Genomic DNA, 57,671 nt, shown 5'->3' with positions numbered 1-57,671 from the left:
AAGAATAGTTTCGCTACTGCATTCTATCGACCAAAAGGCATGGTTGAAAAAGTGATCTCTTCCACTAAAACGTACTTCTATCGGATTCACTTTCTTAGCTAACCCTATCGCATTTTCTGCATAGGCGTGACAATCGGTGATCGAGTTGCACCGTTTAGTTGGACGTTCTAACAAATGGTAGCCAATAGAAACTGGCAAATTATCAGCGCCTTTCGTTATTAAATGCTCTAGGTCATCAAAGTCACTCGGCTGGTTCTCACTTGGATATAACCATCGCCCGTAGGCTGGCAAACCTTTTATGACATGGAAAAGCTCACTCCTACTGGTCAACGTCCTTAGCCACTCAATATGTGTCGAGAGCTGTGGTTGGTATAACGCCCCTCCGGCGAAAGCAACGGGAAGTGCCGTTTTAAGCGCGGCCTTAAAATCTGAAATTCGGCTTTCACTATGAACTCTAATAACTAAGTCTATTTCTAGGTCCGCCAATCGTTCACTACGAATGGTAGGTCGTTTCGTGTTTGAAACCGTTCTAGCTTTAGCGAACGAGTTAGGCTCGGTAAGCTTCGCGGTCGGTTGAATGTTCTCGCTACGAACATAAAAAGAAAAACTCGAAAACTCAAACGGGGAATCACAATTAACTAACTTATTAAACTCTATTTGGTAGCGGTGCATAAAGCCCCAAATAGCCGTCAAAGAAGGAGCACCGCACAAGTAAGGGCTACTCATCGCTACAGCATCTTGCACCCTCATTGATGACAAATAGATATACTGGTCACCCGTTACCTTATCTTCATTGCCATTTGGTTTACTGATTTGTTCGAGGATCCATATGATTTGGGCTTTGACGATCTGCATAAGCTTGGGGTGATAGGCAAACTTGGTGGCATACTTATTATTTTGAAACACGAGATGTAAGCGGCGATTAAACTCACTAGCTAAAGAACCTAGATCCGATTCTGGTAGCGCCAAAAAGGCTTGAGCTAAAGTGTCATCATGTTCCAATTGCTGTTGATTAGGGTCAGCATCAACGATATCTCTTAACTCAATTAATGGAAGCATCCACAAGGCTATCTGCTTTCGCAATATCTTACTTCTAACCTTACGAGCGCCCTCTCTTTGCTTCTGTGTTTTTGATGGTTCTGAGCCAATTAAGTGATTTAACACCTGACAAATTTTGGCGTTAGTTACCTGATAGTCATCAAAGTAGTGACCACTCTTTTTGCGACTTTCAGGTAACGTCCCAACCTGCGCTGATTTAACGTCTAGCGGGTAGTTAAGAGCTTTCATATACCCACCTAAACTGCCACACAGGTTCCCGATACTCGCAGAGTTTGGCAGTGACGAAGACATAAAGCGAAGCTTACTTTCTCGACTTCTCGATCTCACTTCTAACTCGCTCTGAATGGTATGACTAACCACTGGGGTCACCGAAACATAATCATCCCCCCATGGAAACCGTAGCTGCTTGCTGTAAGGACTGACACTATCGGGAAAATGATTATCAAGAAGCTGTTCTTCAATTGTATGTTTTAAGCGAGCAAGTGACTTAGCACCTAAACCAAACTCTTTGAGCAACTCGACCCAAACGGGACTTTCATGTTGTATAAGTGAAAGAATGCATACGGACTGTGATTGCCAATTAAAAGGATTCAATAACCACAAAGTGTGACGATACACCGCAGAGTTATGTGCCCACCCTAGACGTTGCTCTAATACTCCGCTTGAAATGAATACCTCGGTTGTCGTAAGAGGCTGCGCGACTATCCGCTGATCTTTAACTCGGCAGTCTGGAAACTTGAGATTATGAGTGTGGAACCATTTGATCTCGTCAAGGGACGCCTTTAGGTTCTCAACCGCTTTTAAATGCCTTTTAGCACGGGCTACATCCAACCAATCCGAGCATCTATCTGATTGATGGCTTGAACTGAGATTGAGCAAGATCGTTAACGCCTCTTTTTCAAACCCTTCAACACAGACATCTTCCGTATAGGGCATGAACATCTTCTTTAGCGTAATCTGCTTTACTGCTTCGTCTTCAATTGCCAATAAGCCACTTAATTTCGTCATAATTACCACTCAGGTAGATACACACTTAAACCATCACTTTCAGAGCTCATTCGAGTCAGCTTTGTTTCGATGACACTTCTTAGAGTAAACGCCGACTCGTGACTCGCTATCTTTGTATGCATTCGCGGCCTAATCGCGGCTTTGATCTCACCAAACTCATACAGCCGATATACCTCATCTGTTGTACAAGAAAGCAATGTAGAAGCTTCTAGAGGGCTGAGTAGTACATCACCGATATTTCCTTTCGCGCTTGATGGAACTGTTGCCATGAGCTGAATAAAGTAAGCTAACACCTGTGTCAGTACGGTATTGTGACTCAACTGCCGACTAGGTAACTGACGACAATCTTTAAGCAGAGCGCCAAAGGCTTCATTGAAAAACATCTTCTTCCAATCTTTTACTCGAACAAGTTCTGCCTTCTCTTTCAAGGCATCGAGGTCTTGCCACTGTGCTGTTGGCCAAGCGCAACAATATTCAATGAATGACTCAAAACTGAGGTCATCGATATCACCATAGCGATTTACATACCAAAGTAAAAAGCCATAGCGCTCGGATAACGTCATTTCCCGCATTAGCAATCCCAAGGGTTTTGAATCATTTCCTGACAACCATTGAGCGACTAGTACCTCAGACTCTGGCGCGTCCTCTACTCGCGAGTTTCGGAGTTCAAAACCACATTCACATTGGTTAATACTCTCGGTACTTTGGTATTCAAGTCTCGACTTACACTCAGGACAGTGATGAACCAGTTTACAGCCATGGTGTTCACAAGCTTGGTGAGAGATAAATTGCCACTGCTGGCGAATGTAGGGTGCTTCGTCAATACACAGAGGACAAATAGGCGTGAAGCGTTTGCGAAGAAAAGCATAAGGGTAATCAACCCCGAATCTATATACAGCTTTGTATTGCGGAGAGAATTGAGCTTTTGAATGTGATAAAGCTAAGCGCAGCACACCAAAGTTATTGAGTTTTAATTGGTTCTCAAGATGGATAAGAACCCGTACTCGCATTTGGCTTGTAGTTTGCGCGTGGTAGATATTGACTCGGTTGAGCTCTAAGGGGAAAGCTCCAGCAATCGCTTCATGCTGATCCATTGTGTCGAACCAGATATCTTCTGCGAAATGAGAAAATCGCTCGTAACCTTGCTCTTGCGATAAACGCAACAAGAAGCTTTCGAGCGATTCGTCAGGATAAAGTTGAATGTCCGTTTCCACATGCCACCACTAAAACTTAGAGTTTCTAAGTTTTAGTATCGAAGATATTTCATATATTGCAACCATAGCTTTGCCAAAAACACCTACGAACTCATCCGATATACGACAGAATCGCTTGGTGATCACAAACTGTGATGCGAACGATCTAAGAAGGTTCTGCCCCTTTATGAGTTTCGAGAGTCAAGACGGTAGACTATTTTATTACTAAGTTGTTCACAGATATTTTAATAACCATGATCTGTTGATTCTCTTTTAGTACATTATCCCTATTGTATATTTTATGGGTTCTGCAATGTCTCGAAGTCAACGCCTTCTAGATCTTCTACAGCTACTACGGTGTTATAAATATCCAATCTCTGCTGAGAAATTGGCTAGTCAGCTTAATGTAAGTGTGCGCACTATCTATCGTGATATTGCTACTTTACAAGCTCAAGGTGCCGATATCGAAGGAGAAACTGGTCTTGGTTATATCTTAAAACCTAACTTTGATTTACCGCCAATGATGTTTAGCTTAGAAGAGCTTGAAGCCCTCAGGTTAGGAGCGGAATGGGTGGCAAAGCAAGCTAACGGAGAGTTTAACGAGGCTGCCATTAACGCACTTGCTAAAATCTCAGCAGTGTTACCCACCGATCACGAAGCTAAACATATTGAGAGCGTCATTAGAGTTGCTTCAGCTCTCAACGCTCCGAAGTTTATGATCTCTCTACACGAGTTGAAATCAATGATTCAGAAAGAACATAAAGTTGAAATTGTTTACGAAGATGCCAAAGGCTCTATCAGCAAAAGGATTGTGTGGCCAATTCTCATAGGTATGTTTGAACGACACTCTATTTTGGTTGCATGGTGTGAAGCACGAGATGACTTCCGTAATTTCCGACTTGATAGAATCCATTCGACTTCTCAACTTGATTCGAAATACAAGCGCTCTCGTCACTCTCTACTCACTGAATGGGAAGCCTTGGAGGGCATTAAACATAAGCGTATTCTCTACTGACAAAAACTGTCAGCACTTTTGGATATACTTGATTCAGTAATTTATGAAACGAGGGTGATTACTATGTTAGCAATTGATTCTATTGTTCTTTATGTAGAAGACGTCCAACTTAGCATGGCTTTTTATGAGGGTGTATTCGAGTGCCAACCAAAGCTTTTGTCACCAACTTTCGCAGTTGTAGAATTTGCTGAAAACGTGAAGGTTACTCTTAAACAAGCTGATGCTTTAACACCAAGTAGCCAAGTTCGAGGCGGCGGCACAGAGCTTTCTATCCCAGCAACAAGTCGCATCGAGCTAGACAACCTGTTCGAGAAATGGAAAAAACTGAGTGTAGTATTTGCTCAAGAACGTGAAGAATCTGTATATGGCGTTAACTTTGTTGCATTAGACCCAGATGGTCACCGCTTACGAGTATTTGCTTAACATTGCCTTTTGGTATGAGAGCTAGCATCTTTGCTAGCTCATTTATGTCCAGAATCTTCACAATTGGCAATTCGTATCTCAGAAGTGCCCCTTTATCATTTAGAGTAAAAGTTCAATCGCATTGCTCTTTCATTAGTTTGCCTTAGTAAAGGTTATGCAAAGTAACATGTGTAAATAGTGAACTCGTCGACCTCCTGTTAGAACCATTAAAGTCCGCACCGTACATGAATAGTGTTAGCTAAGTCACTCAAGTAAGCTACCCATATAGTTACCCAAACCATATCAAACAGTTAGAATATGTCTATTCAAGTAGGTAGGGTAAGGCATGTATTTAAGTAACTTAAAAGCTGAAGGTTTCCGGTGTTTTGGAAAAGAATTTAACGTCCAATTAGCAAGCGGATTAAATGTGATAGTTGGTGAAAATGGCGCAGGTAAAACGGCCATAATTAGCGCTATTAGACAGCTTTTTCACGATTCTGAATCAGGTAGATATAGCATTACTAGCGATGATTTTTTTAGCCCTTTTGTCGCTGGAGGCATAGATGCTTCATCGCTCTCTATCAGCGCTGAGTTTGATGGGCTAGACGCAGCTGACAAAGTTGCTTTTCTTCCCTGGGTGGGAGCCTCTAATACTGCGCTGTTAAACCTACAAGCTGAAAACAAGGAAGTTCGAGGGCGATTCAAAAAAGTTATTTGGGGAGGGATATCTAGAAGCTCCCAGTTTGATCCTGAGTTACTAGATCTCGTTCAGTGTATTTACCTTCCCCCATTAAGGGACGCTGAGGCAAAACTATCAAATGGACGCCAATCTAGGCTATCAAAGCTTCTAAAAGCTCTAAATCGTAAACAGTTAAAAGAGTGTAAAAGAGACACTAAACTTCATCCTCTTGAATCTAAGTTGAAAGAATTCAATGAATCATTGGCTGATGACGGAAAATTAGGGATTAAAGATGCTAGTAAGCTAATAAATGATAATTTGACCAAGGCAATTGGGCATTACTTCGGGCAAAAAACCAGTATCCAATTTGCAAAAAGTGATTTTACTAAAATTGCCGAAAGCCTGACCTTGCTCTTCTTCCCGGACTTATCTGTAAAAGATCAGGAACTGTTCCGTGAGCTTAGTCAAAATAGCTTGGGCTATAACAACTTGCTTTATATTGCGTCGATTTTGGCAGAGCTAACGCTTGATGGCGAAGATGAAGACCAACCACTTTTCAAGCTATTACTTATTGAAGAACCAGAAGCCCATCTTCATCCTCAGCTGCAAATAAGGCTGTTAAATCACTTAAGATCAGTGGCGGAGGAGAACAAAAATGTTCAAGTCATTGTAACTACACACTCTACCGTTTTAGCTTCTTCTGTAGACCTTGAGTCGATCATTCATTTGTCCAAATCACCAACCCCAGTAGCAACTCCTCTGCGTACCTGTGGACTTCCTAAAACTAGCAGTCAGTTCATAAACCGATGGTTAGACGTAACTAAATCAAACTTATTATTTGCAGGTGGCGTAATCCTTGTAGAAGGGATTGCTGAACAAATGATAATTCCAGCCTTGGCAGAAATCGTACTGAAAGAACAAGAAGAAGGTCGCCAAAACCTTGAAGACTTAGGCATCTCGGCAATTAACTTAAACGGAATCTATTTCAAGCATTTCATGCAGTTATATTGCAATATTGATAGCAAAGATGATGACGATAGGAGCTCCTGGAATAACATTCCTATAAGATGTGCCGGCATCACAGATCTAGATCCACCGAAGAGGCAAACAAGGCAGATTCCCGATCCGGAAGATACAAGCAAAATAAAAGAAATCGAAGAGGATTTCAGACCCTATGAAGGTAACACGAAAGACGGGACTAACCATGCCATCAAACTAGTTGCCTCTATCAATAAATCTACCAATGCTCGGCTATATGTTAGTAATTACAAGACCTTAGAGTATGACTTAGCTATGGAAGGAAACAATGCTGCGTTAATGTCTGAAATCATCGCTTCTCTGTGGCCTACGCCAGAAACAGGAACGAGCAAAATAATTGAACATTTTTCACAGCTAGCCTCGATAGACTGGACAAAAAAATCTCCAGAAGATGTCGCTGTAATGGCTCACAACATTCTAAAAAGAATTGACGACGATAAGATTGGGAAAGGGATTTTTGCTCAAGTGCTCACCGAAAAAATCCAACGTGAGGGTCGCCCTTTTGCTGTCCCTAAATACATCAGGGATGCAATTCTGTGGGCTACATCAATTGATGTTGCAGAGGAATGCTAATGGCTGTGGAATTTACTGATGAGCAACTTGCTTATGTGCACTCAAGCATAGAAGATAACATCTTTTTGGAAGCGTGTCCCGGAAGCGGAAAAACTGAAGTAGTTGCTGCAAAGGTTGCTAAGGAAATCGATGCTTGGGAGAAGCATCCAGGTGGGCTTGCTGCACTTTCGTTTGCAAACAGCGCTACCGACGAGTTAGCGAGAAGAGTCTCAAAGTATCTACCCAAAGGTCAGAGCAAATTCCCTCACTTTTTAGGTACATTTGATAGTTTTATATACAAGAATATCGTTTCTCCACTATCTACAGAACTGACAGGCTATACTGGAGAAAGGCACGATGCATCAATTCGCATTATTGAGCCAAGTGCGTATTTAGGATATCGAACTGAAACTGATATTTCAGAACGAGGGGGAATAAGTGCCCACCATTACTCCTTTGACCCGATAAAGAAGAAATTTATTTTTGCAACTGCTGACCAAAAGTTAGATAAAGCCCTTAATTCAATTGCCTTAGAAGACGCCCAAATACAAGATCTGATCACTACCAAGAGAAAAATGCTCAGAGGCGGGTTTGCTACCTATCAAGATATTGAATATTTAACCTATAAAGCACTGAAGAAAAAAGAGTTTAACAACTATTTTTCTTTGCTTGCGGTACGCTATCCACTAATTATTGTTGATGAGTGCCAAGATCTATCAGAATTACAACTAACAATTGTAAAGCTACTTGCCCGTAATGGAACAAGTCTCCACTTTGTTGGAGATCTTCATCAAGCAATTTATGGCTTCCGTAAAGTTGAGCCAGAAAAAGTAAAACAGTTTACACAAGATAATAATTTCACTTGCTTGTATCTAACGAGAAATTTTAGAAGTTGCCAAAACATCGTCAACCTTTGTGCAACATTAACTGGTCGTGACAATATAGTTGGAAACATGACTTGGCTTGAACCAAGGTGCTTAGTGCTTCAGTATGACAAGTGCCCTACAGAACTCATAAGTTCTTTCGAGGAAAAATGTGATGGGTTCGAAAACAACGTCGTTGTGTCAAGAGGCCACTCCATACTGAATAAATTCCAGACTTCTATTGCCAAGCCAAACAACATTCAGAGGCTAGCTCTCGCTGTTAAGCTATATGACCCCGATAATATGGAAGCTCTCAATCAGTCTTTACAGCACTTCTCAGAGTTTCTTCGCTATCACTTAAAGGAAAGCTATAAGCCAAACAGTTTAAATTGCCCTCAATCTATTACCTCTAACCTTACATGGCGCAAGTTTTTATATGGGGCTTTAAATTATTTGATTAGTAACTCTTTACAGAATGTTGATATTGAGTGGTCAAGCTGGGCAAAAAAAGCAAAGGTATTAATCCGAGCTCTCCCACAGCAGAGCTTTTGTTCTGAAGCTATTGCAAGCACACTAGCTCCGTTGGAAGACGTTAACTTAATTTCCCCGCCAGGATCTGCCAAACTTGAAGTTGCGCTGTCATTGACTGTTACTAACAAGCCATCTTTGCAGTTTACAAAAGGAACGATTCATGGTGCGAAAGGCGAAACCCACTCGGCCACTATAGTTATATCATCTGCTCGCTCTGGAGGTGATTCTCATTGGAAAGATTGGCTCAAAGACCCTGATAGCGAGGCTGCTAGGTTTGCTTATGTTGCATCATCAAGGCCGAGAGAACTTCTAATTTGGGCAGTGAAAACGCTGAAACCAGCAGAAAGGCAGCAACTAGAGTCGGTTGGATTTACTATTGTGTAGTGGATAGGGAAATTTAGTCACCACATGTAGGCAGGTCGCAATACTAGAATTAATCCGAAAAGTCAGAATGATCTTTGGGTCATAACTCAGAAATGTCCAGCAACGAGCTAGCTCATGTGATGGCTAGTTTGTGTTAAAACTTTATTGTTCTCTGACATTCGTACTGTTATTTGTTCTCTAGGGAACAAATAACTGGAACAAGAGTAACTCAAATCGCCTCACCTCAAACAAACGTGCAAGAGAACACTTTATTACAACTGAAGATCAAAAAAGTTGATGCTAAAGCCATGCTTACTGATGAAGGCATTGTCGTATTGAAAGGTTCTCAAGCACTAACAACCGCACAGCCTAGCTTGTCTAAAGGCTATACAAAGTTGCGTAGTAACCTCGAAGAAATAGGCATGGTAACACCATCTGGAGAGACTCTTCGGGTAAAACGTTGAAAGAGATTGAAGCTGAATCAGTTTAAGTGAATGCAGCGATGACTCGCTGTTTAAATTGGCCTAACCTCAACTCATCCAAGGCTAAAGTAAGTCCTACGTTATTTGAGTTAATAACATCTGAAGCTTCTCCCCAATTAAGTAGGCTTGGTTGAGGTCGATCAGATTGAATGCTTTCCGATACGGTACTCGGTGGCAGGTGCTTTTCATCAATAGCGCTCGGCACATTATTCTCTTGTTTAATGTACAAGCAGCTATCAGGAATATCCTGCTCAATTCTTTCAGCAAACCCAATCAAACTTTCTTCAGCGAAGGTATACAACCATGCTTCTTGGTTGGGTGAATCATTAACTCTCAATATCCTTCCAAGGACTTGCCTAAAGTAAAGTTCCGTTTTGACCGAACTCATATGGCAGCAAACCTGCAACCGAGGGATATCCGTGCCTTCACTTATCATTCCAACACTGACTATCCACTGAACATTCGAGTGACGAAAAGACTCAATTTCATTTAACGGATTATCATGATGATAAGTCACGATGCATGCTGATTGATGAAAGTGCTCAATCAGTCGTTTTTGAATATGTTTCGCGTGCTTTATAGAAGCAGCGACAACTAAACCACCTGCATTTGGGGACTCTTGTCTTATTTGGGCTAGCTTTTGGCAACCACTATTCAATATGTAGTTCATAGCATCTTCATTGTGAATGACACTGTGATAAGAGACATCAGATTGTTTAAGGCAGTCCAGAATGGAGAAAAAGTGCTGATTACCACTGCCTTTCTGGATACTCAAATGCTCATTGTCTATCAGGGTAATTTTAGGTTGGCGGCATACCTTATCAACAACTGCCTGTTGCAAGCCATATTGATAATCACAAATGAGCATACCATCAGGGTCGGAATACTCGGCCATAACTATCGGTAACCGATCAGAGCGCCAAGGAGTACCCGACAGCGCTAATGTGTAACGGGCAAAACCTTGGATCTTACTGACAATTTCTAACCCCCATGAGTTTGACCGCCCCTCATCATCAAACGAGCAATGGTGGATCTCATCAAATACGACTAGTACCCGATATTTACTGACGGTGTTCCAGAAGTTTTCATCTAAAAAACGGATGGATTGATAGGTATAAGACCCACCTAAAGAGCCCAAGCCTCCATTAAAGGAACATTCCAGTTTCCATGAAAAGGTCTTTTTCATCCCTTCAGCGACCGAAAGTGATGGTGAGAAACAGAGAACTAAGTCAATCATACCTTCTTGAAAAAGACGCTTAGCAACCTCTGCTGCCATAACGGTTTTACCAGCACCAGGAGTGGCTTGACAGAAAAAATGTGGGCGTCGATTTGATGAAAACTTATTGATAGCCAGCTCTACGCACTCAGCTTGCCATGTTCTTAACATTGGGAAGCCTTGCTTTGGGCTACTTGCATCCAGTTGGTTAGTGCATTGATTTTGCCCAATAGCTTAGCTGATCGCTCTCTCGCTGCATTGAATAACGGTTCCATATCATGCTTGTTGTTTGGAAAACGCGTTAACAAAGATTGGTATTCCTCAATCTCGCCCAGAGTAATCGCTAACTCACCTTCATGTTGTTTTTTCTCTTGTTCTAGTGCATTTAGAGAGAACTCCGGAGTTTGAACAGTTATTGAATCAACTTTAGCTTTCTTATTTCTAGCTGCTCGAGGCTCAATTGTAAGCGCTTTAAATTCATTAGTTTGATAGTAACGCTTGCCTCTGCGAGTCCCAATGACAGAAAGCCAGCCTTTCTCCTCAAGTGATAGAAGTTGCTTATAAACATACTTTCGAGCTTCGTCACTGCTCGTAAAGGTTGAAGTACTATTTAACAAAGCATCCCTAGCTTCTATAACAGAGAAATCATCCATCCCTTTTTCGATCAATAGGTTAAACATATCAGGGTTAATTCTGGTTACTTTCTTCATGTGACTCTTGCATGCAATAAAAACTTAGGATTGCTAAGTATACAAAAATCAGTAAAACTTAGACAATCTAAGTTATCTAAAGGTTGAAAAGAAATGTGTAAGTGCAGAAAGACAACCCAATCCCAGCGAGGCTCAAAGCTGCGCGTAAAAAAGCCAAGATCACCCAAAAAGATTTAGGGGTGAAAATCGGCATGGAACCAAGTTCTGCTAGTGGGCGAATGAACCATTATGAGAAAGGTAGACACGTACCAGATATTGGTACACTAGAGCGAATGGCTGAAGAGCTAGATGTTCCACTGAACTATTTTTTCTGTAGGAACGAATTGAGTGCTGAACTAGCATGTGCCATTGATAAGATGAGTGATGAAGAGAAGGCGGTGTTGCTTAAGAGTCTAAAGAGTGAGAGCTAATACTTAAGCTTTAAGTCCATTTTTGCTCAGTAACATACTCAATGGAATTGCATCCGTAAATCGCGGAGCAAGTATCTTATCTTCTACGGCAATGGCATTCAGGTTGTAAGACGATCCAGAGTCAATTTGATGAAGACGAAGCTCCTCGATAGAGCAATTAAAAGGGTTGTCCAAGTAGGGAAACTTAAATGAAAAGGTACGTGACAATATCGCTTTATCTATCGTATCAACGTTCTCACTGAAACTCATAAGTAGTGCGTCTTTAAAGAAGTGCTTTAACGCTCGGCACTCCCCTCTACACATAATAAACAAAGGATATAACACTTCATTTTTTGTAAGCACCGGCGGTTCATCAAAGCCCATTCTCGCACTCAAACCAGCAACAAATTTAGCAAAGTGCTTTTTTTGCTCCAAGTCAAAACTATAAGATACCGTTCCACTCGAATGGCTGTTAGCTTTCAACAGCTTGAAATAGTTAATCTTTCGTCTCCAACTTAATCGTGAGTTCCATTGTGGCTCTGTCGCTATTACATCAGCATATGGCATACCAACCAGCACAAACGAGACTTTTGCTTCTTCACTTATATATTTGAACGTATTAGCAATAGCTTGCCTTTCTTCTGCTGTAGAAAATTCCACAAGCTCTTGAATTTCATTGACGATAATCAGCTCAACAGATTTACGTTTAAGTTGCGTTACGACTGCCTCACCAAGAGCAATTTCATTACGTCGTCGGGTACCTCTTCCACCTGACTTTCCATCTAAATCGACTAAAAACTGCGTAAGCGTGTTCTGTTCATTTATGCGGCTTGGCACTCTGGTGCTAAGAACAGGTTGTTTACTCCAAGTTGAACTAGGCGGGAAGCGTGATAGATAGTTGTTAATCAAAGCCGTCTTTCCACTTCCGGCCTCACCAGTTAACAAGAAAGACTCCGGTTCACCGCCAAGGGAATAATTAAAACGAAGTTGATCGAAAATAGAGTAGATTTCAGTTATTGCAGGGTATTCGATAAAACAGGTTTCAAAAGATCTTAGCTGCTCAAACTGACTAGATGTTAAGTTCAAATTAATACCCCTCAATATCTTCAAAATCATCATCAGCTACTTGTTCTGAAACATCGAATACGACCGCAGCTTCTTTTTTGGCCAGATCCGTACTGATTGAGCTTGGTCCTTCAGAACCTACATCATTAAACTTTGCTAACTTCGAAGTATTGCCCGTTTTAGGCAAGCTAGCCTTATTGCTTTTTGCACCGCGGAATCTATCGGTTTCTTCCTGAATACGTTTCTTCATATACAGAAATGTATCTGCAAGCGCCTCATCATCAGCAAGCTGCTTAGTGTTAAGCCTGCGTACTTTTTGTATGCGCTCATGCTCAAAAAGTGATAGACCATTTGTATATCCGCTGTTGTCTACCGCTGGAACTTTTATGTACCTCTTTTCCGATTCTAGATAAACATGGATGTAGCTGATATCAGAAGGGTCTGTTTTGGTCTTAACATACAGCTTTTTGCCATTGTTGGACGTCCAATATTTACGGTATTCAATAAGTTCTGAGGACTGATAGCGGAGGTTATGAAGCCTGATCCCTGACACTCCAATGGTTCTGGGTCTAAGCAAACCAAGCTCAACTCTCAACTGCTCCTTCTCAGCACCACTGTAGTAAGAGGGAGTCCATTCTGATTGTTTCCATTTGTGGTATGGAATTTCACGTTCTCTTGAATCAGGTGCCATATGGTAATAGTCGACAATCCATTTATGAAGTAACTCAAGAAACACGGAAACTCTAACCACCGCATCCTTCTTTGGGTTGTAATCTTGTAGCTCAGTAGGATTGGTGAACGTTTTTCCAGGCAGTGCGTTCACTAATCCTTTGTTCATCTGATCAAACAGCTTTTCGATCCCTGACTTTCGCCAAGGTTTAGCGGCTTGGCTGTATTGGATATCAGACACTAGAGGCCGTAACGAATCTTCTAAGCTTTGGCTCCAAAACTCAGCACCATTGTCGACAACTAAACAGTCAATCTTACCGTGGCAAGGCCATTCATTATCAATAGATGGATATCTTTGCTTTACCCAACTCTTATCTAGCAGCGAGTTCAATAACGCCTTCCTGACAGAATCAAAACTAGGCTCTCTAAAGTTGATACTGCACCCAACGATACATTTACTGAAACGATCATAAAGCATCGTCAGGTAGGGGCGCCCCAAAGGAATATCCAACTCATCATCAATCAAAATCACTGGTACTGGGGTATGGTCAATTTCGACATATTCCATTGGTTTGGTCGCAGCTACTTGCTGACCAACCGAACGAAATTCTCGGTCTGCGTATCGTTTGCCAAACCTTGCGATCGCGACCTCATATGGGGGTAAGCCGTGTATTCGATTGTAAAAAGAACGCTCTGAAATTGGTTTAATTTTCCCCTCGACAATCCCACGATTTATTTGAATCACTCGACTCTTATAGTATCGGTATGCTTCTGCAACGCTAAGTCGCTCACGTGTCAGGTATACGTTCTGAATTGCCTCGTCAATCAAGGATTGCGAATCCATTTCTTTTTGGCGATTGCCCTTAAACGTATGCTTCGGAATAAGTGCACATGGGTCTTTACCCGCTTCAAAGTAAGATTTTTTCCAAGTTGCTAAAGTTCGCCAACTCGGGGGAATGAGTTGTAATTCCGATTCCACAAGAGTTAAGAGGGGATTCAAGTTTTTTTCGGTCCATCCGCCCTTTAAACGCTTCTCTACGAACGCGATGATTTTGATACGACGGATAACTTCTTGCTGTACCTTCGGTGATTGAGAATCAATAGTTGAAGAGATTTCAATAGGTTCTTGAATTAGCTCTATTGGAAGCGGCTGAGACTCTCCCTCTGAAGCTTCAAACTCATCAAAGAACCCAAATATGTTATTAGAGTCCGATGACATAGTTAACACCAAACGTAAGTTTCGAGGCCAAAGCCAATATTATTGAGGTCTGTTTTAACTTGCCCTGAAGAGATCCAAGGTAGAGTAGAGATAAGTGTGTCCTGTTCCGATAAACCGAAATACAAAGACACTTCTTGTAACTTCACCATTTGTTTACGTTGGATAAACGCCAACACTAACTTTTGAAACTCAGTCACGGTTCGCAATCCGGAGTAACGGTGTAGTAGCTTAAAGTTATCTAAAGTTGGTCCCATTCTAATTTGCTTCTCAGTAACTAAAACTAAGCGTCTGTTAAAGTCATTCAATGCAACTCTTTGTTTCTCTTTGAATCGGTCCCTGAAGTCAGGTTTGAGAATCTGGCTAGAGTGTTTTACTTCGAAGAAAGTTGAATGGTCATCGTGATCTGTCGCCAAAAAGTCGGGGGTATATCGACACTTTCGATTATTGAATTGATAGTGGAAACCAAAAGGTTGGGAGGTGAAGCTTTTGATGTCTACGTTGTATTCAAGGTGAAAACAGAAATCAAATTCTAAAATGGACAGAGTGCGAACAACTGCATCATTCTTCAAGCTCATGAACTTACAGATGTTGTGTACGTGAGATGATTTCTTGGTTTGGTCGAACATAGCAAAATCACTTTTGTTGTAAAGCTACAACAAAAAAATAGACTATGAAGACTTATGGTGCAAATATGAAGAAAGCCTGCAATTTATGCGAACATATATTGCAGGCTTCATAAAGGGTGGGACCCCAGCCACATCCCGGCACACAAGTCACACGCTGCGGCTGCTTCCTTCCGGACCTGACCGAGTTCACGAGCTATTGTTGCGAGAGGACCAGAGCCCCATAATTCTTGTTTTGAGAGCTTGTCTCAAATGATGTGAGGATTATTCAGCATCGCCTCTCGGATTGCAAGGGCTAAAGCGACGAATTTGTCCTTTTCACTTCCGTTTGGACAAAAGTCGGTCAATTCAGTCTATTAAAGCTAAACCATACAAGGGTTTGCTTCATTACAATTCCGGGAAGCTTGTTTGCTCGAGTACATATCTTCATCTGCTAAATGCAGCGCTTGCTCAAGACTAACGCTTCGTTCTCGCTTGGCGGAAACACCCACAGAAATGGTTACCACATTCAAACCATCAGATTGTTCGTCTTTGACATCCAGTGAACTCAGCTCTTCAACCGCTCGACTTAACTGAACCTCAGTAGGATAACCAAGCAAAATAAACTCATCACCACCAATACGATAACTTCTACCCGCCCACACACGATGTATTTTGAGCGACAGCAATTGCAACACTTTATCCCCTGCTCGATGTCCAAACGTATCGTTGATTTGCTTGAAGTGGTTAATATCGAGATACAAGACCGCAAGATCCTTTGGTACACCCTGTCGGTACTTAAGTTGTAACGAGCGTCGATTTCTCAATCCAGTCAAGTTGTCAGTGTTTGATTGACGATATAGGTACAAGCTGACACCAACCGCAAACACCAGCACAAAAACAAACACAGCTTGAGTCTGCGTCGCCAAACGAACTTCATATTCTAAGGCGGTTCGCCAATCTGGTCTTAAGTCATACTGAGCAACAATTTTCTCCAAATCTAGCATGGAGATTGCTCGACTAAAGTATGGGGCGAGAATTTCACCACGCTGATTGGTTGTTAACCCTATCGACAATTCCGATTCGTAAAACTCACCAATCGCATCGTCTTGTTCAATTGGAATTAACTCACTCAAACGTAAGAAATGATTCAGCATAGCGGTGTCCATCGCAATGTAATCAATCTCTCTGGCTAACAAGGCATCTAATGTTGCTTGCTGAGAATCAAATCGCTTGAGTTCTTTTAATGGCAGCATTTGGGTAAGCATTTGATCAAAAAAGTCATCTTTTACCACACCAATACGTTCAGAAATAAGCTGAGACACATGGGAATATACGTTGGGCTTGTAGCCCAAGCGTTTCACCATAACCGACGTTGGTTGGTAATGAGGCTGAGGGAAGTAACTGAAAGCACGTCGTTCTCGACTGATGGTCAGTGGCGCTAATAAATCGAATTCACCTTGGATAAATTGGGCGTACATGGACTCCCAACTTTCATCAGGCTTGCTGATAACCACACAATTCAAAGCCAAAATTTTACAGCTTTTCATTACGACGTCTGCTGTCATCCCTTCGACAGAGCCGTCCTCTTTATAAACCACGTAAGGGAAGATGGATTCAAACTTGATAGTAAGAGGCTGCTCTAAATCGATTGGCAGTCGTTTAATAGATTCACGCAATGCTGTCTGTCGAAGTTCAAACTGATATAGCGCAACTTGTTCGCGTAAATGCTTTTGTACCGATTCATCGTGAATAAAATTGGCAAACGTCGACAACTCATCAAGATGTGATCCTTTCTGGCTAACAATAGAAACAGGCTTGATGGAGATTTGGTCATTAAGAAGTTTGGCATCAAAGCCTTCTAGCAACATAGGTTTGAGTTGATTGATAGCATCTACTACCCCATCAACTTGACCAGAACGCAGCAGTGCCACCGCTTCTTCATGCCCTTGATAAGGAACTTGAAGCAACTCAGGGTAGTTTTGTTGAATAAGCTCTGCATAGATGGTGTCTTTTGGTACCCCAACAACACTCGCTTCACCTAAGGTCGCGTCATTCAAACCATACAGATAAGTATATTCAATGTTAGTTGGACGTGAATAACTGAACTTCAGTGCACGTTCTGAGGTGTAGGTGATATTCGCAGCAAAGTCGCTCTCACCGTTCGCAACAGAATCCAAAATAGCGTCGAAACTCGAGTAATTCACGTACTGGATCGAAACACCAAAATGTTCTGCTACTGCGTCAAATAACACGCGAGTAACGACATCATCCGCCTCTGTCGCTACCTTATAATTAGGGGCTTGTTCCGGTTCTGCTTTGAGGCTCAAACTCAATAGAAAGCAAGCAAAAACCAACAGCCTTTGAACTACTTTAACCATGACAAACGTTTCTAAAAGGACCCTTCATACATATTGAAGGTAGGATTGAATTTTTATTATTAAATGCACAATAAATATGAAAGGCCGAACATATAACATTCGGCCTATTATTTCATAAACAAATCAAGAGTCTGCCGCACGGGTCACTATTTACCCAGAGCGACTACAACTATTTCATAACTCTGCCTGCTCATCGCTACTACGTAAGATGTAGTCCGTCATCCAAGCCGTTCCGAGCAAACAAATCCAAACAACAAAGACAGGGTTTGGTACTTCAATGTTTGGGCTAACGACTAATGCAGCGAACCCTACGGTCGGCAAAGTCCAGCAGAGCAACTTACCCCAACGCATCGAATTTCGAATCTTAGTTAACGCCTCCATAGAAGCCAGAATTCCCGTAATACTTAGTGCGACAAGCACAGCATAAGGCAAATCAGCTAACCACAGTGGCAGCAACAACAGCAATGACCACCAACTGTGTTTTTCTGAAGGTTTCCAATGATTTGCTGCCCACCACATGACTATCACTGATAAGGTTTGTACCACTGTCAACCACGCAGAGCCATCAAGCTTCCCGGCTTGTTGTGTCACCATAATGCCTACTTGTAAGGTCAATACAATCAGACCCGCGGTAAGCAATACGCCTAGTGAACTACGACGTGAGAACACGACCATTAATAGTGGGAATAGGATCAAAACGCCCACTGACAATGCAATCGGCTGCATCGACAGAGTGACACCATAAACGGTCATGGCACCGAGCAGAATCAAACCGGCAATTCCTCCTTGTGGCAATATCCACAGTGCGGGAATCATTAAGGCGAGAACGGGGATCTCTCCTTCGCTCAAACTGATGGCACGAGCACACACCACGGCAAGAAGAGTCGTAATAAGAAATTGAAGTGTCGAAAAAATCATAGCGCCTCCTGGCTTCCCCAACCAACTTGGTAACTCAACGGCATGTCAAACTGGGCATTAAAAGTCGTTGAGCGGGTCTATATGTAAACTAAGCATAAGCTTGTTTTTGTATTTCCAACTTACTCTGAGAGATCACTTGCAGCTCACAAAAGAAACAATAAAAGGCGGTGAAGAGAGATGAGCGACAAATGATGTTAAGGAGCAAGAACTGATAGCGAAGTACAAGTCTTGTGTATTACCATTCCTTGGTAAACAACAATGGACACTTTCAGTATGGACCAATTTTTAATGCAAATCTTTGCTGTAATTCACCAAATTCCCACCGGACGTGTTTCTACTTATGGTGAAATTGCCAAAATGGCTGGCTATCCGGGCTACGCAAGGCATGTTGGTAAAGCGTTAGGTAATCTACCCGAAGGCAGTAAACTGCCATGGTTTCGTGTCATAAATAGTCAGGGGAAGATTTCGTTGAAAGGTCGCGATCTGGAAAGACAAAAGCAAAAGCTTGAAGCTGAGGGAATTGAGGTGTCTGAGATTGGAAAAGTCTCGCTCAGAAAATACAAATGGCAGCCTTAATGGCTGCCATTTTAACAATCAGTTTGGCTAACGATTAACGAGTACCAACAAGACGAATGTTTGCTTGGTGCGTTTGTTCTGCATCTGTAATGACAGGAATGCTTGTGTCATTGATAAAGCGCAATTTACCATCCACTTCGATACGAGCACGTAGGCTGTAACGGTGGTTTGGTTTGATATCGTTGCTGTTGTAGCTCAGTTCAAATGCCAAAGGTACTTGTTTACCCTCTGTCTCGAATGTTTGTTTCGCTAGTACTTTAGCTGGGGCATCCGCAAGAGAAACATCTTCTAGCGCAACCGTAACGACTGCGTGCGGAGGCAGTGCAATACGCTCACGGTAAGCCACTGTACCTGTAATTGTCTTCATAGACGCCTCAGCTGATTCCATTTCTGTTGTTTGAGAAGTTTGGCAACCCACTAGTGCAGCACCGAATAGTAAAGAAGTAACAAGTAGTAGTGTTTTTTTCATAGTTTCCTCAACGGGTGTATCAATTCGCGCTAAGTATAGAGGGAGATTATTAAACTGTCTGCTGTACGCTTATCTATTTGACAATAGTTTGACTAAGTTAGAAATTATCAAACAGTTGATTTTGTTTCATAATTGAAGCAGCAATAAAAACAAGGTGAGGAGACATCATGAGTAAACCACTAAGAGAATTGCTCAGCCTACTACAACTCGAAAAACTAGAAGAAGGCTTGTTCCGTGGTCAAAGCGAGAACCTAGGTTTACCTCAAGTTTACGGTGGCCAGGTTATTGGACAGGCATTATCTGCTGCACGTTACACTGTAGAGGACGCACGCACAGTGCACTCGTTTCACAGTTATTTCCTCTATCCTGGCGATCCAGAGAAACCAATCATCTATGACGTAGAGAACCTACGTGACGGGCGCAGCTTTAGTACTCGTCGAGTCAAAGCGATTCAAAATGGTCGTCCTATTTTCTATCTAACGGCGTCTTATCATGGCGATGCTCCTGGTTTTGATCATCAAAACACCATGCCAGATATTCCTGGACCGGAGAATTTTCCTTCGGAAACTGAGCTTGCCAGCCATATTGCAGAGTTCTTACCCGAGCGTTTACGCAAAACATTCTGTGGCGAAAAACCTATCGAGACTCGCCCAGTCAACATCGTAAACCCATTGAAACCTAAGAAAACTGAAGCGAAACAGTACCTATGGATTCGCGCCAATGGAGAAATGCCAGAGAACCAACTGATTCACCAATATCTCCTAGCTTACGCGTCGGATTGGGGCTTCCTAACAACGGCACTTCATCCACACGAAGTGTCATTGATGACTCCGAACTTCCAAGTGGCAACCATCGATCACTCTATCTGGTTCCACCGCCCGTTTAAGATGGATGAGTGGTTGCTGTATGTAATTGAAAGTCCAACCGCCAGTAACACTCGCGGTCTAGTTCGTGGGGAAATCTACAACCAACAAGGTCATCTTGTTGCAACGGCAGTTCAAGAAGGTGTGATGCGCTTTACCAAATAGCTCTTCTCACAAATTGGGACTAAAAAAGGAGTGCTTATGCACTCCTTTTTATGTCAATTAGTTTTTTTGATATTCAAAAGTTACAACAGACCACTCGTACAAGCTGTCTGGAGGACCGTACTCACCTTTATGATAAATCACACCTGGTTCCGCGTATTGCCCCCCTTTCTTAGTGGCCAGAAACTCGCGATGTCCACGTCGGTACTGAATCAATGGGCTGACTATCTCGTATTTGGTTCCTTTTTCAAGCTTGCTGTCATCAATAACCAAATAACGAGTCATACGAAAGGTTGCACCGGTTTTACAATAACCTTCCGCTGAATAGTCGATCGCTAAAAATGGGCGAGGATCATTAGGATCCAATAATGCAGCACGACAGCCATCAAAACGAGCAATATGCATCCACACAGCTCGTCGCTCCATTAGATCATCACTATCTTTAGGTTTCATCTGCAACAAGGCAACTTTACCTTCGCCATTCTCAACCAATTCAGTATCTGTAGGCTCTCGTAAGAAGCTCGCTCCCATAATACCAAATTCACTTTCTTTTAAATTAGCGAATTGTTGTGCATTCAATTCACTACCAACGACCGTTTGACCACCTGTTAAATGTGTGTACTTATCCGCTACGCCAGAAGCAGAGAGGTTGAGTACTACTGTTACCGGAGTGTCACGCATCTCTTTGTAATCGCGAGTTTCTTTCTCAGCAATATTAATTTGCACAGAGCGACTAGAATCATAGCCTTTTAAGGTGATAACACCACGTGAAGGATCTAGTGACGCTATATTTTCGCGTCTGGTGTTGTGTAGTACGTAACTGCGTTCGCCAATTGCTCGCCCAAAATCTAGCACCACTTCTTTGAAGGGTTCAAACTCTACCTCTTGGCGAAGTACAGATAAACCAGGGTGATCGGCTTTGCTTATTTCTCCCTGATAGCTGACCTTTTTAGTTAGGTAGTTACGTCCTGTTAACGTGGCTTCAACAGTGTAATCTCCAGCATGCAGTATCGTTAACTCGCCATTGTTTGAAGCCATTTTTACAGACGGATCTGATTGGTTGATCAAGCGATATTCAGCTTTGACACCATCACCGTTTAAATTAGGTTTTAACTTGTCACCAGGACCATATGTCGCTTGTGGATAGGTAATAGTCGCACGGCTCTCAATCGGTTTAACGGTAACAGCAAAGCTTGCTTGTCCAGCGGAGTATTGCTCATTGCCCACATCAGACACGACAATTCTTGTGCTGCCAGCATTCAGAATTCGCATTTCACCTGAGTTAGGGTCTAATGAAACCACATCGGTTTCTGAACCTTCAGCAAACGCATAGCTGACCTGACCAACCACTCCTGAAATTGTCGGTTTGGCTACCGATGGTTTAAGCGCGTTCCAATTAACTTCGACATCAGAGCTAATCTGGATTCGACTCGGTGCACTCAATATGGTGAAGGTTACCGTTTGCTCTGGTCCCGCGGTATAGTTCTGACTCTCTTTACGACGTAACGTTAAGGTTGTCACACCCGCTTTATACACGTGAACCAGACCATTCGCGATGGCATCAGCAACACTCGGCTGGGTATTGTCGAGAACTTCAATTCCATCGCCAGAAGCGAGCAACTCAAAATCACGTAATAACTGGAACTGATGATTTGTGCTGTATACAACCTCATAGTCTTTCACAGGCATTGCTGAGCCTTGAGCCTTGGCGACATTAAGAACGACATCAAACTGAGTCGATTGATAATACTCACCACCATCATCTTCAAAGCGTAGCGTGTAGCTGCCTGCTCTATTTACATAGATTTTACCGGCAGCAATTTGCAGCCCTTCAGGAATAGAATCAACTAAACTGAGTTTGCCTTTCTGACCAGCAAACTGCAGTGGAACTGTTAACTCATCTTGATAAGTGAGAGCAATTGCAACATCTTCCATGTCTGGGTGCGGTGCTGGAGCAATATCAACCGTGATTTGAGTTTGCGTATTAGGAAAATTACGTATTTCTCGCTCAATAATGTCGATTTTTGCTTGACCGACACCTTGTATGATCAGAGCGTCTCCATTTGGAGATACACGAACAACATCTTGCCCTTCAGCCACATCAAAATAGTAGTCGCCCTTTGCATTGCTAACGAGAGGATACAGCGATTGGTTAGCACTGTAGTTTGCAGCGATATTGATAGAGTTGAGCGGCTGACGCTTACCTTTGGCAACGTTCACCACAAAACGGGCTGTTTGTTGCTGCTGAACAAAACCTTGGCTGTATGTTGCCGTCGCCTCTATTTCGACCTGCCCTGCGTTATGAATCAACAGTAAACCGGTGTTCTTATCAAGAATTTCAACAACATCGGATTGGACGTTACTGTCAGCAAGCTTAAACGTAAGACTCTCAGTTTCGACGTCATCCAGTCGAACTGGTTCTAGTGTTAAACCGTCCCTATAAACAGGGCTTAGAGGCGCAAACTGTAATTGTTCAGCACCAACTTGGAAAACATGGACATTGGCATAAATATCGCGCGCTTGGTAATAATCATCTCCCGTATCGTGAATACGGATTCGCGCCTGACCTTGCGCTCCAATAGCATACACGCGACCATTTTGGTTTACGCGAACCAAGTGCTCATCACCATCAACCACTTCAAAGCTTATTTGGCCTCGCTGCCCACGAACAACCAATAACTCACCGTCTTTATTCAATGCGTTCAAATTGAGTTCGTTGACCACTAAATCGGGGTTAGTGCCTTTGCTCACTGTCACAGTGAACTCTGCCTCAGAAGACTCATAAATCGAGCTGTTATCCGTCGCTTTTACCTTCGCGATGCCAGGGCGCAGAATCTGCAATTGCCCAGATTCATCAATTTGGACCACATTAGAAGGTGTTGAAGAGAGAATTTGGTATGTGATCGTGCCCTGCACATTGCTCATCGTTGTATTAAGAACGTGACCAACGCCATCAAAGGCAAGCTTTGTGTCTTCTACCTTTAACTGAGCACGGCTTTGCTTGGTCGTTTGAGTTGAAGAGTTTGAATTATCGGGTTTGGAATCACCGCCCCCACCACCGCAACCTGCAATAACAGCAGCGAAAAACAAGAGAAAATAATATCTTTTCATTTTTTGTAATAATTTCTTACATCAGGAATGTGGCGCGATAATAATACGATGTTTTATTCATCACCACCCCCATTTGGGATTAATTTCATACCCATCAACCCCGAAATACATTCACAAAATCCATAAATTGCCGACAATTTTCGAAAACTTGCAAAAAGAAAAGACAAGCAAACGTTTACCTTACGTTAAGTTATTAAATTAGCGATAATAAATATTGGGTTTTCAACAGGTTAAAATATAAGCACCAAATCACACTTTGAGGTGCTAATAATTGTGAGAGGTAAAAGAAGTGAGGCCTAAAAAGGCGCTCACGGAGATGTGAAAGAGAAATTAAACGCCATAAATTGGTAGCTCAGTAGTGTACTTTATCGGTTCCATAGCAAAGGTTGATGTTACGTTGGATAAACCTTTTACACTGTTCACCAATCGTTTATAGAACTCATCAAAACACTTCATGTCTTTGACGACCACTTTCATCATATAGTCGTATTCTCCTGCCATGCGATAGAACTCCATCACTTCAGGGAAATCACTTACGGTTGTCACAAAATGGTTATACCACCCTTCTGAGTGATCACTGGTTTTGAGCTGCACAAACGCAATGAAGGATAAGTCTAACTTCTCCGCACTCAGTAGCGCGACACGCTTTTCAATATAGCCTTCATCTTCTAGCTTTTTTAAACGCTTCCAGCAAGGCGTGGTCGTCAGATTAACTCGCTCAGCTAAGTCATTTAATGACAAGGTTCCATCATTTTGGAGGAAAGAAAGCAACTGCCTATCGATTTTATCTAAGCCCATTACTATAAAAACCCTTTAATGTAGAAAATTTTTCTACTTTTGATAAATAACAGAACAATAATAGCAAAGTTTTTCTCTGCAGTTATAGGTAGATTATCCCTATAGACAAAAACAACTACCCTACAGAATTTCGAGGAGTCATGTTATGTGTACTGACCACAACTGGATCAACAATGCTGTACGCAAAATCGAAGCAGACTTTCAACGCTCAGCAGATACCCACTTATTCAAGTTAGATCTACCTTCTTTGGAAGGCATCGATATCTACTTAAAAGATGAAAGCACCCACCCGACAGGCTCACTAAAGCACCGCTTGGCACGCTCGCTGTTCCTTTACGCGATTTGTAATGGTTGGGTTGGTCCAGAAACCACGGTGATCGAAGCATCATCAGGCAGTACAGCGGTTTCTGAAGCGTACTTCGCTCGTCTTCTTGGCTTACCATTTATTGCGGTGATGCCAAAAACGACGGCACGCAAGAAAATTGAACAAATCGAATTCTACGGCGGCAAAGCGCACCTTGTTGACCGTTCAGACCAAATTTACGATGAGTCTCGTCGACTAGCGAAAGAGCTAAACGGTCACTACATGGACCAATTTACTTACGCTGAGCGCGCAACTGACTGGCGTGGTAATAACAATATTGCGAACTCTATTTTTAGCCAAATGGAGTTGGAAGATCATCCAATCCCAAGTTGGGTTGTAATGAGCCCAGGTACAGGTGGTACGTCGGCAACCATTGGTCGATTTATTCGTTACCAAAAATACGACACAAAACTGTGTGTGGTTGATCCAGATAACTCGGTATTCTATGACTACTTCCAGTCTGGCAACGCAGAGATTAAAGGCGAAAACGGCAGCAAGATTGAAGGTATCGGTCGTCCACGAGTAGAGCCTAGCTTTATCGCAGGTGTGGTAGACGAAATGCGCAAAATTCCTGATGCAGCAAGCGTAGCAACAGCACATTGGCTGTCTGGCTTAATTGGTCGTAAAGTTGGCGCGTCGACAGGCACCAACCTATATGGTGTTCTTCAGCTTGCATGTGAGATGAAACAACGGGGTGAGACTGGCTCTATCGTAACGCTTCTGTGTGACTCTGGTGAACGTTACCTAGACACTTACTACAACACGGATTGGGTAAAAGAAAACATCGGTGACATTCAATCTTACCTAGCACAGCTTGAAATTATTCAGTCAAAAGGTTGCGTTGAACCAGCATGTTGCGGTCCAATCACTGAGTAAAACTCAGACGCCAAATAAAGAAACAGCCCGCTCAATCAGCGGGCTATTTTTTTATCTGCTTAATACAGAAAAATCACTTCTTCTGGCGTGCTTCAAATGCAGCCAATTGCTCTGGCGTTGCTTTAGGTTGGTGGTTCTGTTTCCATTCATCGTAAGTCATGCCATAGACACGCTCACGAGCATCATCGATATCGATATCCGCACCTAGTTCTTCAGCTTCTGCTTTATACCATTTGCTAAAGCAATTGCGGCAGAAACCAGCAAGGATCATGAGATCAATATTTTGCACGTCTTTATTTTCATCCAAGTGAGCCAACAGGCGACGAAATGTCGCTGCATCAAGCTTGTCTTGCTCTTCTTGGGTTAGATTTTTGTACTTGAATTCAGCCACTTTACTTTCCTTTTATTTATCTCGCAGTTCATAGCATAGAAATGAGTGAGCGTGATGAGTCTAAAATTTGCGTCATTACAACAAATTTCCTTGTAAAATCACGCACTCACCCAAAAGACTGATATGATAACCGCCAGTTATCTTATTGATTAAATTAATACTAATTCTAAAAACGGTCTTTCACAAAGGTTATCGCCAAGTTATGAAAAACGCCATCCTATTATTATCTGCATTGACCATGAGTCTGCCAACTTTCGCTACTCAAGAACAAACTCACCAATCTTATTTGTACCTTGGAACTGGTAATGTGGGCTTCGACACGCCGGAGTTTGGTTCTGATCGAGACAGTGGTTGGTCAACACCTCATATTACAATTGGCTGGGGCTACAACGTAAACCAATACCTTGCGTTTGAGGGTGTGTTGCGTTATTCACAAAATGAACTTAAGAATGATTCTCTTAAGACAGATTTAGACCTTCATTACTACCAAGCAGGTATGTCAGCCGTACTAACAAGCGATAACTTGGGTGATACACCATTGTCACTATTTGGTCGCGTGACCGCATTGGGTACTCAAGCAGAAATGTACATTCCTGATGTTCAAAAAGTCACCGATGACTCTGGCGCGCTATTCAACGTTGGTGCAGGTATTCACTGGGACATGAGTAAAGATATTTGGCTTCGTGCTGAGTACATCTACAATGTGGCAGATATGGGCTTTGATAACTTTTATGACAGCTATGAAGGTGTCCAAGTAAGCTTAGGTAAACGCTTTTAATCAGATTTTCTCAAGCTTATATAACGTTCAGAATTGAAGACAAAAAAACCGAGGTCATTACCTCGGCTTTTTTGAATTTATTGCACGGAGTCACTAAGCAACTTATTGTTCAGAAAACTGACCAGCGGTGTCTTGCTTCACATGACTACTGCCTTGACCCGCATCCAATGAGGTCAAAATGTTTTCTTGGCGATCTTGAATCGCGCCTGTTAACTGCGGTAACGCAGTTGTCGCTAATAGCGCCATTGCACCAGCAACTAAAACCATCTCAACCATGTAACTGCCACGGAATTTTTTCAAGGGAACACCTCAATAGTAACGCCAGCCAAAGTATTAATCCTCAGATACATTGCCTGCCAAGACCCATCATTCGGTCAAACACGATGAGCGAGTCCTGTGCCCCTCGAAGAAGTGGCGAAATAATAACCAATAATTATCATTAGATCTATAAATAGCCAAGCGGAAAATATAAAAAAACCGAACAAAAATTGTTCGGCTTTTATATTCAACGTCTTAGCGGTAACACCTTATGGATGAGCAATACGTCCTTTTGTGTCGTGGCTTAGCGCTTTGTTCAACTCAGCCTCTACATGACCAGGTGAACGTGTCTTCGCAGAGATCAATCGGTACATCGCAGGGATAACAAACAGTGTCACTAATGTCGCAAAGCCCATACCGAAGAAGATAACCGTACCGACAGCCACACGGCTTTCATAACCCGCGCCTGTCGACATGATCAAAGGAATCGCACCGGCAAGTGTTGTGAATGCAGTCATCATGATCGGACGTAGACGACGAGCTGCCGCATCAGTAATCGCTTTTTCAAATTCAATGCCACGGTCACGTAACTGATTAGCAAACTCAACGATCAAGATACCGTTCTTAGTTACCATACCGATCAACATGATCATGCCGATCTGACTGTAGATGTTCATCCCTTGGCTCATCACTACCAAACCAAGGAAGCCACCAAAGACCCCCATCGGCACAGTGAACATTACCACTAGAGGGTTGACGAAGCTTTCGAACTGCGCCGCCAATACGAGATATGCAACTAACAATGCCAAGGCAAATACAACTGCAACACTGGCTTGGTTCTCTTTGAAGTCCTTTGACTCACCAGAATAGCTCACTGAAATATCACCCGGCAGGTTATCAATCGCTTCTTGGTCTAAGAAGTCAAGCGCCTCACCTAAAGTGTAGCCTTCTGATAAATTGGCAGTAATGGTGATGGATTTCTGTTTGTTATAGTGGGACAAACGAATCGATGCAGCCACTTCTTCTACCTTAGTCACCGTATCTAAAGTCACTAGCTCACCGCTGGTAGTGCGCAAGTAAATCTGGCTTAAGTCAGCCGCGTTATTGAAGCTATTTTCATCACCTCGAAGGTAAACATCATATTCTTCACCACGGTCAACATAAGTCGTTTCACTTTTACCACCAAGCATGATTTCCAGAGTTTCAGAAATGTCTTGAACACTCACGCCAAGTTCAGCCGCGCGGCGTTTGTCGACAGACACCAATAGCTCTGGCGTTTTCTCTGAATAATCGATTTCAGCGCCTTCCATCATTGGTGATTCTTCAGCTTTGTTCTTAAGCATTTCTGCCCAGACTAATAGCTCATCGTAGTCCGATCCGCCCAAGACAAACTGCACTGGTTCGCTCGATCCACCACGGAAACCCGGCATGAATGGGAAGACACGAACGTCAGGAATACCTGCCAGTGATTTGCGAACTTGATTCAACGCATCTTGAGCAGTGACATCACGTTCGTTCCAGTCTTCCAGAATCATGATAACGAAACCCGTTTGGTCACCCGCTTGACCACCGAATGCTGGAGTTTGGATACTGAACGATTTCAAGAATCCTTGCCCTAGTAACGGCATTAAGCGATCTTCTACAATGTCCATGTTCGCTGACATACGGTTATAGGAAGTTGCATCTGCACCACGAACAAAGGCAAAGATCACGCCTCGGTCCTCTTGCGGAGTTAACTGTGCAGGCACTTGATTCATCAAGAAGTAACTGCCACCCATACACGCGATAATAACCAAAGGTGCAGCCCAACGAACTTTCAACGCACCGCGCAGCGCTTTACGATAACCTGCTTCCAATTTCGCAAACAGCTTATCAACGGCTTGATTAAATCGGTTTGGTTTCACGTTCGCTTTTAGAATTTGACTGCCTAAAACAGGAGTAAGCGTCAAAGCAATTAAGGACGAGAAGATCACCGACATGGCCAACAAAACTGAGAATTCAGTAAACAGCAAACCGACCATGCCATCCATAAAGGAGATCGGCAGGAATACCATCACAAGAACTAACGTTGTGGCGATAACAGCAAAACCTACTTCACGCGTACCTTTGTAAGCCGCCAATAATGGTGATTCACCACGTTCAATATGGTGGAAGATGTTCTCTACTACTACGATTGCATCGTCCACAACCAGACCAATAGACAGGATCAACGCCATCAAAGTAATGAGGTTAATAGAGAAACCAAAATAGTAGGCAGCGATGAATGATGAAATCAGTGACACTGGTACCGTCACCGCAGGAATCAACGTTGCTCGTGCTTGACCGATAAAGATGTACAAAACCAGAATTACCAGACCACCCGTAATAAAGAGTGTACTGTAGACCTCATCGATCGAACGTTCGATAAAGACAGTGGCATCATAATCAATAGCTAGACGAGTCCCATCTGGCAAAAACTTCTGGATTTTATCCACTTCAGAACGCACAGCCTGCGCAACTTCTAAAGGGTTCGCATCTGATTGAGGCACCACCCCCAAACTGATGTTCACGACACCATCACTCTTAAAGGTCGAGTTTTCGTTTTCTGCACCGATGAACACATCAGCCACGTCTTTTAGGTAAATAGGCGTGTTGTCACTTGCACGTTTCACCACAAGGTATTGGAAATCTTCTGGCGTGTTGTATGTACGGGCAGTTCGCACTGACATCACTGTCGAATCGTTTCGAACTTCACCACCCGGACTTTCTAAGTTTTCACTACGAAGCGCTGCTGTAATATCAGAGGCAGTAACCGAACGTCCTGCCATCAGATCTGGTTTGAGTTTCACGTACATCACTTTGTACAAACCACCAGACAGATCGATAGAACTAACACCCGAGATCAAACTGAAACGGTCCATAAGCACACGTTCGGCATAATCCGTCAATTGTGTGCGGTCCATCTCTGATGAGCTGAGGTTAATATAGAGAGAAGCTTCACCAGAACCATTGTTTTTGTAAACAACAGGATCATCAGCTTCATCTGGCAACGAACGCTGTGCTCTAGCTACCGCATCACGAACATCACTTACGCCGGTATTAAGGTCATAACCCAATTCAAAAGTGATGGTGATACGCGACATGCTGTTGCGCGTAGTGGAGCTAATTTCATCAATTCCACTGATGCCCGAAAGTTGATCTTCCAGTACCGAAGTAATTTGGCTTTCAATGATGGTTGCAGAAGCGCCTTCATAACGAGTGCTGATCGATACAACTGGACTTTCGATATCTGGCATTTCACGCACTGCAAGTTTGGTAAACGACACAAAGCCGAATACACATAGCAGCATGCTTAATACCAGCGCCGCAACAGGGCGTTTTACGGAAACGTCAGAAAGTAACATTAATTTGCTTCCTTAGCCGCTTCGTCTTGCGCGCCCTGCTCACTGGTTGCATTCGCAGTTTTCGCTTTTCCTGGTGCGACGATTTCTTTCACTTCGACGCCATCGCGCATGTTCACAATACCTTGCACGACGATCTTGTCGCCAATCTCTACACCAGATTCAATCACCACTTCATTATCGACACGTGCTCCCAAGAACACTTCTTGACGCTTCGCTTTGTTGTCTTCATCAATAACGTACACAAAACGCTTCGTTCCGGAATATTCCAGCGCTTGAACTGGGATAATTGGTGCTTCAATCGCAGGGAATGCCAAAGACGCATTCATAAGCATGCCTGGCTTCAGATGGTTTTCTGGGTTGTCGAATTCGATACGAATACGTAAGTTCAACGTTTCTGCACTGATACGAGTATCGATGCCTGTAACTTTACCGACAAAATCAACACCGCTCCAAGCGCTGGTCGTCGCGTGAACCTCCATACCAACAGATAACATGGATAGGTAACGCTCAGGTACTTGCAGATCCAGTTCCATTACGGACAAGTCATCTAACGTCAGCAACTCAGAGCCTGCACTGACCATTTTTCCTCGACTAAAATCGATAAAACCAACCGTACCGGCAAAAGGTGCACTGATATTTAGATCCGCTAGGTTAGCTTTTGCTGCATCTAGACGCGCTTCCGCAATCTCTACGCTTGCTTTTTGCGCATCAATTTCCGTTTGAGTAATGGCATTACGTTTCACCAAACGCTGAAACTCTTTTAACTTACGCTGTTCATCTTTTAGGTAAGCTTTTGCTTCTACTAATGCTGCTTGCGCTTTGTCATCATTTAGTAGAATGAGCAGCTGATCTTGTTGAACGTTTTGATTGGCTTTTACGGGGATATCTTTTACCTTGCCAGCAACTTCAGAAGCAACAATCACTGATTGGGCAGCTTCTAGCTTACCAATCAATGATAGAGATTGGTTGATTTGATGCGTCTCTACTTGTTCAGTTACGACCGTAACCGTCGATGGACCACGTTTTGCAGCAAAAGCCGCAGGTGATGCCATTAAAATAGAAAGCGTTAGAACGGATAAAGTGGCTCTCATACTCATAATTTTGACTACTAAACAGATAAACTTATGTCATTAAACTGATTACAGTTTATCAGTTGATACGACGCCTAACGTCAAGTAGTGTAAATTCAAGTAAAAAGTCAGATTCTCTTTTGTATAAACGACATACAAAACGCTGACTTTCTACCATCTTTGCCCAAAAAGGCAGCATTCAACTTAAAAACGTAAGAAAAACGCTTTACAGCTTGAGCGAGTTTGCTATGATGCGCTCCGCACTTGAGAGATGTGTTGGGAAAACATTCTTAAGTATAAAAATACCCTGGAGGGGTTCCCGAGTGGCCAAAGGGAGCAGACTGTAAATCTGCCGGCACTGCCTTCGATGGTTCGAATCCGTCCCCCTCCACCATATTCTTTCTTATGTTTTTCCTTTGAACATGAGAACAACTTGGAAGCTAGGTTGGGAAACTAATTTTCAAGCATGCTCTTTGTAGTATGAAAACACCCTGGAGGGGTTCCCGAGTGGCCAAAGGGAGCAGACTGTAAATCTGCCGGCACTGCCTTCGATGGTTCGAATCCGTCCCCCTCCACCATATTGAAGAAGCCAGCTCATTGAGCTGGCTTTTTTCGTTCTATACCTATCAATTTTCAATGACTACCCCACTATCTGGCCAAATCTAGTCTCACTCATAGCGCGATTTTTAGTGATCTTTCGTTAAGTAGTACGACACCTAGATACTTTTAACTAGCTCTGCTTGAGAGGGAATCAAAGTGTCAGTTGGTTTATTTTAGGTCAATGGAATCAAGCCATAGATCATCTTATTAGCTCTATCTTCACCATTCCCTATGTGTGACTCATCGTTTCCCTTGTAAGGATCCTATTTGCTCGACTTTAACCACTCGAAATTATATCGATAGGTTTCGATTCTCTGATTTCCAGACATAAAAAATCCCGCTCGAAAGCGGGATTTTACTAAGACTAAATTGAACGCTGTTGGTGATTAACCTTGAATACCGACAATCAACCAAGGTGCGTTTGGTACCGTTAGGTCACGCTCTAGGTGCCAGATATCTTCGATATCTTCTTCAATGCCTTCTGCTGCATCACGGTAGCGACCACTGAACTGCAGACTAAGCTGTGCTTTACTTGCATCGTAGTCAGCGCGAACGATTTCAGCATCTACATACATCACATCGGTGTGTTGCTCGCCATCTAGCTTCGCACGTTCTGCTTTCAAATCTTCAAATAGGCTTGGTGAAACATACTCTTCAATCGTGTGAAGTTGGTTATGGTTCCATGCGCCTTGCAAGATACGGTAGTGCTCACGAGAGCCATTGATGAATGCAGCTTGGTCAAAACCCGGTGGGTAGTTATGTGGGATGTCAGTTTGAGCACCGAAACCGCCAAAACCACCAGCGTTTGTATTTGGCTGTTGCTCAAAATTCTGCATGTTTGGTTGCTCGAACTTAGAAGCATTACCGCCAAATGCTGGCTGTTGACGATGCTGATTCATACTGCCCTGTTTAGCGCCAAGCATGCCACGCATCAATTTGAAGATAACAAATGCAATCAAACCGATGATTAGGATATCCATAAATTGGATACCTTCGAATGCACCACCAAAGAATGCTGCTAACAAACCACCAGCAAGAAGACCACCAAGTAAGCCGCCCATCAAACCTTTTTTGCTTGATGATTTAGCACCTTGTTCTTTACCAATGGTGTTTGTGTTTTGTTGCTGCTGTTTAGGAGCAGGGGCTGTTTTATAACTCTTACCGAAAGACTTACCACCACCGAACTTTTTCGCTTCCGCGATAGGCGTTACAGCAACCGTAAACATCAGTAGGGCGACAATCGAAAATAAACGTTTCATCGTTATCCTTAAAATTGACGATATGTACTTAATCGCGCTGCATGATAGTGAAATGAACGAGCATCTAATATCAGTAGCACGCTAAATATGAGATGTGTCCATCATACTCCGTCGGATTCAACAATGAAACAATCCGTAATAGAAGACATGTATCAGAATATTGCCAACCCACAGGTTTCTGACTTGTTTGCGTTATTGACGGTCAATCAGTAGCTGACTATCATATTGAACGTTGTTCAATAAGTAGTTTTAAATTATGGCGCGCAGAAACGATCACACTAGAGAAGAGTTAGTCAATTTGACTCTTACCACAGTCAAAGACTTTTTAGACGAAAACTCTTACCACGACCTGAGCCTTCGCAAGATCGCTAATATGATAGGTTACGTGCCAAGTACTCTCGTTAATATCTTTGGCAACTATAACCTACTGCTTTTACATGCCGTTGCACAGACATTGGATGAGTTGCAACAAGAAGCAGTAACCGCGACCAAAAACAGTAAGGATGCTCATCAAGCACTTTTTGAACTGGCATACTGCTACCATGACTTTGCGCAAAAACACCCTTACCGCTGGCAACTGGTATTTGAGCACAACATGAATGGTGCTGAGCTTCCAGAGTGGCACGCGAAGCGCATCGATGGTATGACAGGAATGTTGGAATCCTTATTGGCACAAATCGCTCCCCATCGTACTGAATCTGAAGTATTACAAGCGAGTCGAGTATTATGGTCAGGTGTTCACGGCATTACACTTCTGAGTGTCGATGACAAATTTTTCTCAAGCGAACCTATTGATGGTAAAGAGCTTATCGATAACCTGATTTCAAACTACCTGATCAGCTGGTAATAAAGGATTGTTCATGTCATCAGACAGCCAGTCGTCTTTGCTTAGGCAGCGAAAGTTCCTCCCCTACTTTATTACCCAGTTTTTTGGTGCTTTCAACGACAACATATTTAAGAACGTACTGCTGCTGTTTGTGGCTTTTGCTGGGTCAAGCGCGTTACCAATTTCTAGCAACCTTTTCATTAACTTAGCGGCAGGCTTGTTTATTCTTCCATTCTTCTTATTCTCTGCATCAGCTGGGGTGCTCGCGGATAAGTACGAGAAGTCATGGTTTATTCGAAAGGTAAAGTTGTTCGAGATCGGCATCATGCTATTAGGCGCAATTGGTTTTATCACCGAAAGCTATGGCGTCCTGCTCTTATTGCTGTTTTTGATGGGTACCCAATCGGCGTTCTTTGGACCAGTCAAATATGCCCTACTTCCTCAACAACTTAATGAAAGAGAACTCGTCCCTGGCAACGCATTAGTCGAAGCTGGTACGTTTATCGCAATTCTGGTCGGTACTCTCGGTGCCGGTATTATTGCCTCAGCAGAGAGTGCCAAATATCTTGCTGCTTTCTGCGTTGTCATCTTTGCTGTTTTGGGCTACCTATCTAGTCGCTTTATTCCGTTTGCATCAGCCAGCGCACCGGACATTCAATTCAAATGGCAACCATATAAACAGACCAAGCACACACTCGCGATTGCTAAGTCTGATCGTATTGTCTTCCAATGCATCATGGCAATCAGCTGGTTTTGGTTCCTAGGTGCGGCTTATCTGACTCAATTTCCAAACTTCACCAAGGTGTATTTGAACGGTACCGAAAGCGCGGTTTCTTTCCTTCTAGCGCTATTCTCTGTGGGCATTGCGGTTGGCTCCATGGCGTGTAATTGGCTCTCAAATCATCGTATTGAAGTCGGCATCGTGCCGATTGGTGCTCTGGGTATCACAATCTTCGGTTTCTTGATGGCAACATCGATTCCGACCGATCTGCCTCGCTTCCATACTTTCGCTGAGTTTGTTAGCTACGATGCATTCTGGCCCTTGTTCTTCTACTTATTAATGATAGGTGTATCCGGCGGTCTCTTTATCGTCCCCCTTTATGCCTTGATGCAACACCGAGCTAAAGAAACGGAACGAGCGCAGGTCATTGCAGGCTTAAACATCTTTAACTCTCTATTCATGGTAGGCAGCGCTGTATTAGGCATTGTTTGTCTAAGCGTACTTGAAATGAGCATTCCTCAATTGTTTGCTCTTCTGGCGGTGCTTAACTTCCTCGTTGCAACGTACATTTTTTTGCAGATTCCTATCTTTGTGGTGCGCTTTGCAATGTGGGTGGTCACTCATACCATTTACCGAGTGAAGCACAAGAACTTACACCACCTACCAGAACACGGCGGGGCATTGATCGTCTGCAATCATGTCAGCTATATGGACTCACTGCTATTAAGTGCCGTTTGTCCTCGTCTCATTCGATTTGTGATGGAAGAAGACTATGCGAACCTTCCTCCTTTGCGACGATTTCTTCGCCGAGCAGGCGTGATCCCCATCTCGGCTAGCAATCGAACATCGATTCGCCGCGCATTTAATGATGTTGAGAAAGCACTGAGTGAGGGTCATATTGTGTGTATTTTCCCAGAGGGACGTTTAACGTCAGATGGTGAGATGAACGAGTTTATGCGTGGTATCGATATCATCCTTCGCCGCAGCCCTGTCCCTGTTATACCAATGGCACTGAAAGGTTTGTGGGGCAGCTATTTCAGCCGTGCAAAAGGTCGCGCATGTAAGGGGTTACCAACCCGTTTCTGGTCTAAATTAGAAATCGAAGCAGGAACACCCGTCGATCCAAAACAAGCCAGCGCGCAAGTTATGTTTGAAAAAGTAAGAGCACTTCGAGGCGACTGGCGTTAAACTCAGAGCAGCACTTTCATATTCTTGAACATGCGTTTAGTTTAACTGAACGCATGTTCAATTCATTAAGACTTTCTGACCAAAAGCGTTACTGTATACTCCACGCTTTAACTCATAACAACGAACGACACCCTTGAATACAAAGAATATCCCCTTTGGATTGGCACTGCTGTTTTGTTTAACCCCTTTCGTGTCCTCTCCTATTGCGCTTGTGGTCGGTTTTCTATTGGCGAGTTTTAGCCTAGTACCGACAGAACTTCCTATTGCCTCTTTTACCAAGAAGTTGCTTTCCTATTCAATCATTGGCTTAGGCTTCGGTATTCACTTTGAGCAGGCTCTAGCAGTCACTTCTGACGGCATTGGTCTTATCATCGCCACCATTCTTGGTACGCTTGTGATCGGTATGACGATCGCGAAGATGATTAAGTTAGAACGAACGACCGCTTACTTAATCGCTTCTGGCACTGCAATTTGCGGTGGCAGTGCAATTGCCGCTGTCGCTCCAGCGATTAAAGCGAAGGATGAACAAATCGGTCTTGCACTTGCAACGGTTTTCGTTCTGAACTCATTAGCGCTATTTATCTTCCCAGTGATTGGTCACGCAATAGGCTTGGATCAGCATACGTTCGGAACATGGGCGGCGATTGCGATTCACGACACCTCTTCAGTTGTGGGTGCCGCGTCTGCTTACGGCGAAGAAGCACTTACGACAGCAACAACATTGAAACTCGCCCGAGCATTGTGGATTATCCCTGTCGCACTGATCAGTGCTGTGATCTTTTCTCGAGGTAATGGAGAGGAAGGCAAAAGTAAGTTAGTGATTCCTTACTTCATTTTCTGGTACTGTGCTGCAATTGCATTCAGCGATTTTTTCCCACAATTTGAAGTGGTATATCAAGGCATCTTTGCCATTGCTAAGCAGGCTCTTGTGGTTTGTTTGTTCTTGATTGGTTGCAGTATTTCAGTCTCAAAACTCAAATCAGCAGGCGCAAAGCCATTACTGTTTGGCGTCACATTGTGGGTACTGATTTCTACTACGTCTCTAGGCTGGTTACTTCTCAGCTAAACCTTGTTCGATTTTCTGAGGCTGGGTTAGCTCGACTTTTCGCGTGCTTTGACTTTTGTGTACCAACACTAAAGCTATCGCAACCAGAAAGGCTGTTAACTCAGCCAATGAACGCATTAACCCCTCACTGCTGACAGCTACACCGATTTGCAATAATACCGCCGCTGCTAACGCTAATTTGATCATCCTGAACCTTATGCCTTATTCCTTTATCTTTGAGCATGATTATGATTCAGAGTTATAAGGATACGAAATTACCTTTTCGACTAATTCATTGCGAAATCAACTATACCCAAGTGACTTCAAGGTGCTGGATTCAGAGCTCTGTCACTGATTCAAGTTCAAGGAAAACAACGAAGCGTAATAGCAAGCTCTTTCCAAGTTGTTTGACGATGAAATTGTTTCAGTGACACGCTCCCAAAGGGCGAGTTGCCTTGGTTCGTATGCTCCGTTAACAACTTTTGATTTAGAACCACTAGATCTTCAAATTGTTGCCTCGCCTTCAAACCAAGTCATTCTCGCTGAACCAAGCATTTTGAGGTTACTTGGGTATATGACTTTCTATCCATGAAATAAAGGTTTTCACTTTAGGTCGATGTTCATAGCCAGATGGACAAATTAAATCGTACCCCAAGTTCGTATCCATTGTCGGATAAGGGCTAACCAATTCTCCTTTATCCAGTAGATCTTTGACGAATCGATACCGCCCCATCGCCACACCAACACTATTTCTCGCCGCGAGCACCGCCATATCTCGATGGCTAACACAATAAAAATGCTCAAAGATATCAACATCAAGTCCCACATGGGCAATCCATCGTTGCCATACATCCGAACCCAATGCATGGATAAAGTTGATACGATGAAGTGATGCCATCCCATCCTCTAAAATATTCTGTTCTTTCATGTACTCAGGTGTACAGACCGGGATGTACTTTTCACCAAACAGTCTTTGGCGATACACATCAACCAAATGCTCCGTATCATAAAAAATCGCAGCATCAATGTGATTAGTCACTAAATCTAATTGGTTTTCCTGTGCAAACAGGTTGAGGTTAAATCCCGGATAAAGACGTTTAAAATCCGCAATACGTGGCATCAACCATCCATTTAAGAATCCCGGAGATGCAGCGATATTCAGTTCACCAACTAAATCCGTTGATTTTATTTCTTCAATTTCATTAAAGATGGTGCTCAGTGACGATGATAATGTCTTTTGGAATCGGTACCCTTCTGCGGTCAAATCTAACTTCCGCGTACCTCGCACAAACAGAGAAAAACCAAGCTCCTGCTCTAGCACTTTGATGCGATGACTCACAGCGCCTTGAGTGAGGTGCAACTCTTTCGCTGCCTGCGTAAAGCTGAGGTGCTTCGCTGCGATACTGAAGGTATGAAGGTTTCTAAGCAGTAACTGTTGGTTAGCCATAACGCACCATGCATTAAAAATATTAATTCATGATAGTAGTGATTTCGTTTGTTTGCGTCGATAATTAAGTTTCAAATAGTCTCTAGAAACTAAATAAAAACGCCACTTTCAAACATAGATCATGTTTTAGGTGGCATTAAAATTATAGGGGCAAATATGAATATACTCGGCTATATGCAAAAAGTCGGTAAGGCATTAATGGTACCCGTGGCGACCCTACCTGCTGCGGCAATATTAATGGGGATTGGCTACTGGATTGATCCGGTCGGTTGGGGCTCTGAAAGTGTTTTAGCGGCATTCCTAATTAAATCCGGTGGAGCCATCATTGATAACATGGCGGTACTGTTCGCCGTTGGTGTCGCTTTCGGATTAAGTAAGGATAAGAATGGCTCTGCCGCTTTATCTGGTTTTATCTGTTTTATGGTGCTAACCACATTACTAGCACCGGGTGCCGTTACTCAATTGATGGATATTAGTGCTGACGAAGTGCCTGATGCGTTCAACAAAATCAACAACCAGTTTATCGGTATTCTAGTTGGCGTGATCTCAGCAGAAATCTATAACCGTTACTCTGGTGTTGAGCTACCAAAGGCGTTGGCATTCTTCAGTGGCAAGCGTCTGGTTCCAATCTTAACCTCTATCGCTGGCATGGCTTTGGCTTTTGTCCTGCTTTACGTATGGCCTGTGATTTACGATGCATTAATTATTTTCGGGACTAAGCTCGAATCCATGGGGGCGTTAGGCGCAGGTCTCTTTGGCTTCTTTAACCGTTTGATGCTGACAATCGGCATGCACCACGCGCTCTACCCAGTCTTCTGGTTTGATGTGGTTGGCATCAACGACATTCCAAACTTCTTAGGCGGCGCACAGTCTATTGCCAATGGTACGGCTGTGATCGGCAAAACTGGTATGTACCAAGCTGGCTTCTTCCCAATTATGATGTTTGGTCTACCAGGTGCCGCTCTTGCGATTTATCACTGCGCTGATAAGCAAAACAAAACCAAAGTGTTTTCTATCATGCTGGCTGCTGCGATGGCGTCTTTCTTCACTGGTATCACAGAACCTCTAGAGTTCAGCTTCATGTTCTTAGCGCCAGTGTTGTACCTGATTCACGCAGTATTAACGGGGATCTCAATGTACATTGCGGCAAGCATGCAATGGATGGCAGGTTTTGGCTTCTCTGCAGGCTTCGTTGACTTCGTACTATCAAGCCAAAACCCGCTGGCGACCAAATGGTACATGCTGATCCCACAAGGTTTAGTTTTCTTCGCGATTTACTACAGCGTATTCCGCTTTGCGATTATTAAGTTCAACTTACGTACACCCGGTCGCGGCGAGGATATGGAAAAAGAAGTCACTGAGAACATAGGTGAATTGGCGAAAGACTACATCGCAGCGATCGGTGGTGCAGATAACATTCTCGAGGTGGACAACTGTATTACTCGCCTTCGCTTGACCGTAAAAGACTCTTCTCTAGCCGATGAAGCTAAGCTAAAACAACTAGGTGCTGCTGGCGTAGTTATGATTGGTAAAGGCGGCTTACAAGTGATTATCGGATTGGGCAAAGTAGATAAAGTGGCTGAGCAGATGAAAGTCGCGCTCGCTAACTAAAGAATTGTGGTGACTCACCATCACCACATCCCCCTGAAGTGCAATAACGCTTAGTCACCGTTTTGCACTTCATTTTTTAACCAGTCTTTCACTGCTTTGCGCGACATTTTAATACCACCACCCAACAGAGTTTGAGGCATTGCGTAATACGCTACTGGCCATTTGAATTTCTCTAGCTTAGTTTTTAGGTATTGCTCGTACTGTACTTTGCTCAATAACGATTCAGTTTGAATCACAGCCACTGGTCGGTGTCCAAATTCCGCATCTTCTACTGGCACAACAATGCTTTGCGAAATACCCTCGATTTGGTTCAGTACTGCTTCAATTTCTTCGCAGTGAACATTCTCACCGCCAGAGATGAATTGGTTGTCTGCTCGTCCAATGATCTTAAGTTCATCGCCTTGCCACTCACCTAAGTCTTTACTGTCGAACCAACCATCATCATTAAGCAGAGAAGTAATACTTCCTTGATTGAAGTAGCCAGTTGCGAGAGTGAGCCCGCCAATATAAATGCGTTGCTCCTCCAGCTTAATATCTCGATTTTGCAATAGGTGACCTGCATTGCTGATGCTGTCAATTTGCTTTGCTGTCACCGTTGAAGCGGCTTCCGTCATGCCGTAGCCTAGCCAAGTCTCAATGCCTTGTTGTGTCGCTCGTAGTGCGAGCTCATGTGCGACGTGGCTACCACCCAGTAATACATGCGTGAGAGACAATTCAACTTGTTCGTCCAGCAAACGCTTAAGCTGGGTCGAGACTAAAGAAGCATGAGAGACACCAACAATATCGTCTGCAAGGCTTCCACTTCCGACCTTAATGGTTGCACCAGCGAACAGCCAGCGATACACAATGGCAAGACCAGAAACATGATAAAGCGGCAAAGAGAGTAACCACGTATCTTGTTGGTCGAACCGAAACTCAGCCAACAGACCTTGAGCTGAAGAAAGATGCTGTCTATGCGTATGAACAACCGCTTTGGGCGTACCGGTTGAACCAGAGGTAAATACGATAGATGCGAATCCATCATGCGAGTATCCGTCAGTAGAGAGCACTGATACATCATCGGTGTCAGTGTCTGGAATCGACAACAAGGTAGCACTAAGTTGTGATAACTGATTTTCAGAGTACAAACCAACGGCACCATCAGCAAACCAAACAAAGCGTTGCTGGTTCGGTTTGTATAATGTCGTTAGTTTGCCAGACAGAGCCTCAAAAGGCTGCGGCATGGTTAAAGCAACAGTCGCTCCTAACTGCTGAGCGGCAAGATAAAACCACAGGGTTTCAACTTGATTCTTACCGACTAACGTCACCACATCTCCATTCATCACACCTTGCTGTTGCAGGGAATGAACATAATGGCTAATCCGTGCCGCTAATTGCTGCCAATTGAGCGACGCTTTGTTTGTTTCAAGCGCAATAGAAAAAGGGCTCACTTGAGCCCAGTATTTCCAAGGTGCAATCGCAATATCATCTACGCTGAATGCCACACTAACTCCTGCTCTGACAGCGGAATCACTGGAAGATCGCACTTCGGCCAGCCCTGCTCTAATTGCGCTTTAAACAAACCAATGGTATCCAAACCTGGGATCTCATTTGGTAGTTGCCATTGTGCTAAGCGCGCAAGTTGGTTGAGACCTAAGCTCGATTCAATGCTTGAGCTGATCACGGCTTTAATGCCCAGCGTCTTCGCCTTTTCAATCAGCTTAATACAGAAATCAACCGAGCCGATTAACGTTGGCTTGATGATGATGGTTTTCACACCAGTAAGATCTTCCAAGCTGAAATCTTCACGACGAACCGCATCTTGCAACGTCTCATCCCACGCGATAGCGATCCCCGTATTGATTGCAAAAGACAGGCTGTCGCCAGGAGAGCGACATGGCTCCTCCAAGAAGGTGATGCGCTGGCGTAGTGATGGTGCAATGTATTTTGCAAACTGCTGCGCTTTTTCTGGCGTCCAAGCACGGTTTGCATCAAGACGAAGCGTTAGCTGTGGAATCGACTCAAGAAACAAGTTCACCAGCATACCGTCACGAATCGGTTCATACAGACCGACTTTTACTTTCGCGACTTTTTCGCCTTCCATTTCGTTCAGTTTTGGGATCAGATCGTCTGGGTCACCGTTACACAAAGGCGCGACTTGGTGCTTACCTTGCGTAGGTAAACCACCTTCAAGCTCCAGTTGAGCCATCGACAAACCAAACGCAACCGATGGAAACATATGGTTGTAATCCAAAGGTAAGTTCGCAACCCAGCGTTCAACCTGAGCTTGCAATTGAATACCGGCTTCTTCCACACCTTCCAAGCTAAAACCAACCAGTGGAGCGACTTCACCACGACCGATTTTATCGCCTTCGGACAGTTCAACGATGTAACCTGTACGTTCCGTCAACTTGTTATCACGCAGTATCACGCCACTGTCCATTGGCAAGCAGTAACGATAAATCTTCGCTTTACGCATAATTCGAATCCTATGTAATGCCGTATATTCTGAGCTCTTTAGCGAGAAAACCCGCTAGCCTCCCAGAGGGCGAGGCGCTCAGGACGAAAACGAAATAGAGGAGCGCATGGCTCCTCTTCTTATACGGATTATGGGTTACGAGGGAATTTGTCGAAGTCTGGGCGACGTTTCTCGTTGAATGCGTTACGACCTTCTTGGCCTTCATCCGTCATGTAGAACATCATTGTCGCGTTACCAGCAAGCTCTTGCAGACCCGCTTGACCATCACAGTCTGCATTGAGTGCCGCTTTCAAACAACGTAGCGCCATAGGGCTATGTTGTAGAACTTCACGACACCAGCGAACGGTTTCTTTTTCTAGGTCTTCTAGTGGCACAACTGTGTTCACTAGTCCCATATCTACTGCTTCTTGTGCATTGTAGAAGCGACATAGGAACCAGATTTCGCGAGCTTTCTTCTGACCAACAATGCGAGCCATGTAAGATGCACCCCAGCCACCATCGAATGAACCGACTTTAGGACCCGTTTGACCAAATTGTGCATTGTCAGCAGCAATCGTTAAATCACACATCATATGAAGAACATGACCACCACCGACTGCCCAACCTGCAACCGATGCGATCACTGGTTTTGGACAAGTACGGATGTCGCGTTGGAAATCCAATACGTTTAGATGGTGAGTGCCTTGGTCGTCTTTATAGCCGCCGTAATCGCCGCGGATCTTCTGGTCACCGCCAGAACAGAAAGCGTCTTCGCCTAGACCCGTTAGAATGATCACGCCAACACCAGAGTCGTAGCGTGCATCTGCCAACGCATCAATCATCTCTTTCACCGTTTGAGGGCGGAACGCATTACGCACTTGTGGACGTGCAATAGTAATTTTCGCGATACCGTCTTCAGACTTGTGGTAATGAATGTCCTCGTATTTCTCGCCGCAATCTTTCCATTGAACCGGAGCGTAAAGTTCTTCTTCAGAAATGCCTACTGTTTTAGCCATGGTGATTCCCATTGTTCTCGTTGCTCTCACCCAAAGTGAGAATGAAATATTTGATTAATGTGCATCGCAAATTGTTGTGGTTGCTCTTGATGGACATTGTGTCCAGCGCCCTCAACTTGTCGATACGCCAACCCGCTACTCTCAGCCAGTTGACTAAATTTCTTGTCTTTTGAACCGCAAATGTAATACAGCGGAATGGTTTGTTGTTGCAGCGCAGGCAGCAAGTAAGATTGCTTTGCTAAAGACGTCGCAAGCAACATGTCCGCAACTGCTGAACCAAGATTAGCACTTCGTTTCTCAATCAATGTTTGTCTTTGCTCATGGTTTAGTGAAGAAAAGACCAACTGTTGGTACCAATCGTTCAAAACACAGGCAAGAGGCTCTGTTTTGAAGCGTCTCGCCCAATGCGCATCGTTGCTAAACCGTGCTTGTTTTTCTGACTCGCTTTGCAGCCCGAAGTTTCCCCCTTCGATAATCGCACCGCAAATATTGAGATCCAGAAAACACTGGTGCGCAAGACCATGCATAGCAATGCGCCCACCCATTGAATAACCAATCAGAATAAACGGTTGTTGTGAGGGAAATAGTAAAGATAGTGTGGAATGGAGCAGTTTGCAGCAATCATTCAGGTCACGGCAAAAAATAGATTGGCTATGCCCATGCCCAGGTAAGTCAATCGTTACTCGGTCATACTGTGGCAAAGCCGCCATACACGTTTGCCAATCCTCACCACTGCCAAGCAAACCATGCAAAAACACCAACGTAGGTAATGCGCTACCTTGGTGTTTTTCCGTTGCAGGGAAGTGTTCAGAATAGAGCATGTAGATTCTTATTGAAGGATTTAAGATGCTCTACCGCTTGATTTGACGGCGTTTGCACTTCGACCACTAATGCTCCACGACCTGTCGCCAAATGTTGTGTTACTAACGTTTGGTACTCTGCCAGCGTGCTTGGTTTACTGTATTCTAATCCAAACTGCTTAGCGGCATGCTCAAACTCATAGCCATGGGGCATTTGGTAGAAAGACTCCCTATGCTCTTGTGGCACTGGCAGTAAATCAAAAATCGCACCACCATCGTTATTCGTGATCACTAAAACCGAAGGTAATTCACTGTGTGTAAACAGTGCTAATGAGTTCAATCCATATAGAGCAGAAGTATCGCCAAGGAACATCAACATTGGATTTTGACGAGCTCGTTGCACACCACTTGCCGTAGCAAACAATCCATCAATACCCGAAGCGCCACGGTTAGTGAAGACTTCGGTATTGTCCAGTTTGCCAAACATATCGATTAGGCGAACAAACAAGCTATTACCAACAAACAAGTCCACCCCTTGAGACCGCTCCGCAACATCTATTGCCAAAGCAATTTCACTCAATTCACTCTTAGGATCGGAGACAAACAAACCTTTCGCATGCTGAGTCACCTGTTTGATGTCAGCAGCAAGGTCATCTGCCCAGCCGGAATACTCCGATTCAAACTCTGTAGTACGCTCTACCCACGCGCTTGGCTGCTCTGCCCAATGCCATTGAGGCAAGTGGCTTTGATTGTCACGATCCAATCGTGGAGAGACATACCAATATTGAATATCCCCACCATGCTGATTGCGAGAAACATGTCTCTCTAACCAATGATTAAAACGCTTAGAAATGATTCGACTACCGAACTGAACAATCAAATCGCAGTCATCAAGCTGGCTTGCCAACCTTGGGTTTTGTAGCCATAAATCAAAGTGCGCCCAATCAGAACTCACTCCACTTTGTGGGTCGGCAAGTATCGGCCACCCCATCTGTTCCGCAAATACACGAGCCGCTTGCGCTTGAACTAATGGCAAGCTTCCGATGACTACCACACCTTTGTTATCGCCGCAACTTGGGATCGCACTGCTGGTTTTAGGGTTAAATCGCTGACAATACGTGACTTTGCTGTCTCTCCAACCTGCAACCGTGTCCAAGTAGCTTTGGTACGTACTCTTTTCAGTGTTCGAGTACAAAGGCTCGGGAAAGGCACAGTTAATGTGTACCGCACTGCCTCTTAGGCGTTGCGTAAACATCACTTCATCAACAGAAGTCAGCAACCAATTAAGAGGCGTTGATAATGTCGGACTCGGAAGGTTTAAACTGTCCGATACATGCTCAGCGAAAATACCCAATTGGTTGATGGCTTGGTTTGCACCGCAACCTACTAATTCAACAGGGCGGTCAGCGGTCAGTACCACCAGCTTTTCACCAGTCAACTTTGCTTCAGCAATCGCAGGCAATAAGTTCGCTACGGCAGTGCCAGAAGTCACAATCAATGCGACCGGCTCTTTGCTTGCTTTAGCAAGTCCGAGCGCCATGAAGCCTAATCCACGCTCATCAAAATGAGTATGAATAGTAAAATTGGGGTTATCTGCCGCTTCTACTGTTAAAGGTGTAGAGCGAGAACCAGGCGCAATACAAACGTGATTCACACCGAAGCGGTTCAATTCTGTCAGGATGGTTTCAGACCAGATGCGATTCAAAACAGCTTGATCGGCACTCATGATGCAACCCCAAGCGGTGGGTGATCTGAAATAAGAGAAAGTAACGTCGACATTTTTTTATCTAACTCGGCCCATTCATGTTCTGCAATGGAGCCTGGAACAATACCCGCGCCAGCAAACAGTTGAACTTGATCCCCTAAGATCAAAGCACTTCTGATCGCAACGCAAAATTCTGCACGTTCATGGCTAATATAACCCATCGAACCTGCATACCAACCACGAGCAAACGGTTCGTTATCCAGAATAAACTGCATCGATTCCTTGCGTGGTAAACCCGCTACTGCAGCGGTTGGTTGTAAAGCGGAAAGAAGCTGAACCCCATTGATTCCAGCTTTCAGTTCAGCGTGAATATTACGCTTCAAGTGCTGAACTTTTCTTAAACGTACTAAGCGAGGCTCTTTTTCGACCTCAACGCTTTCTGAATGCGGCGACAAACGATCGATAATGTCATCCACTACATATTGGTTTTCATTCAGATTTTTAGAATCTTGAGATAGCCAGTTTGCTAGCTCCATATCTTGCTTTGCATTATCGCCACGACCAATAGTGCCGGCTAAAGCTTCAGTATGAAGCTCATGACCAACGCGTGAATAAAGACGCTCAGGCGTTGACCCCATAAAACTGTGTTTACTGTCTAGACTCAATAGAAAATGAAAGCTGTGGTGATTATTTAAGTAGCTTGCTTTAAGTAACTGCGCAGCAGAAAGTGTCGAATCTAGTTGAACCACTGTTTTGCGAGCCAAAACCACTTTCTTGAAATCATCGTTTTCAATACCTGTCAGCACTTTTTCTACTAGCGTGTTCCACTCAGGCTCAGTTGGCGCGTGGTCAATAGATCGAATATGAGAAGAAATAGGCGCAAGGCTAGGCACATCACAAACCAGCTTTTTTAAGCCTGCTAATGTACGGGTTTTATCTTCTGAGATATTGACCGCGAGCGACCATTGTTGATCGAAGCGAATCAACTCGATTTGAGGAAGAAAAAAGAAAGATGGCATGCAGCGACGATTTTTCTCGTGCTGACCATCGAATGAACGGCCACCCCATACACGTTGACCTTCTCCAAGGATCGTATATGCAGGTCCCGGCTCAACAAAAGAATGGAGCTGACCTAGGGCAACAACCTCTTCACGAGTATCACGGGACTGCCAGTAAAACTTGGGAAAAAGTGGTTGTGCTTCAAGCCAGTCAATAAACGCGAAATTTGGTTTCTCGTTGAGTGGCTCGACTAAACGTGTTTGATTGCCTTCCGTTTGCTGAACTCGCTCGATAATTCTATTTACGGCTTGATGGAACTGTGACAAATCAACCTCGAAATATGTGAGGATTAGTGGTAACTGACGGCTACTCTAAGTTTAGACCCAAAGCAAATCAAGGTCGTATGCGATCTTTTGCAAAATCCTGTGATGGCGACAGGACAAAACTTAGCCACTAAACGGATAATTTACAGATTTATATTCTAATAAAAAACAAATTATTGTATTTTAATAAAGAAATTAACGATTTTTTAGGAATTAAACAATGCAAAATATCGGGATGTCGTCAAAACTCGACAATGTCTGCTACGACATTAGGGGTCCTGTACTCAAACATGCTAAACGCATGGAGGAAGAAGGGCATAAAATCCTAAAGCTAAACATTGGTAACCCCGCCCCATTTGGTTTTGACGCCCCTGATGAGATTCTAGTAGATGTAATCCGTAATCTACCAACTTCTCAAGGCTATTGTGATTCCAAGGGTATTTACTCAGCACGTAAAGCCGTCGTGCAGCACTACCAACGTAAAGGCATCCGTTCTCTGGATGTGGAAGATGTATACGTAGGCAACGGTGTTTCCGAACTCATCGTAATGGCAATGCAAGCGCTATTGAATAATGGCGATGAAATGCTGATCCCAGCACCGGATTACCCATTGTGGACGGCATCTGTTGCGCTATCAGGTGGTAAGCCTGTTCATTACTTATGTGATGAAGGTGCGGACTGGTATCCAGATCTAGAAGACATCAAAAAGAAAATCACGCCAAAAACACGCGGTATTGTTCTCATCAACCCGAACAACCCAACGGGTGCGGTTTACAGCCGTGATTTCCTTTTAGAAGTGATTGAGATTGCGCGTCAACATAAGTTGATGATCTTCGCCGACGAAATCTACGACAAAGTACTTTACGACGGTGCAACACACACTTCTGTCGCAACACTTACTGACGATGTATTGGTAATGACCTTCAACGGTCTGTCAAAAGCATACCGTGTTTGTGGTTTCCGCGGTGGTTGGATGTTCCTAACGGGTCCTAAACATTTGGCTCAAGGCTACATCAACGGTCTCGAACTTCTGTCTTCAATGCGTTTGTGTGCCAACGTACCAATGCAACATGCAATCCAAACCGCGTTAGGCGGCTACCAAAGTATTAATGAGTTAATCCTGCCAGGTGGTCGTCTTCTTGAACAAAGAAACCGCGCTTACGAACTGATCAATCAGATCCCTGGAGTTTCGTGTGTGAAGCCAAAAGGCGCGATGTACTTGTTCCCGAAAATCGACACCAAGATGTACAACATCAAAAATGACCAACAAATGGTCTTGGATTTCTTAAAACAAGAGAAGGTATTGTTGGTACAAGGCTCTGGCTTCAACTGGCCAAAACCCGATCACTTCCGTATCGTGACTTTACCCCACGTAGAAGATCTCGAAACCGCGATTAGTCGCTTTGAGCGGTTCTTAACAACGTATAGCCAGTAGTAATTACTACTGAACTCTCATATGCTTAGAGGAGCTCCTAGTGAGCTCCTTTTTTTGTATCAGAATCAAAATTGGAGACAGCAATGAAAGAAAGCCATTTTTTCGCCCACTTGGCACGAATGAAGCTCATCCAACGCTGGCCCTTGATGCGCTCGGTATCACCGGAAAACGTTTCTGAACACAGCTTGCAAGTCGCGTTTGTCGCTCATGCCCTCGCCTTAATCAAAAACAAGAAGTTTGGCGGCAACCTCAATCCTGAACGGATAGCAATTCTAGCCATGTACCACGACTCCAGTGAGGTGTTAACTGGAGACTTGCCAACTCCTGTAAAATACTACAACCCAGAAATCTCTAAAGAATATAAGAAGATCGAAGCAGCTGCGGAACAAAAGTTACTGTCCATGTTGCCTGAGGAGTTTCAAGACGATTTTGCTCCCTACCTGTTGTCGCACTCTGCGCATGAAGAAGATGCATTGATCGTGAAACAAGCTGATTCCATCTGTGCATATTTAAAATGTCTCGAAGAACTTAGTGCAGGTAATCACGAGTTTGCTCTCGCCAAGAAGCGTCTCGACATCACTTTGCAAGAACGTAAAACACCGGAAATGGAATACTTCCTTCATACCTTTGCCCCAAGTTTTGAATTATCGCTGGATGAAATCAGTTAGTTGATGGAGAGAAACGTGTCGTTTGAATTAGATACTTCATGGCAAGAACGCCATGACGATGAACATAAAATCCGCCGTGACGATCATCGCAGCCCATATCAGCGTGACCGTGCGCGCATCTTGCACTCTGCGGCTTTCCGCCGCTTACAGGCGAAGACTCAGGTCCACGGCAACAGCTTAGAAGACTTCCACCGAACTCGCTTAACCCACTCTCTCGAAGCCGCGCAATTGGGAACGGGTATCGTAGCGCAGCTCAAGAAAAAGCAACCAGAGTTTCGAGATCTTCTGCCGTCTGACAGCTTGATCGATTCTCTCTGTTTAGCACACGACATTGGTCATCCTCCCTATGGACATGGTGGTGAAGTAGCCCTCAACTACATGATGCGTGAGCATGGCGGCTTTGAGGGGAATGCTCAAACATTTCGTATCGTCACCAAACTAGAGCCATATACTGAGCACTTTGGTATGAACTTATCGCGACGCGCGCTACTTGGTTTGATCAAATACCCTGCGCTACTTAGCCAAACTCGTGCAGTCTGCTTACCTGACCCAGTCGAACACCAACGCAAGCTAAAAGCCAAAGACTGGTGCCCAGCAAAGGGGATCTACGACTGCGATAAGGATTTGTTCGATTGGGTCATTGCACCATTAACCGACAACGACAAAACCTTGTTAAGCCAAATGCGCTGTCGTCCGGAATCAGAGTTTGAACACTGTAAAACTCGCTTCAAGTCACTCGATTGTTCCATCATGGAACTCGCCGATGACATTGCTTATGGCGTACATGATTTGGAAGATGCAATTGTGCTGGGCATGGTCACTCGCCAACAATGGCAAGAAGGAGCAGCAAGCCAACTGGCAGATTGTGGTGACCCGTGGTTTGAAGAACACATTGGATCAATCGGGCAGATGTTGTTTAGTGGCAAACATCATGAACGCAAAGATGCGATCGGCGGTATGGTCAATGCGCTGCTTACCAGTATCTCAATTAAAGTCGTCGATGAACCATTTAACAATGCGCTACTGGCTTGGAACGCCTGCTTAGAACCACAGATGGCAAAAGCGCTTGAAGTCCTCAAACACTTTGTTAGTAAGTATGTGATTCAAGTACATCAGGTGCAGATTGTTGAGTATAAGGGTCAACAGATCATCATGGATTTGTTTGAGGCATTAAGTGCCGATCCTGAACGCTTACTTCCAACACACACCCAAACCTTGTGGCAAACTGCCACCACCGAGAGCGCAAAAATGCGTGTGATAGCAGATTACATCTCAGCGATGACTGACGGGCATGCACAAAAGCTACACCGTCAGTTGTTTTCTTCAATCGTGCTCTAACCAAAAAGGACGGCTTTAAAGGCCACTATGAACCTTAATCCCCTTTCAGCTTAACGAGCTTTCAGATAGTTCTTTTCAAATACGCCCGGAGGCATCTGGGCGATTTGGAACTCAATCATCTTCTCAAACGCCGCCAATAAAGGTGTGAAATCTTGGTTTGGCTCTAACAAGCTTAACGCATGATACCCAGCTTCTACCGTCGATAAGCTGTTTTCAGACGGTGCTTTACGAATGGTGTAGTGACCTTGTAGATTTTCCGGCAACTTCACCGTGGGGATAGACTGTAAATTGGTCGAAAGCTGCCACATCTTGTAAGCTTTCTTCCATGTCCCATCAAGTAAAATCAAACGAGTTTTCTTAGTAGAATCAGATCGTTCATCTGCCAACTGAGAAAGACACAACGACTGCTCTGAAGGATACAGAATAAAGTGCTGGTACGTTGCATCCTCAAGCAAGGCATTTAAAACTGAATCGTCAGAAAAATCTTCACCAATCAAGCAAGTACAATGATTTAAGCTTAAATTGAGAATCCGTGCCGTACCGAGAGGACGATGCTCTTCACTCGTATGCTGAAGGATGATAAGTTCAACCTCGTTTGCTAGCGATACAATCCATTGGCAGATACAAGCTTTGCGCGATTTTCCACACTGAGAACAATAACGAGACATAGAGTGAACCTTTATACATTGCTGAGCATCATCAGCGTCATCTGTTTAATACTTCAATTCGAGCCAATGGCAAGTCTAACTGAATGGCATGCATACAATATACGCCATGGCGAATGGTGGCGAATCGTAACAGGAAATTTGACGCATACCAACTTTGCTCATCTTGGTATGAACTTAGCTGGTCTATGGATTATTGGTTTTATTTTCCGCCCTACCGTGCGCAACTTTCTCATTGTGTTCATTGTCTTGTGCGCCTTTGTTGGTGCAATGAACTTGTTCACTAATATGTCGGTTTACGTTGGTTTATCAGGGGTACTGCACGGATTGTTCGGTTTCTGGGCTCTGAGTGAAGTTTTTGATGGCAGAAGAAGCAGCATGCTGCTCGTTGGTGGTCTAATTGCGAAAATCGCCTGGGAACAGTTCTACGGTCCTTCGACTAGTACAGCTGCAATGATTGGGGCTCGTGTTGCTGTTGATGCGCATTTATTTGGCGCAATTGGTGGTCTAGGTATGGCTGGGTTAGAAAAATTGCTACACCGTCGTCTCTTTGGTTAGCTCCCTTGGCAAAACGCTAAAAAGAGCTCTTCACACTCCATTTTCGCATTTAAGCTAACCAAACAAAAAAATCCCGAACCATTAAAGAAGATTGGTTCGGGAAAGCAGTAATAGGAAACAGAAACTTCGCTTTTTAATGGCAAGAACGTTGATTACAACAAAATACGCTCTTCATTCTTTTTCACCGTGGCATCGCCAATGCCCTTCACTTTGGTCAGATCCGCAACGGTTTTAAAAGGACCGTGTTCATTACGATATTCGACGATATCTTTCGCTTTCTTTTCACCAATACCCTTTAGCATGGTGGCAATCTCTTGCGCTGAAGCTGTATTTACGTTTACCGTAATCTCGATACCTTCGTACTTAGCTGCTTTTGTGTTAGCCGACTTACTCTCTTCTGCCCAGCTCATCGGTGCTAAGAGTAATAAGCACAGTGTTAACATCCATTTCATTTGAGCACCCTCCCTTGAGTTTTTGTATTAAAACGAAAACTACTCTATGCAAAGCGCTGTTTATGTTGAAGTTTATTCAAACAAAAATAAAACGGGCCGCGAATGCGACCCGTTTTAGTTAACATGCAAATTACATCAGTAATGCTTAGTTGCTCACAACAAAGTACTCAATGTCAGTGTTTGCGCGTAGTACAGAGATTACCGAAGTAAGATCTTGTTGAGCAGAAGCACGTTGCATTTGCATCGCAACTTGCTCTTCCAATGCGCTGTCTAGCTCAGCATGAACAGCATCAAGCTCAACAACAACAATGTTGCCTTCTAGATCTTTAGATTGACCAAACACTGGCTTGCCATCAACAGGTTTCGCCATTGCAAATACTGTTGCTGCTAGTGGAGAGCGACGATCAACAGACTCTTGCTCACCAAACGCCAAACCATTTTCAGCAAGAATAGCCGTGTTGCCTTCTTTCAGAGCAGCAACAACTTTCGTACCGAGTTCGATCGCACCTTGCTCGCCTTTAACGCGAGACAGTTCTGCAACCACTTGCTCTTTCACTTCAGCTAGTGGAAGAACTGTTTCGTCACGAGCATCTTCGACACGAACAACAATGATGTGCTCAGGCGCCACTTCGATTGCTTCAGAGTTCAGACCATCTTCTTTCACTTCTGGGCTCATAATTGCCTGCATCACAGCTTGGTTCTTAAGAACTTCTGGCGCATCAACTTGAGAAATGAAGTCTGTCGTCTTCACTTTTTGACCAACCGCTTTAGAAGCGTCATCTAGCGAATCTGGGTATTCAAACGCTACTTTTTCAAGTTCGTTTTGTAGTTCATAGAACTGATCTACCGCTTTCTGGTCTACCATTTCTTGTTTAATTTCAGCTGCAACTTCAGAGAATGGTTTCGCCACTGCACCTTTTAGCTCTTCAAGCTTAATGATGTGGTAACCGAAATCTGACTTCACTAGACCAGTCATATCACCTGGGTTCTTAAGTGCAAATGCCGCTTCTTCAAAAGATGGGTCCATTACATCACGTTCGATCCAGCCTAGGTCACCGCCATTTTCAGCGCTACCAAAGTCTTCCGATTTTTCTTTTGCTAGTGTAGCAAAATCAGCACCTGCGTTTAGCTCGTCAAGAATTGCTTGCGCTTTCGCTTCATCATCACCTTCAACTAGGATGTGTGCTACGCGACGTTGCTCTTCTGTTGAGTACTTATCTAGGTGCTCGTCGTAGTATTTCTTAACTTCTGCGTCAGAAACTTGGATTTGCTTCTTAAGCTCTTCAGCAGAAAGCTCGATGTAAGCAACTTTAACTTGCTCAGGACGAGTGAAGTTATCTGGGTTTGCTTTGTAGTACTCTTGAATTTCTTCATCAGTAAGATCTACTTTCTTAGCAAACTCAGCCAAATCGATAGTGATTGTGCGAACGTCACGAGTTTGAGTGAACAGCTTGCCTTCTGCCTGAACTTCGCCAGGTAGCGTGAATTCACTTGTTTGCAGTGCGTTCAGCAGTTGCTCACGAACCAATTCACGGCGCATGTACTCTGCGAATGAGTCTGGAGAGAAGCCTGCGCGACGTAGAGACGCTTGGTAGATCTCTTGGTCGAATTTACCGTTAGATTGGAACTGAGGCATGTCTAGAATCATGCTGCGAACTTGTGCATCGCTAATGCGTAGACCTAGAGCTTCAGCTTGTTGGTCAAGTAGCACATCGTTGATCATGCGGTCTAGAACAGATTTGCGGAACGATTCAACGTATGCAGGGTCAGCCAGCATTTGAGAGAAGTAATCACCCAATTGAGCTTGCATGCGGTTACGCTCATTTTGGTATGCCATCTCAAACTCACCACGAGCAATCTCGGTGTTCCCTACTTTCGCTGCCGCGTTGTTGTTACCGCCAACAATGTAGCTACCTACACCAGCAAAAACGAAAGAAAGGATGATAAGTCCAAGGATAATTTTGACCGCGATGCTGTTCACGCCTTCGCGTAGTCGATCCATCATAATTTAACTGCTCTCCACAATTGAAGCCGACTGCTTCTAATAGAAAATGTAATGTCGCGATAATATCAGAAAAAGAAATGCGCATCAGTAGGATGCGCATAATTTAAGAAAGTTCGGCTCTTAGTTTGTAAAATTTTGTTCAAATCTGACTATTTGGACAAAAGTTATGCAATGGCCGTTAGCTGAACCAGCTCTTGTGTCTTCGACACAAAAAATTAGTTACAAGCGTCTTTTAGAGCTTTACCAGCTTTGAAAGAAGGTACTTTAGCTTCTGCGATTTGGATTTCTTCACCAGTTTTTGGGTTACGACCTGTGCGTGCTGCACGAGTACGTACGCTGAATGTACCGAAGCCAACAAGAGCAACTTGGTCACCAGACTGAAGCGTACCACTAACTGCTTCGATGAATGCGTCTAGAGCGCGACCAGCTGATGCTTTAGAGATGTCTGCGTTTTCTGCGATTTGTTCTACTAGTTGAGTTTTATTCACTGTGATTTCCCCTTTGTGTCATCTGTGATTATTTTTGTGATGACTTTCGTTCCATAATTAAAAAAATATGCTTCAACCCTTATCCTTCAAGGGCTGGAAGCTATCGAACTTAACTTAGCGTCCAAAAAAAACGCTGACAAGCCTTTTTAAGCCTATCAGCGTAAAGTTTTACTTATTTTTGCTACACATCACTATTTTTGAGACTGAAACTCAACGCCCGTCGGGTCTCGCTCAAGTGCAACTTTAAGAACTTCGTCGATCCACTGTACCGGGATAACCTTCAGATCCGCGATAACATTTTCTGGAATCTCTTCCAAATCACGCTCATTGTCTTTCGGAATCAGTACCGTTTTGATGCCGCCACGGTGTGCCGCAAGTAACTTCTCTTTTAGACCGCCGATAGGTAAAACTTCACCACGTAGAGTGATTTCACCCGTCATACCCACTTCTGCTTTCACAGGGTTACCTGTCAAGCTAGAAACTAGCGCAGTACACATTGCGATACCCGCACTTGGACCGTCTTTTGGTGTCGCACCCTCTGGTACGTGTACGTGAATATCACGTTTCTCGTAGAAGTCTGAGTTAATACCCAACTTCTCAGCACGTGAACGTACAACCGTCATCGCCGCTTGGATAGATTCTTTCATTACGTCGCCAAGAGAACCTGTCTGCGTCAACTTACCTTTACCTGGCATCGCTTCCGTTTCGATCGTCAGTAGATCGCCGCCCACTTGAGTCCAAGCTAGACCAGTTACTTGACCAATACGGTTGCTGTCATCTGCCTTACCAAAGTCATGACGTTGAACACCTAGGTATTCTTTCAGGTTATCCATCGTAACTGTCACTGACTTCAAGCTTGAATCAAGCAGGATGTTCTTCACTGCTTTACGACAGATCTTAGAAATCTCACGCTCTAGGCTACGTACACCTGCTTCACGCGTGTAGTAACGAATGATACCGATGATTGCAGAATCTTCGATGGTAATCTCGTTTGGTTTCAGACCGTTACGCTTAACTTGCTTATCAACAAGGTGGCGTTTTGCAATGTTTAGTTTCTCGTCTTCTGTGTAGCCAGAAAGGCGAATCACTTCCATACGATCCAATAGCGGTCCAGGAATGTCCATCGAGTTCGATGTAGCAACGAACATAACGTCAGAAAGATCGTAATCTACCTCTAGGTAGTGATCGTTAAACGCATTGTTTTGCTCTGGGTCTAGAACTTCTAATAGTGCTGATGATGGGTCACCACGCATATCTGAAGACATTTTGTCGATTTCATCCAGAAGGAACAGCGGGTTTTTCACACCAACTTTCGACATTTTCTGAATTAGCTTACCCGGCAGAGAGCCGATGTAAGTGCGACGGTGACCACGGATTTCCGCTTCATCACGTACACCACCCAGTGCCATACGCGTGTATTTACGACCCGTTGCCGCTGCAATTGAGCGACCTAGAGACGTTTTACCTACACCAGGAGGACCTACAAGACAAAGGATTGGACCTTTCAGCTTGTTGATACGGTTCTGCACCGCTAAGTACTCAAGAATACGCTCTTTCACACGCTCTAGACCGTAATGGTCTTCGTTTAGAATCTCTTCTGCTTTCGCCAAGTTCTTCTTCACTTTAGAACGCTTGTTCCAAGGCACGCTTACCATCCAATCGATGTAGCTGCGAACAACTGTCGCTTCTGCCGACATTGGAGACATCATCTTAAGCTTTTGCAGCTCTTGTTCTGTCTTTTCACGTGCATCCTGAGGCATTTTCGATTCTTCAATCTTTTGCTTCAGCGTTTCAAACTCATCAGGCGCATCTTCCATCTCACCAAGTTCTTTCTGAATCGCTTTCATTTGCTCATTCAGGTAGTACTCACGCTGAGACTTTTCCATCTGCTTCTTAACGCGACCGCGGATGCGCTTTTCTACTTGAAGAAGATCGATTTCTGATTCCATCTGACCCATTAGGAATTCTAGACGTTCAGTTACATCAATAATTTCAAGTACTTGTTGTTTGTCCACCAGCTTAAGAGGCATGTGCGCAGCAATGGTATCTGCTAGACGCGCAGCTTCATCAATACCGCTTAGAGAAGTCAGTACTTCTGGTGGGATTTTTTTGTTTAGTTTGATGAAGCCTTCAAATTGGTTAATCGCACTGCGAACAATCACTTCTTGCTCACGCTCATCCAATTCAGGTGTTACCACAAATTCCGCTTCAGCAAGGAAGAATTCGCTCTCTTTGAAATGGTTGATTTTAGCGCGCTGCTGACCTTCAACGAGCACTTTTACTGTGCCATCAGGTAGCTTAAGAAGTTGAAGAATGGTTGCAACTGTACCTACTTCGAATAGGTCTTCAACCGTCGGCTCGTCAGTGTCAGCTTGCTTTTGTGCCACAAGCAGAACTTGTTTGTTTGTTTCCATCGCTGTTTCTAGACAGCTAATCGATTTCTCACGACCAACAAACAATGGAATAACCATGTGTGGGTATACCACTACGTCACGTAGAGGTAATACCGGGATCTCGATACGCTCGGAACGTTCCAAGTTCATATAATTCTCTCTTCCGCTTTCACGTTTAACGTATTACTTAAGGCAGTATATGGGGGCTAATTATTTGGATTCAATAAAAGAAATAAAAA

The 57,671-nt window shown here is 43.8% G+C and carries 47 protein-coding genes, 2 tRNA genes and 1 other RNA gene (1 of these 50 cut by a window edge); 19 read left to right on the top strand and 31 right to left on the bottom strand.

Annotated features, from left to right (window positions below; translation table 11 throughout):
• Window positions 1-2,067 carry the 5' portion of a type I-F CRISPR-associated protein Csy2 gene (locus OH459_RS11590; protein ID WP_269986833.1) on the bottom strand. It extends 21 nt beyond the left edge of the window, so only the first 2,067 of its 2,088 coding nucleotides appear in the window; the start codon lies at window positions 2,065-2,067; its stop codon lies off the left edge, out of view.
• A gap of 2 nt (window positions 2,068-2,069) precedes the next feature.
• The gene (locus OH459_RS11585) at window positions 2,070-3,281 is read right to left on the bottom strand and encodes a TniQ family protein (protein WP_269986831.1); all 1,212 of its coding nucleotides are present in this window, start codon (window positions 3,279-3,281) and stop codon (window positions 2,070-2,072) included.
• Window positions 3,282-3,573: 292 nt separating this feature from the next.
• On the opposite strand from OH459_RS11585, the gene OH459_RS11580 reads away from it, so the two are divergent.
• The 4 genes from OH459_RS11580 (at window position 3,574) to OH459_RS11565 (ending at window position 8,724) form a co-directional block, all read left to right on the top strand.
• Window positions 3,574-4,275: a helix-turn-helix transcriptional regulator gene (locus tag OH459_RS11580; protein ID WP_045414334.1), complete on the top strand. Its 702-nt coding sequence runs from the start codon at window positions 3,574-3,576 to the stop codon at window positions 4,273-4,275.
• Window positions 4,276-4,338: 63 nt separating this feature from the next.
• Complete coding sequence (locus OH459_RS11575) at window positions 4,339-4,698, top strand: VOC family protein (protein WP_269986828.1); 360 nt, start codon at window positions 4,339-4,341, stop codon at window positions 4,696-4,698.
• A 325-nt stretch (window positions 4,699-5,023) separates the two neighbouring features.
• Window positions 5,024-6,967, top strand: a complete 1,944-nt coding sequence (locus OH459_RS11570) for an ATP-dependent nuclease (RefSeq protein ID WP_269986826.1) — start codon at window positions 5,024-5,026, stop codon at window positions 6,965-6,967.
• Window positions 6,967-8,724 (top strand): UvrD-helicase domain-containing protein, encoded by a 1,758-nt coding sequence (locus OH459_RS11565; protein WP_269986825.1) that lies wholly within the window; start codon window positions 6,967-6,969, stop codon window positions 8,722-8,724. The genes OH459_RS11570 and OH459_RS11565 overlap by 1 nt, the downstream gene beginning before the upstream one ends.
• 465 nt (window positions 8,725-9,189) lie before the next feature.
• Here the strand turns inward: OH459_RS11565 and OH459_RS11560 are convergent, their stop codons facing one another.
• On the bottom strand, window positions 9,190-10,572 hold the full coding sequence (locus OH459_RS11560; RefSeq protein ID WP_269986824.1) for a DEAD/DEAH box helicase: 1,383 nt from the start codon (window positions 10,570-10,572) through the stop codon (window positions 9,190-9,192).
• Window positions 10,566-11,111: a hypothetical protein gene (locus tag OH459_RS11555; protein ID WP_269986823.1), complete on the bottom strand. Its 546-nt coding sequence runs from the start codon at window positions 11,109-11,111 to the stop codon at window positions 10,566-10,568. The genes OH459_RS11560 and OH459_RS11555 overlap by 7 nt, the downstream gene beginning before the upstream one ends.
• Before the next feature lie 101 nt (window positions 11,112-11,212).
• Here OH459_RS11555 and OH459_RS11550 point away from each other — a divergent pair, with 101 nt between their 5' ends.
• Window positions 11,213-11,521 carry a helix-turn-helix domain-containing protein gene (locus OH459_RS11550; protein WP_269986822.1) on the top strand — a complete coding sequence of 103 codons (309 nt, stop codon included), beginning with the start codon at window positions 11,213-11,215 and terminating at the stop codon, window positions 11,519-11,521.
• A gap of 3 nt (window positions 11,522-11,524) precedes the next feature.
• Here the strand turns inward: OH459_RS11550 and OH459_RS11545 are convergent, their stop codons facing one another.
• The 6 genes from OH459_RS11545 to OH459_RS11520 form a co-directional block, all read right to left on the bottom strand.
• The gene (locus OH459_RS11545; protein WP_269986821.1) at window positions 11,525-12,619 is read right to left on the bottom strand and encodes a TniB family NTP-binding protein; all 1,095 of its coding nucleotides are present in this window, start codon (window positions 12,617-12,619) and stop codon (window positions 11,525-11,527) included.
• Entirely contained in the window at window positions 12,588-14,453 is a 1,866-nt protein-coding gene (locus OH459_RS11540) for a Mu transposase C-terminal domain-containing protein (protein ID WP_269986819.1), read from the bottom strand. The genes OH459_RS11545 and OH459_RS11540 overlap by 32 nt, the downstream gene beginning before the upstream one ends.
• Before the next feature lie 2 nt (window positions 14,454-14,455).
• On the bottom strand, window positions 14,456-15,079 hold the full coding sequence (locus OH459_RS11535; protein WP_005378566.1) for a TnsA endonuclease N-terminal domain-containing protein: 624 nt from the start codon (window positions 15,077-15,079) through the stop codon (window positions 14,456-14,458).
• A gap of 119 nt (window positions 15,080-15,198) precedes the next feature.
• Window positions 15,199-15,295, bottom strand: an RNA gene (ffs, locus tag OH459_RS11530) — signal recognition particle sRNA small type.
• A 143-nt stretch (window positions 15,296-15,438) separates the two neighbouring features.
• Window positions 15,439-17,436 (bottom strand): GGDEF domain-containing protein, encoded by a 1,998-nt coding sequence (locus tag OH459_RS11525; protein WP_069686932.1) that lies wholly within the window; start codon window positions 17,434-17,436, stop codon window positions 15,439-15,441.
• A gap of 174 nt (window positions 17,437-17,610) precedes the next feature.
• Window positions 17,611-18,354, bottom strand: coding sequence for a hypothetical protein (locus OH459_RS11520; protein WP_005446632.1), 744 nt, complete (start codon window positions 18,352-18,354; stop codon window positions 17,611-17,613).
• Window positions 18,355-18,627: 273 nt separating this feature from the next.
• Between OH459_RS11520 and OH459_RS11515 the strand changes: the two genes are divergently transcribed.
• Window positions 18,628-18,930 carry a DNA base-flipping protein gene (locus OH459_RS11515; protein ID WP_005446629.1) on the top strand — a complete coding sequence of 101 codons (303 nt, stop codon included), beginning with the start codon at window positions 18,628-18,630 and terminating at the stop codon, window positions 18,928-18,930.
• A 34-nt stretch (window positions 18,931-18,964) separates the two neighbouring features.
• Here the strand turns inward: OH459_RS11515 and OH459_RS11510 are convergent, their stop codons facing one another.
• Window positions 18,965-19,399 (bottom strand): YbaY family lipoprotein, encoded by a 435-nt coding sequence (locus tag OH459_RS11510; RefSeq protein ID WP_005446628.1) that lies wholly within the window; start codon window positions 19,397-19,399, stop codon window positions 18,965-18,967.
• A 167-nt stretch (window positions 19,400-19,566) separates the two neighbouring features.
• Between OH459_RS11510 and tesB the strand changes: the two genes are divergently transcribed.
• Complete coding sequence (gene tesB, locus OH459_RS11505) at window positions 19,567-20,427, top strand: acyl-CoA thioesterase II (protein WP_005446627.1); 861 nt, start codon at window positions 19,567-19,569, stop codon at window positions 20,425-20,427.
• A 57-nt stretch (window positions 20,428-20,484) separates the two neighbouring features.
• Here tesB and OH459_RS11500 read toward each other — a convergent pair whose 3' ends face one another.
• The gene (locus tag OH459_RS11500; RefSeq protein ID WP_256901877.1) at window positions 20,485-23,535 is read right to left on the bottom strand and encodes a cadherin repeat domain-containing protein; all 3,051 of its coding nucleotides are present in this window, start codon (window positions 23,533-23,535) and stop codon (window positions 20,485-20,487) included.
• A 330-nt stretch (window positions 23,536-23,865) separates the two neighbouring features.
• Window positions 23,866-24,333, bottom strand: a complete 468-nt coding sequence (locus OH459_RS11495) for an Lrp/AsnC family transcriptional regulator (protein ID WP_269986816.1) — start codon at window positions 24,331-24,333, stop codon at window positions 23,866-23,868.
• Window positions 24,334-24,478: 145 nt separating this feature from the next.
• Here OH459_RS11495 and OH459_RS11490 point away from each other — a divergent pair, with 145 nt between their 5' ends.
• A complete protein-coding gene (locus OH459_RS11490; RefSeq protein WP_269986815.1) occupies window positions 24,479-25,573 on the top strand; it encodes a PLP-dependent cysteine synthase family protein in 1,095 nt (364 codons plus the stop codon).
• A 73-nt stretch (window positions 25,574-25,646) separates the two neighbouring features.
• Here the strand turns inward: OH459_RS11490 and OH459_RS11485 are convergent, their stop codons facing one another.
• Complete coding sequence (locus tag OH459_RS11485; protein WP_005446621.1) at window positions 25,647-25,964, bottom strand: DUF1244 domain-containing protein; 318 nt, start codon at window positions 25,962-25,964, stop codon at window positions 25,647-25,649.
• Window positions 25,965-26,166: 202 nt separating this feature from the next.
• On the opposite strand from OH459_RS11485, the gene OH459_RS11480 reads away from it, so the two are divergent.
• Window positions 26,167-26,742, top strand: coding sequence for a porin family protein (locus OH459_RS11480; RefSeq protein ID WP_005446619.1), 576 nt, complete (start codon window positions 26,167-26,169; stop codon window positions 26,740-26,742).
• Window positions 26,743-26,844: 102 nt separating this feature from the next.
• On the opposite strand, the gene OH459_RS11475 is transcribed toward OH459_RS11480, so the two are convergent.
• The 3 genes from OH459_RS11475 to OH459_RS11465 all read right to left on the bottom strand — a co-directional run bounded on the left by OH459_RS11475 (window position 26,845) and on the right by OH459_RS11465 (window position 31,480).
• Entirely contained in the window at window positions 26,845-27,042 is a 198-nt protein-coding gene (locus tag OH459_RS11475; protein WP_009698330.1) for a type II secretion system protein, read from the bottom strand.
• Between the two features lie 227 nt (window positions 27,043-27,269).
• The gene (gene vmeF / locus OH459_RS11470; protein ID WP_005446615.1) at window positions 27,270-30,383 is read right to left on the bottom strand and encodes a multidrug efflux RND transporter permease subunit VmeF; all 3,114 of its coding nucleotides are present in this window, start codon (window positions 30,381-30,383) and stop codon (window positions 27,270-27,272) included.
• Window positions 30,383-31,480 (bottom strand): efflux RND transporter periplasmic adaptor subunit, encoded by a 1,098-nt coding sequence (locus tag OH459_RS11465; protein WP_114321998.1) that lies wholly within the window; start codon window positions 31,478-31,480, stop codon window positions 30,383-30,385. The genes vmeF and OH459_RS11465 overlap by 1 nt, the downstream gene beginning before the upstream one ends.
• A gap of 282 nt (window positions 31,481-31,762) precedes the next feature.
• Between OH459_RS11465 and OH459_RS11460 the strand changes: the two genes are divergently transcribed.
• Both OH459_RS11460 and OH459_RS11455 read left to right on the top strand, forming a co-directional pair.
• Window positions 31,763-31,847, top strand: a tRNA-Tyr gene (locus OH459_RS11460).
• A gap of 99 nt (window positions 31,848-31,946) precedes the next feature.
• Window positions 31,947-32,031 (top strand) — tRNA-Tyr (locus tag OH459_RS11455).
• Between the two features lie 408 nt (window positions 32,032-32,439).
• On the opposite strand, the gene OH459_RS11450 is transcribed toward OH459_RS11455, so the two are convergent.
• The gene (locus OH459_RS11450; protein WP_005446611.1) at window positions 32,440-33,312 is read right to left on the bottom strand and encodes a Tim44 domain-containing protein; all 873 of its coding nucleotides are present in this window, start codon (window positions 33,310-33,312) and stop codon (window positions 32,440-32,442) included.
• A 256-nt stretch (window positions 33,313-33,568) separates the two neighbouring features.
• Here OH459_RS11450 and OH459_RS11445 point away from each other — a divergent pair, with 256 nt between their 5' ends.
• From OH459_RS11445 to OH459_RS11435, 3 genes are all read left to right on the top strand, one after another.
• Window positions 33,569-34,159, top strand: a complete 591-nt coding sequence (locus OH459_RS11445; protein ID WP_005446609.1) for a TetR/AcrR family transcriptional regulator — start codon at window positions 33,569-33,571, stop codon at window positions 34,157-34,159.
• A 13-nt stretch (window positions 34,160-34,172) separates the two neighbouring features.
• Window positions 34,173-36,047 carry an MFS transporter gene (locus OH459_RS11440; protein WP_017819006.1) on the top strand — a complete coding sequence of 625 codons (1,875 nt, stop codon included), beginning with the start codon at window positions 34,173-34,175 and terminating at the stop codon, window positions 36,045-36,047.
• A gap of 160 nt (window positions 36,048-36,207) precedes the next feature.
• The gene (locus tag OH459_RS11435) at window positions 36,208-37,113 is read left to right on the top strand and encodes a YeiH family protein (protein ID WP_009698334.1); all 906 of its coding nucleotides are present in this window, start codon (window positions 36,208-36,210) and stop codon (window positions 37,111-37,113) included.
• Here the strand turns inward: OH459_RS11435 and OH459_RS11430 are convergent.
• On the bottom strand, window positions 37,099-37,299 hold the full coding sequence (locus OH459_RS11430; protein ID WP_045490397.1) for a hypothetical protein: 201 nt from the start codon (window positions 37,297-37,299) through the stop codon (window positions 37,099-37,101). The two genes, OH459_RS11435 and OH459_RS11430, sit on opposite strands and share 15 nt — an antisense overlap.
• A gap of 355 nt (window positions 37,300-37,654) precedes the next feature.
• A complete protein-coding gene (locus tag OH459_RS11425; protein ID WP_005446602.1) occupies window positions 37,655-38,539 on the bottom strand; it encodes a LysR substrate-binding domain-containing protein in 885 nt (294 codons plus the stop codon).
• Between the two features lie 156 nt (window positions 38,540-38,695).
• Here OH459_RS11425 and nagE point away from each other — a divergent pair, with 156 nt between their 5' ends.
• Window positions 38,696-40,150 carry an N-acetylglucosamine-specific PTS transporter subunit IIBC gene (gene nagE / locus OH459_RS11420; RefSeq protein WP_009700394.1) on the top strand — a complete coding sequence of 485 codons (1,455 nt, stop codon included), beginning with the start codon at window positions 38,696-38,698 and terminating at the stop codon, window positions 40,148-40,150.
• 50 nt (window positions 40,151-40,200) lie between these two features.
• Here nagE and menE read toward each other — a convergent pair whose 3' ends face one another.
• The 6 genes from menE to OH459_RS11390 all read right to left on the bottom strand — a co-directional run bounded on the left by menE (window position 40,201) and on the right by OH459_RS11390 (window position 47,433).
• On the bottom strand, window positions 40,201-41,634 hold the full coding sequence (menE, locus tag OH459_RS11415) for an o-succinylbenzoate--CoA ligase (RefSeq protein ID WP_269986814.1): 1,434 nt from the start codon (window positions 41,632-41,634) through the stop codon (window positions 40,201-40,203).
• Window positions 41,619-42,608, bottom strand: a complete 990-nt coding sequence (gene menC, locus OH459_RS11410; protein ID WP_269986813.1) for an o-succinylbenzoate synthase — start codon at window positions 42,606-42,608, stop codon at window positions 41,619-41,621. Before menC ends, menE begins: the two co-directional genes overlap by 16 nt.
• A 128-nt stretch (window positions 42,609-42,736) precedes the next feature.
• Complete coding sequence (gene menB / locus OH459_RS11405; protein ID WP_005446595.1) at window positions 42,737-43,603, bottom strand: 1,4-dihydroxy-2-naphthoyl-CoA synthase; 867 nt, start codon at window positions 43,601-43,603, stop codon at window positions 42,737-42,739.
• A 26-nt stretch (window positions 43,604-43,629) separates the two neighbouring features.
• Window positions 43,630-44,424, bottom strand: coding sequence for a 2-succinyl-6-hydroxy-2,4-cyclohexadiene-1-carboxylate synthase (gene menH, locus OH459_RS11400; RefSeq protein ID WP_256893364.1), 795 nt, complete (start codon window positions 44,422-44,424; stop codon window positions 43,630-43,632).
• Window positions 44,411-46,129 (bottom strand): 2-succinyl-5-enolpyruvyl-6-hydroxy-3-cyclohexene-1-carboxylic-acid synthase, encoded by a 1,719-nt coding sequence (gene menD, locus OH459_RS11395; RefSeq protein WP_005446592.1) that lies wholly within the window; start codon window positions 46,127-46,129, stop codon window positions 44,411-44,413. The genes menH and menD overlap by 14 nt, the downstream gene beginning before the upstream one ends.
• Window positions 46,126-47,433: an isochorismate synthase gene (locus OH459_RS11390; protein WP_005446590.1), complete on the bottom strand. Its 1,308-nt coding sequence runs from the start codon at window positions 47,431-47,433 to the stop codon at window positions 46,126-46,128. Before OH459_RS11390 ends, menD begins: the two co-directional genes overlap by 4 nt.
• Before the next feature lie 217 nt (window positions 47,434-47,650).
• Between OH459_RS11390 and OH459_RS11385 the strand changes: the two genes are divergently transcribed.
• From OH459_RS11385 to OH459_RS11375, 3 genes are all read left to right on the top strand, one after another.
• Window positions 47,651-48,865, top strand: coding sequence for a pyridoxal phosphate-dependent aminotransferase (locus tag OH459_RS11385; RefSeq protein ID WP_005446588.1), 1,215 nt, complete (start codon window positions 47,651-47,653; stop codon window positions 48,863-48,865).
• 83 nt (window positions 48,866-48,948) lie between these two features.
• On the top strand, window positions 48,949-49,533 hold the full coding sequence (yfbR, locus tag OH459_RS11380) for a 5'-deoxynucleotidase (protein WP_005425568.1): 585 nt from the start codon (window positions 48,949-48,951) through the stop codon (window positions 49,531-49,533).
• Between the two features lie 3 nt (window positions 49,534-49,536).
• Window positions 49,537-50,871 (top strand): anti-phage deoxyguanosine triphosphatase, encoded by a 1,335-nt coding sequence (locus OH459_RS11375; protein WP_050548759.1) that lies wholly within the window; start codon window positions 49,537-49,539, stop codon window positions 50,869-50,871.
• 50 nt (window positions 50,872-50,921) lie between these two features.
• Here the strand turns inward: OH459_RS11375 and OH459_RS11370 are convergent, their stop codons facing one another.
• The gene (locus OH459_RS11370; RefSeq protein ID WP_005446584.1) at window positions 50,922-51,539 is read right to left on the bottom strand and encodes a tRNA-uridine aminocarboxypropyltransferase; all 618 of its coding nucleotides are present in this window, start codon (window positions 51,537-51,539) and stop codon (window positions 50,922-50,924) included.
• 3 nt (window positions 51,540-51,542) lie between these two features.
• Here OH459_RS11370 and rrtA point away from each other — a divergent pair, with 3 nt between their 5' ends.
• A complete protein-coding gene (rrtA, locus tag OH459_RS11365) occupies window positions 51,543-52,094 on the top strand; it encodes a rhombosortase (protein WP_005446582.1) in 552 nt (183 codons plus the stop codon).
• A gap of 152 nt (window positions 52,095-52,246) precedes the next feature.
• Here rrtA and OH459_RS11360 read toward each other — a convergent pair whose 3' ends face one another.
• The 4 genes from OH459_RS11360 to lon all read right to left on the bottom strand — a co-directional run bounded on the left by OH459_RS11360 (window position 52,247) and on the right by lon (window position 57,582).
• Complete coding sequence (locus OH459_RS11360; protein ID WP_005446580.1) at window positions 52,247-52,546, bottom strand: ComEA family DNA-binding protein; 300 nt, start codon at window positions 52,544-52,546, stop codon at window positions 52,247-52,249.
• A 145-nt stretch (window positions 52,547-52,691) separates the two neighbouring features.
• Window positions 52,692-54,551, bottom strand: a complete 1,860-nt coding sequence (gene ppiD / locus OH459_RS11355; RefSeq protein WP_005446577.1) for a peptidylprolyl isomerase — start codon at window positions 54,549-54,551, stop codon at window positions 52,692-52,694.
• 215 nt (window positions 54,552-54,766) lie between these two features.
• A complete protein-coding gene (locus tag OH459_RS11350; protein WP_005430934.1) occupies window positions 54,767-55,039 on the bottom strand; it encodes an HU family DNA-binding protein in 273 nt (90 codons plus the stop codon).
• 191 nt (window positions 55,040-55,230) lie between these two features.
• Window positions 55,231-57,582: an endopeptidase La gene (gene lon / locus OH459_RS11345; RefSeq protein ID WP_005446574.1), complete on the bottom strand. Its 2,352-nt coding sequence runs from the start codon at window positions 57,580-57,582 to the stop codon at window positions 55,231-55,233.
• Window positions 57,583-57,671: the final 89 nt, after the last annotated feature.

This window comes from Vibrio sp. MM46, from assembly GCF_027587135.1.
Classification (GTDB): Bacteria; Pseudomonadota; Gammaproteobacteria; order Enterobacterales; family Vibrionaceae; genus Vibrio; species Vibrio harveyi.
The sequence above is the reverse complement of the archived record's forward strand: the minus strand, read 5'-3'. Positions and strand labels throughout refer to the sequence as shown.

Coding starts and splice junctions, on each gene's coding strand:
- ppiD (WP_005446577.1), bottom strand. CDS start 54,551: ATGATGGATCGACTACGCGAAGGCGTGAACAGCATCGCGGTCAAAATT.
- OH459_RS11480 (WP_005446619.1), top strand. CDS start 26,167: ATGAAAAACGCCATCCTATTATTATCTGCATTGACCATGAGTCTGCCA.
- OH459_RS11500 (WP_256901877.1), bottom strand. CDS start 23,535: ATGAAAAGATATTATTTTCTCTTGTTTTTCGCTGCTGTTATTGCAGGT.
- OH459_RS11445 (WP_005446609.1), top strand. CDS start 33,569: ATGGCGCGCAGAAACGATCACACTAGAGAAGAGTTAGTCAATTTGACT.
- menB (WP_005446595.1), bottom strand. CDS start 43,603: ATGGCTAAAACAGTAGGCATTTCTGAAGAAGAACTTTACGCTCCGGTT.
- vmeF (WP_005446615.1), bottom strand. CDS start 30,383: ATGTTACTTTCTGACGTTTCCGTAAAACGCCCTGTTGCGGCGCTGGTA.
- OH459_RS11525 (WP_069686932.1), bottom strand. CDS start 17,436: ATGGTTAAAGTAGTTCAAAGGCTGTTGGTTTTTGCTTGCTTTCTATTG.
- OH459_RS11425 (WP_005446602.1), bottom strand. CDS start 38,539: ATGGCTAACCAACAGTTACTGCTTAGAAACCTTCATACCTTCAGTATC.
- OH459_RS11375 (WP_050548759.1), top strand. CDS start 49,537: ATGGAGAGAAACGTGTCGTTTGAATTAGATACTTCATGGCAAGAACGC.
- yfbR (WP_005425568.1), top strand. CDS start 48,949: ATGAAAGAAAGCCATTTTTTCGCCCACTTGGCACGAATGAAGCTCATC.
- tesB (WP_005446627.1), top strand. CDS start 19,567: ATGAGTAAACCACTAAGAGAATTGCTCAGCCTACTACAACTCGAAAAA.
- nagE (WP_009700394.1), top strand. CDS start 38,696: ATGAATATACTCGGCTATATGCAAAAAGTCGGTAAGGCATTAATGGTA.
- OH459_RS11495 (WP_269986816.1), bottom strand. CDS start 24,333: ATGGGCTTAGATAAAATCGATAGGCAGTTGCTTTCTTTCCTCCAAAAT.
- OH459_RS11385 (WP_005446588.1), top strand. CDS start 47,651: ATGCAAAATATCGGGATGTCGTCAAAACTCGACAATGTCTGCTACGAC.
- OH459_RS11450 (WP_005446611.1), bottom strand. CDS start 33,312: ATGAAACGTTTATTTTCGATTGTCGCCCTACTGATGTTTACGGTTGCT.
- lon (WP_005446574.1), bottom strand. CDS start 57,582: ATGAACTTGGAACGTTCCGAGCGTATCGAGATCCCGGTATTACCTCTA.
- OH459_RS11510 (WP_005446628.1), bottom strand. CDS start 19,399: ATGAAAAAAACACTACTACTTGTTACTTCTTTACTATTCGGTGCTGCA.
- OH459_RS11565 (WP_269986825.1), top strand. CDS start 6,967: ATGGCTGTGGAATTTACTGATGAGCAACTTGCTTATGTGCACTCAAGC.
- OH459_RS11580 (WP_045414334.1), top strand. CDS start 3,574: ATGTCTCGAAGTCAACGCCTTCTAGATCTTCTACAGCTACTACGGTGT.
- OH459_RS11440 (WP_017819006.1), top strand. CDS start 34,173: ATGTCATCAGACAGCCAGTCGTCTTTGCTTAGGCAGCGAAAGTTCCTC.
- OH459_RS11545 (WP_269986821.1), bottom strand. CDS start 12,619: ATGATGATTTTGAAGATATTGAGGGGTATTAATTTGAACTTAACATCT.
- OH459_RS11520 (WP_005446632.1), bottom strand. CDS start 18,354: ATGATTTTTTCGACACTTCAATTTCTTATTACGACTCTTCTTGCCGTG.
- menC (WP_269986813.1), bottom strand. CDS start 42,608: ATGCGTAAAGCGAAGATTTATCGTTACTGCTTGCCAATGGACAGTGGC.
- OH459_RS11515 (WP_005446629.1), top strand. CDS start 18,628: ATGGACCAATTTTTAATGCAAATCTTTGCTGTAATTCACCAAATTCCC.
- OH459_RS11430 (WP_045490397.1), bottom strand. CDS start 37,299: ATGATCAAATTAGCGTTAGCAGCGGCGGTATTATTGCAAATCGGTGTA.
- OH459_RS11465 (WP_114321998.1), bottom strand. CDS start 31,480: ATGAGTATGAGAGCCACTTTATCCGTTCTAACGCTTTCTATTTTAATG.
- OH459_RS11490 (WP_269986815.1), top strand. CDS start 24,479: ATGTGTACTGACCACAACTGGATCAACAATGCTGTACGCAAAATCGAA.
- OH459_RS11560 (WP_269986824.1), bottom strand. CDS start 10,572: ATGTTAAGAACATGGCAAGCTGAGTGCGTAGAGCTGGCTATCAATAAG.
- OH459_RS11360 (WP_005446580.1), bottom strand. CDS start 52,546: ATGAAATGGATGTTAACACTGTGCTTATTACTCTTAGCACCGATGAGC.
- OH459_RS11570 (WP_269986826.1), top strand. CDS start 5,024: ATGTATTTAAGTAACTTAAAAGCTGAAGGTTTCCGGTGTTTTGGAAAA.
- OH459_RS11555 (WP_269986823.1), bottom strand. CDS start 11,111: ATGAAGAAAGTAACCAGAATTAACCCTGATATGTTTAACCTATTGATC.
- OH459_RS11370 (WP_005446584.1), bottom strand. CDS start 51,539: ATGTCTCGTTATTGTTCTCAGTGTGGAAAATCGCGCAAAGCTTGTATC.
- menD (WP_005446592.1), bottom strand. CDS start 46,129: ATGAGTGCCGATCAAGCTGTTTTGAATCGCATCTGGTCTGAAACCATC.
- OH459_RS11535 (WP_005378566.1), bottom strand. CDS start 15,079: ATGTTCGACCAAACCAAGAAATCATCTCACGTACACAACATCTGTAAG.
- OH459_RS11540 (WP_269986819.1), bottom strand. CDS start 14,453: ATGTCATCGGACTCTAATAACATATTTGGGTTCTTTGATGAGTTTGAA.
- menH (WP_256893364.1), bottom strand. CDS start 44,424: ATGCTCTATTCTGAACACTTCCCTGCAACGGAAAAACACCAAGGTAGC.
- OH459_RS11575 (WP_269986828.1), top strand. CDS start 4,339: ATGTTAGCAATTGATTCTATTGTTCTTTATGTAGAAGACGTCCAACTT.